Raw genomic sequence first — 57,671 nt, forward strand, 5'->3', positions numbered from 1 at the left:
CCTACAGCCGATGTTTTTGCACCGGCTATCTCTTTTTCGTGACGTGACTTCGCAACGACCAACCCTAAACCAAGACCGACAATTAAACCGATGATAGCGAGGAGAATGTTGAATACCATAAAATCCACCTCCATACTATCTTTTTCATTTTATCAATCACGTAGTTTTTCTGATAAACTATTTTAATCTTATCAATATGCCTACTTGCATATGTGTATAAAAAGTACACAAGTTTATTCTAATGTTTGTACCCCTTAGTGTCAACTTTAAATAAACAAAGAAACTGCTTTCTAAATTTATATTAAACGGTGGTTTTTTATTTACGAAATCAAAAAAAAGACTGACAACACTTAATTTATTAGCTGGACCTAATCTTTTTTTCTTCTCAAATATAAAGATCAAGTATTTGATTATTCTAATTGAACGAGTTAGCCATAACTGTTATATCAGAGTGCAGATCATTTAAAATATACATCAGTAATTACAAACGTTCTTTTATTTTTAACCATTTTTACTCTTGATGAGATTCTTTAAATTTTAACCATCATGTCCGACAAAAAAGGCCGAGACAGCTTGTCCCGACCTTTGAAAATCAAATCAATTATTCTTCTGTTAAAGGTAATTCTTCCTGCTCCGTTTTTTCCTCTGTTTCAGTGCCTTCGCCAATGCCATAAGCTTCGCGCACTAAGCCAGAAATCTCATTCATCATTTCTGGATGTGTAGACATATAGATTTTCGCATTTTCGCGTCCTTGACCAATACGATCTTCTTTATATGAATACCAAGCACCACTTTTATCAACGATATCTTTTTCTACCGCCATATCAAGTAGCTCTCCTTCTTGTGAAATTCCTAGTCCATACATTACATCGACTTCTGCTACTTTGAATGGTGGTGCCACTTTATTTTTAACTACTTTGATTTTTGTACGGTTTCCGACAATATCTGTTCCTTGCTTCAATTGTTCTGCGCGGCGTACTTCTAAACGAATCGTTGCATAGAACTTCAATGCGCGTCCTCCAGGTGTTACTTCTGGATTACCAAACATTACGCCTACTTTTTCACGAATTTGATTGATAAAAATTGCAATGGTTTTTGTTTTATTAATTGAACCTGATAATTTACGCAAAGCTTGAGACATCAAACGAGCTTGTAATCCAACGTGAGCGTCCCCCATTTCGCCATCAATTTCTGCTCGTGGAACTAACGCTGCTACTGAATCGACAACAACGATATCTACTGCGCCACTTGAAACTAATGCATCAGCAATTTCTAATCCTTGTTCACCTGTATCTGGCTGTGATAACAGCAATTCATCAATATTGACGCCTAATTTTTGGGCATATTGTGGGTCCAATGCATGCTCAGCATCAATAAAAGCAGCTGTCCCCCCATTTTTTTGTACTTCGGCAATTGCATGAAGTGCAACAGTTGTTTTACCAGAACTTTCTGGCCCATAAACTTCAATGATTCTGCCACGCGGATAACCGCCTACTCCTAATGCTACATCTAAAGCAAGTGAACCACTTGGAATTGTTGAAATTTGTTGGTCGATTTTCTCGCCCAACTTCATAATAGAACCTTTACCATAACTTTTTTCGATTTTTTTTAACGCAGCATCTAAAGCTGCTTTACGATCATCTGCCAATACGATAATCCTCCTTATATTCACATTAACAACGTCATTTCAATACAATTATCATAGCGGTTTTAGAATTAAAAAGCAAGAAAAACCGAACAAATATTCGCATTTTATTTTTTTCTTAAAATCCGCTTACGTAACATGCTCAATCCTTCCATTACTGCACTACGACGAATCGCTTCACGTCCGCGTGTAAATTGAAACTTAGCTGCACTTACATCATTAACTGAAGCTACAGCAATCCAAACTGTCCCAACAGATTGATTTTCTAGCATTTCTGGTCCTGCGACCCCTGTGAACGAAACTGCATAGTCCGTCTTCGCTAACTTTCTTGCTTGCTCCGCCATTTTTTCGGCACACTCTTGACTAACTGTCCCATGTTTTCTCAAAAATTGTGGGTCGATTTTTAAAAAATCGGCTTTTGTTTCTTCTGAATAGGTCACGAATCCTCCAGGGAAAACTTCAGAAACACCAGAAATTTTTCCTAATGTTGCTTGGAACTCTCCTGCAGTCAAACTTTCAGCCGCAGTCACTGTTTTTCCTCTTTCTTTTAGCAAATCAACTACAACTTTCTCCAAAGAATTATCATCCCCATAACCATAGAAATATTCGCCCACTCGCTCTTGAATTTTTTCTTCAAGTGCAAGTAACGCTTGGTTACCAGCATGTACATCATTTGTTTTAACTGTTAAACGTAAGGTAACTTCATTGGATTTCGCATAGGGTGCAATTGTTGGATTGATTTGGGTAGAAATCAGTTCAGCTAACTCTGTCACTAATTGGGATTCACCAATTCCATAAAAGCGTAGAACACGTGAAATCAATTTTTCTTTTGAAGGAAATTTTTCAATTAATAATGGGCGCACTTGCTCAATGAACATTGGCTTCAGTTCATTCGGTGGTCCAGGGAGTAGGATATAAGCATGTGATTCTTTTTGGATAAATGTCCCGACAGCTAGCCCTGTACGATTAGGTAACACAATCCCTCCTTCAATAGTTTGCGACTGTTGTAAGTTATTCACAGTCATTTGACGTTTGGTTGTTTCAAAAAATTCTAATAACTTTTGGTAAGCCTCTCTATCTTGAACTAACTCTTTACCTAAATGGTCAGCTGTTACTTCTTTTGTTAAGTCATCTTCAGTAGGACCTAATCCACCACATAAAATAATCAACTCGCTCCGTGACTCTGCTAATTCTAACAACTCATCTAATCTTTGTCTGTTGTCTCCAACCACTGTCTGATAATAAACCTCGATACCAAGATCTGCTAACTGCTCAGCCAAAAAAGTTGCATTTGTGTTGACTACTTGACCAAGAAGTAGCTCTGTTCCTACTGCAATAATCTCTGCTTTCATAAATTTGCCTCTCCCTAATAATTAATACGCTGTAACGCAAATATTTTTTATTTAAAAAAGCTTGGGACACAATTGTCGCCAAGCTTTTTTTGGAATTACATCGAACCCTTAAACACACTACTATTTTTGGCAAAGTAATCAACACCAGAATAGATAGTAAATACTAAACATGCATAAAGCATAATTTGATCTAATGGAAGACCAATCAAATTAAATGGAATATTATTGATCAGCAACAAAATAATTGCAACCATTTGTGTAGCAGTTTTCACTTTTCCAGGCCATGCAGCTGCCATTACTTCACCATGTTCAACTAATAATAAGCGTAAACCCGTTACCGCTAATTCTCGACAAACAATAATCGCAACAACCCAAGCTGGTGCCTTATCTTGTCCAACCAGCATAATAAATGCCGTCATAACTAGCATTTTATCTGCTAAAGGATCGGCAAATTTTCCAAAGTTTGTTACTAAACCTTGAGAACGAGCAATTTTTCCATCAAGCCAGTCCGTAATACTTGCAATTGCAAAAATGATTGCTCCGACTACTTGTGTTACAGCAACAGTTGTTGTTCCCACCGTTAATTGTCCCCAATCCAAGGGTACCCCTACAACAAGGATAAAGATTGGGATCATACAAATTCTTATCACAGTTAATTTATTTGGTAAATTCACACTATTGCACTCCTTTCTTGTTCATTTTACGTGAGTCTCTTTAAAGTTTCCACAGAAATAACTTACTTTTTCTACTTACAAAAAAATTATTCGTTTTACGATTGAAAAACTGCAATAAAAATCGAATGGATTTTTATTGCAGTTTTTGTCTGAACTATTCTGCATATTGGACAGTAAGGTTAACATTTTTGGGACTTAAATTATTTTCTCCAGCGTTCACTGGCACATCTTCACCATTTGCTTTAATTGCAACATTACTTGCTGCACCGATTGTCACGACTGCATTAGGTACATTGGCAGCAAGCTGTGTACTCTGTGATTCACCAACTGCAAGTGTTCCTTGGTAAACATATGCCCCGTTTACCATCACACCTACCCACACGCGATCTTTCGCTGTGAATTCCAGCGTCAAAGGCTCCGTTGCATCTGTAACATTCACATCAATCGCGTTTGCTGTATCTGTACCAGCAATAATCGTCATTTTCTTTTCCTCAGTCGTTGATTCAACTGTTGAAGATTGTACTGGTGATGACTCACTTACATGTGAAGATTGTTTTGTTTCCTCAATTGAGCCATCAACTGTCATTGATGAGCTTGCTTCACTAATAATTGGTGCTGCTTGTCGATCTTGCCACGTCATATAGCCAACCACAATCACGATTGCAACTGCGACCAATCCTAATAAAAGAACAGGCAGACTTGTCCAAAATTTACTTGGTGCAAATTCTTCTTGGTGCATTGCTTTTCGTGAACCACTCACAGTTTCCGGTTCTGGTCTTTTAATTTCTGAGCCATCAGATAATTTTCTTTTTCCATCGAAAACATCTACAAGTTTATCGCCATCTTCTCCAACAGCTTGCGCATACTGGCGAATAAATGCACGTACATAAAACTTACCAGGAAGTTGATCGAATTCGTCGTTATCAATTGCTTCGAGGTAACGTTTTTGAATTTTTGTAATTTGTTGTAATTCGTCTAAAGATATTTTTTTATTTAGACGAGCTTGCCGTAATTTTTCCCCAATGGTTTCAAAAGCCACTCGTTCATCTTCTCCAGTCTTTTTATTCTAGCCAACCACCCGTTATTGGTAATGTAATTCCGGTGATATAGGCCGCCTCTTTTTGTAATAAAAATGTCACAGCAGCAGCAATTTCTTTTGGCTGAGCTAGTCTTCCTAACGGGATCGACTCTTTTAACTCCGTTAATTCTATTTCAGACCAGTCATGATTCATCGCTGTTGCGACAGCTCCTGGCGCTATGACATTGGCCGTTATTCCTAATGTTGCCACTTCTTTTGCATAAGCCTTAACAAAGGCTTGTTGGGCACCTTTAACAGCACTGTAAACTGTTTCCATACTGCTTCCTTGCATCCCATAAACAGAACCAATAAACACAATTCTGCCATAATCAGACCGAGCAAGTTTTGATTCCAGTCTTTGCAAAAGCAATAGTGGAGATTTCACATGAATTTGCCACAGCTGATCCATATCTGGTCCCGTATATTCCTTAAACAAAGCATATTTCGTAAATCCTGATGCAAAAATGACACTGTCAACTTGAAATAATCCTTGTGTAAATTTCGGTATTTCTTCCATGTTTAACATATCTAAGGATACCATAAAAAAATCTTGCAGCGGATAACATTTTTGCAAGTCTAAAACGAAATTTAATACTTTTTTTTCATTACGATGATAGTGACAATACAATGACCAGCCCTCTTGTGCCAACTGACGACAGATTGCTTCACCAATGTCCCCACTAGCTCCCATAACTAACGCTGTTGGCATCTTACTCACCTTGTGGTTCCATATAAAATTCACTAAACGTCTCAGCTGCTAAGAAAGCTGAACCAACTGCTAATACATCAGCTAATCGAATGGATTCAATCACTTCTGGTAAATCAAATAAAGTGTACTCACCATAAAGGCTTTGCGTAAATTGGTTAGCAATATACTCAATGGAATTAAGTGATTGGAAGTATTTACCTAGCATTTTTTTCTTCAATAATTCAAGATTTTTTTCATTTACTTCTGGATCCTTCTCAAATCCAAGAACGATTTTCCGCACTTGTTGCGCAGCACGTTTTGGTTCGTCCGTATCGCCACTAAAATCAGCAAAATGAAATTCACGATCTAGACTAAATTCAAAACCAAAACTATCATCAATGATTCCTTCATTGTAAAGTTTCAAATAGTTTTGAGACGTGTTTCCCAACAATAATTGGAATAAGAGATTCAATGCTGTTTTATAGCGCATCAATTGATAGCCATCTGCTGGTAACTCGTCAACACCTTTAATCCCCAAAACGAATTTTTTACGTGTTACAGCCGCTCTTAGATGACTTTCTTCAATAATTTCATCGTTATTTTCAGGAAAATATCGCTTGATTTCTTTCACTGGTGGAAATTCTTTGCTCATTTGATTTTCTCTGATAACTTCCATTATTTTCTCTGGATCCAAATTCCCTACTAAAAACAAGACCATATTACTTGGTTGATAAAATGTGTGATAGCAAGTATACAAATCATCTGCCGTGATTTTATCAATACTATCAACCGTCCCTGCAATATCGATGTGTAAAGGATGTTTTGGATATAAGTTATTCAAAATACCAAAAAATAAACGCCAGTTAGGATCATCTTCATACATTTGGATTTCTTGTCCAATGATTCCTTTTTCTTTGTTGACTGTCTCCTCAGTAAAATATGGCGCCTGCACAAAGTCTAGTAATGTCAACAAGTTTTTTTCTACTTGATCTGTCGTTGAAAATAAATAACTTGTTTTGGTAAAGCTAGTAAAGGCATTCGCAGAAGCGCCTTGTTGCCCAAACAATTGGAAAACATCTCCGTCTTCTTTTTCAAATAACTTGTGTTCTAAGAAATGTGCAATTCCATCCGGTACCTTTGTCTTTTCATTCGCTCCATAAGGAATAAATTCATTATCGATTGAGCCATAATTCGTGCTAAATAAGCCATAGGTCTTGTGGTACTCATTTTTGGGTAATAAGTAAACGGTCAATCCATTTGGCAGCACTTCATGATAAAGCGTTTCATTAATTTGTGAATACTCGGTTTTATTCATTCATGCTTCCTCCATCTAAAAAGAAAATTGCTTGAAGCTCCACTTGATCTGCAATTTTTTGAACATCTTTGATTGTGATGCTTTCTAGTCGAGCTAACCACTCGTCATCTGTTAATTTAGTTTCCGGCAGCCAGTTGTCTAAATAAGTCGATTCGATTGCAGCTTGTGGTGCATCAAGTGATAGCAAGTATTGATTTTTCAACATTGCTTTTGTTTGAGATAAATCGAGGTCAGTTATTTCACCATTTCGTAAGCTTTCTAATTGTTTATGAATCAAATTTAAAACCTTTTCGCGATTTTTCCCATCAATTCCTGTTTGAACAGTCATAAATCCGCGGAACGTGTCTACACTGCTAGAAGCATAATAAGCCAAGCTTTCTTTTTCGCGCACATTCATAAATAATTTTGAATGTGGAAAACCACCAAATAAGCCATTGAACACCATCAGTGAAAAACGCTCAGGCTGGTTGTAGTAAACATTTGTTTGATAGGCTAAGTTTAACTTTGCTTGTACAACAGGTTCGTGCATTTGGCGTTCTTTGATTACATTTGATTGTGGTTGCGCATAAAATATTTCTGGATGTGTAAATTCGCGATCAGTAAATGGCAAAGTTTGAATTGCTTTGATGACTTCCTTCTCGTTCACATCTCCAATGACAAAAATATCGACTTGATCTTCTGCCAAGACTTTCTTGTAATACGTAGCAAGTGACTCTGCCGTAATTTCTTTTAGGTCTCTTACGGTTCCAAAACTAGGGATTCTTTGAGCATCTGCTTGCTCAAAATAGAGCCGTTGCAGTGCTAATGATGCTAATGTCTGTTTGTCTTCATCTAAACTTTCTAAATAAGTTTTCAAATTGTTTTTTTCTAAATCAAACGTTTGATTATCGAACTGCCCATCTACAATGTTTGGCGCAAAGATAACCTCTTTCAAAAAGTCAACAACTTGGAGCAGAATTTTTGAGTCATTCACATAATCACCATTAACAAAACTGATGCCTGCGTTCAGCCAATGTAAATTTCCTTTTTTGCTTACACTCCAGCCAAAACTTGCACCATATAATTCAGCTAACTTTGCGCTAAGTTGTGTCTGGTCTGGATAATTTAAGCTATTTGTTTCTAATAAACTGCTCAGTAATGATCGCTGCGTAATGACTGCTCGATCAAGACGTGTTGTGAATCGAATAAAAATTCGAATCGTTTTATATTTTTTTGTTTGTAAGACATGTAAATTCACGCCTTCTGCCAATTTATTTGTCATAAGTCGTTGCTCCTTTTATCGTTACAGTTGATTCTAGTATAGCATAGAAGCTTAGTATTCAAGCATTTAGCGAACAAAAGCGTTTATTGTTTTTATATTTTTTTATTGTTAGATATACTAAAGGTAATGAAAAAGAAAGTAGGGGTTTTATGATTAAAGAATTTAAAGAGTTTATTGTGCGAGGCGATGTGCTCGATCTAGCTGTTGGGGTTGTCATCGGGAGTGCATTCACAGGAATCGTTAATCAAATCGTAGAAGGATTGATTACACCATTAATTGGTTGGATAGTTGCTCTTATCACGGGTACTTCCGATTTGGACGGAGCGCTGTCTGTGTTAGACGTCACACCTGTCAAAGGCGTAACTTTTTCATTTGGTAATGTCGTTAGTGCTATTATTACATTTTTAATTACAGGTTTTGTTTTGTTCTTAGTGGTCAAAGCAGCAAACAAGGCAAAAGATTTACGTAAAAAAGAAGATGAAGAAGTTCTTGATGAACCAACAGCTGAACAATACTTAAGTGATATCCGCGATTTATTGGCACAACAGGTAGCTGAAGATAATGGTCGTTCAACACTTCAAGCAAAAATAGAAGACGAATCAAATACAAAATAAAAAAAGTTGAAACAACAAAAATTTGTTGTTTCAACTTTTTTTATTTTTTCATATCAATGTGAGGAATATCATCTTCCAAATAAACATCTGAAATCGCTTGAAAACCAAATGATTCGTAAAATGAACGTAGATAATCTTGAGCACCAATAATAATTGACGCAGTTGGATACTTTTGTTCAATAACTTCCAAAGTCTTTTGAACGATTTCCTTTCCTAATCCTGATTTACGATGTCCTTTAGCTACCAAAACTCGTCCAAAATGTACGGCATCTTCTTGTTTGTAGATTCGTGTATAAGCAACTATGTTTCCCTGGTCATCTGTCAAAAACGTATGTAGCGCCTCTGGATCAATTTCGTCAACTTCTTGATATGGACACTTTTGTTCAACCACAAAAACGGCAATTCTCTCTTTTATTAGCAGATAAAATTCTTTTGTTGTTAATTCATCAAATGCTTTCACTTGGTAATTCATTCAGTAGCCTCCTAACAATTTATCTTTTTATAGATTACTTGTTAAAAAATAAAAAAGCAAACGAACCATACAAGGGCCCGTCTGCTTTTAAACTGCTTCTGTCAAAAATTCAATCTCTACTGTACGAGTTAATACATCAGAATAGCTGTAAGAAACTCGCTCAAAAGAGTTTTCTTCAGGATCTAAGTCAACGACAAAGACTGAAGGATAGGTTTCTGTTAAAACGCCGCGGCGTTCTGTTTGACGCTTTCTTCCTGTCTGAGCAACCAACATGATTTGGCTGCCGATACGACCTTCTAAATCTTTCTTGATTGTAGCTAAAGTTGTTGGCATACAGTTCACCTCATTACCCATTATAACAGATAATGCAAAACTTTTCAAGTCTACCATATAAAAAAAGGAAATGCAATAAAAAAATAGTTAACGCAGAAATGTTAACTAGTATTCTTCGCTGTACCCTTTCAAATGCTTCTTAATTTTCTGTTTTACACGGTTGTAACCACTCATTACCTGCTGAATATCCATTGATAGATCTTTAGCTATGTACGAAAAATCACTTCCTTGCATATAATGATGAAAAATCTGTGCTTCTCTTTTTGAAAAATGGATTTCACATGTTTCAATTGCTTCGTTCAACAGTAGCTGTTGGACTGCTACAGGTTCTTGAGTTGTCACTTCCGCTAAAAAATCTGGTCCCTCAGATTCAATTTTTTGTTCCATAGAAACCTCGTCTTTTTGATCTCTACGTTTTAATGCGTTTTGTTTTCTTAATAACGAATAGATTTGATTAGTAATAACACTTTTGTAATAACTACCAAAGCTAACTCCTTTGTTGTTTTCATAGGTTTTTAAAGCTTGATATAACGCGACACGTGCTTCTTGTTCCCAATCTTCGTTCATAAAATTCCGCACATAATAACTATTTTTCAAACGTAATAAAAGTGGATAATATTTCTGATAAAGGGTAGAAAATGCTTCTTCATCACCATCTCGTGCAGCATGTAATAACTCCTCAGGCATAAATAAATCCTCCATAATCTCTATTATGGAGGAATATTAGCATCAAAAATTACGTTATTTAATCTGATAACAAGGTTATCTGTCCTTTTTCATTAAATCGTCTAGCTTTTTAGACAATTTATGCAATTGTTCATCATTCCAAGGAGAATTACGTCGAAAATCAATAAAACGCATATTTATATTTTCTTGGGCTATTGTTTCTTCTGTCTTCTTGATTGTTTTATACAATTCATACGCAGAAGTTCGTAAGGCGCCTTGTGAAAATACTACCCACTGTTCCGCCAAATCACTTGTAGCCACTGTCACTTGTGTCAATCGATCATTCAATGTGCCTGCTACTCGCTCAATATAACTATCCGCTGTTTCATCTTCTTTGGTGAATACAACTTCTAACTGATATTTTTTATAGTTTTGTTGGATTCCTGGGACCAGTTGCGCATCAAAAACCACGATTACTTCAATTCCTTCAAACTTTGCATAATTAGACAAACGATGGAGCAAAGCTTCACGTGCATCAGCCATTTTATCTTGTTTTTTTAACAAAACAAGTTCTGGCCAAGAACCAATCATATTGTAGCCATCGACAATCAATAACTGCTTTTTCATCAGCTTACTCCCCCTGTCGTTGGGAAAATGCCTGATACATCAGTAGACCGGCTGCAACACTTGCATTCAAGCTTTGAACATGTCCTACCATCGGGATCGTCAACAGTTCATCCATTTCCTTTTTCAATCCTTGACTCATGCCACGCCCTTCATTACCAATTACTAATGCGATTGAACCTTTTGCATTCCAATTCTGAAAATTTGTCCCAGACATATCTGTTCCAAAAATCCAAAACCCAGCTTCTTTTAGTTGTTGAGCAGCTTGAATCAGATTAGTTACTCTTGCTACCGGAACATATTCAACTGCTCCAGTAGACGTTTTGGTAACGATTGGTGTGATACCAACTGCACGATGTTTAGGAATAATAACACCATCCACGCCGCTTGCATCGGCTGTTCGCAAAATAGAGCCAAAATTATGTGGATCTTCTAGACTATCTAAAATTAAAAAGAAAGGATTTTCTTTTTTTGCTTTTGTTTGGTCAAGCAATTGTTCTAACGACAAATATTCATAAGGTGTGATAGCTAAAACTACGCCTTGGTGCACACCACGATCACTTAGCGTATCCAATTTTTGTTTAGGAACCCATTTTACGGGTACTGCTTGGTCACGAGCAATTATTTTTAATTCATCTATCTTTTCTCCATGAGCATCTTCTTGAAGAAACAACTTGTTTCCTCGTCCTTGTTGTAGTGCTTCCACAGCAGCATGATGGCCAAAGACAAAATTATCTTCAAGTGACTCGTCTTTTTCTTGCGTATGCTTTGATTCTTCTTTTGTTCTTTTTTGAGGTTTTGTTGATTGTTTCTTCCAGTCATTGCTCTGTCTTTTTTTATTTTTAAAATTATTTTTTCTATCCATTTTTTTCACCTATTTTCTGAATACACCATTCAATCAATTCTTCCATTCGTTCAGTTTGCTTTGTTAGATGTAAATACCCCATCAACGCTTCAAAACCTGTAGCAATTCGGTAAGTCGTGATGTCTGCATTTTTAGCACCTGTATGACTCTTTGCATTTCTACCACGACGATAATAAATATCTTCTGTGTCTGTTAAAATATTTTCTTCTAGCATCTTTTGAATCAAGTAAGCTTGTGCTTTAGCAGATACATAATTTGTCGCTGTATGATGTAATTTATTAGGCTTTGTTTGACCTTGATCAATTAAGTAGTCTCGAATATAAATCTCATAAATGGCATCACCAACATATGCAAGAGCTAAACCATTTAACTGCGTGTAATCTCTCATACTTCTCTTCTCCAACGGGTTCCTTGGGGAGTGTCTTCCAAGATAATCCCTTTTTCTTTAAATAAGTCCCGAATTTCATCGCTACGTGCGAAATTTTTTGTTTGGCGTGCTTGGTTTCTTTCCTCAATCAGTTGTTCGATGTCTTCATCTAATAACTCTTCTGAGGTAAAGAAAATCCCAAAGATTGCTAACCATTGTGTATATAAAGTTATACCTTGCTCTAAAACTGGTAGGGAAACTTGTACTTGTTCCAAATAAGTGTTTAACCATTTTGCAAGTTCATAAACAACTGTGATTCCATTTGCTGCATTGAAATCATCATCCATTTCTTGAACAAATCTTGCTTTCAACTCAGTTAATTCTGCCATTTTGTTACTATCATCTGCTGACGAACTAGCAGCGCTGTCTTTACGGAATTGAACGTTATCATACGTATTTTTTAAACGTTGCAGATTGGTTGCAGCTTCTTTTATTGTTGCCTCACTATAACGAATTGGTCGGCGATATTGCGTCGTTGCCATGAAAAAACGTAGAACTTGTGGATCCACTTTTTGGATCATTTCATGAACAGTGATGAAATTACCAAGAGACTTACTCATTTTTTGATCTTCTTCACCAATCGTTACATAACCATTATGCATCCAATAATTTGCGAATTTTTGTCCTGTTTTAGCCTCACTTTGGGCAATTTCATTCTCATGATGAGGGAACTCTAAGTCTTGTCCACCGCCATGAATATCAATCGTTTCCCCCAAATGTTTTGTAGCCATAACAGAGCATTCAATATGCCAACCTGGCCGACCATTCCCCCATGGTGACTCCCAAGAAATTTCTCCAGGCTTGGCATTTTTCCATAAAGCGAAATCTAAAGGATCTTCTTTCAACTGTTGTTCATCACCTGTTCGCTGACTAGCACCAATTTCAAGTTCATCAATTGACTGATCGCTTAATTGGCCGTAATCTTTAAAGCGACGTGTGCGATAATAAACATCACCTTGTGCTTCGTACGCATAACCTTTTTCAATCAATACTTGGATAAACGATAAAATATCTGGCATGTGATCCATTACTCGCGGATGCAAGGTTGCTGGTTCCACGTTTAACGCTTTAGTATCTTCCTCAAATGCTTGAATAAAACGATTTGCAACTTCTGGTGCTGTGATTCCTAAGTCTTTTGCCGCACGGATGATCTTATCATCTACATCTGTAAAGTTCGAAACATATTTTACTTGATAACCACGGTATTCGAAATAACGACGAATTGTATCAAATGCAATGGTACTGCGTGCATTTCCAATATGGATGTAATTATAAACTGTTGGACCACAAACATACATTCCAACCTGACCTTCTTTAATAGGCACAAATATTTCTTTCTCTCGAGTAAGTGTATTATATATTTTTATCATTCTGTTCTCCTTATCTTTTCACCTTTAATCCGAACAACTTTTGCCGGAATACCAACTGCTGTAGCATCATCTGGTATGTCATTAAGTACCACGGCTCCTGCCCCTATTTTTGCATATCGACCAATTGTCACTGGGCCTAAAATTTGTACATTTGCAGAAAGCAACGCGCCTTGTTTAACTGTAGGATGTCGTTTGCCTGTTTGTTTGCCTGTGCCACCTAAAGTCACTCCATGGAATAAGACCACATCATCTTCAATTTCCGCCGTTTCCCCGATTACTACGCCCATTCCATGATCAATAAAAACACCTTTACCGATTTGGGCGCCAGGGTGAATTTCAATTCCAGTCAGAAAGCGCCAAAATTGGGCAATGATTTTAGCCAACAAATACAAACGGTGTTGATATAAGAAATGTGAAAGACGATGCCAAAGTAACGCATGAAATCCTGGATATGTTAGAACGATCTCTAAAGTCGAACGGACAGCAGGATCATTTTTTTTGGTAGCAGTAATTATTCGCGTAAACCAATTCACTCACTTTCACTCCTTTCTATAACATATTTATGTAATCAAAACTATAAACAAAAAGCGCCTTTTAAATAAGTTTCCTTAAATAAAAGACGCTAACGGCGTGGTTCCACTTTTTTTCATAATCAAAACAGATTACCTCGAAGCAAGATAACGTCTGCTACCCGTTTTTAGCTACTTATGTTCGCTAAAACCACTCCCAGAGGCATTTCAACACCTAATTTGTAACGACTTTCACCTTCCGCCGTCTCTCTATGAACAAACTACCTGTTTACTTCTTCTGTTCTTTGTGTTTATTTTATTACTTGGCTCAAATGAGCAAGTGCTTTTTCACGACCCAATAATTCGACTGTGTCTGGTAATTCAGGCCCATGCATTTGACCTGAAACAGCCACACGAATTGGCATAAATAAGTTTTTGCCTTTTACACCAGTTTCTTTTTGGACTGCTTTGATAGCTGCTTTAACTGTTGGCGCATCAACAACTTCCATTTCTTCTAATTGAGCTTTGAATGCTGTCAAGACGGCTGGAACTGTTTCACCAGCTAAAACTTCTTTTGCTGCATCATTTAAAACGGGATGTTCATTAAAGAATAACTCTGATACTTCAACGATTTCCGCAGCATAGCTCATTTGTGGTTGATACAATTGAACGATTTTTTTCACCCACTCAATTGTTTTTTCATCTGGATCTTTTTCAACTCGACCGTCTGCAATCAAATAAGGTAGACACATATCTGTTAGTTCGTCTAAATCCATTTCTTTCATATAATGGTTATTTACCCATTGTAATTTTTTTGCATCGAATGCTGCTGGTGACTTGCTCAAACGTTCTGGATCAAACATTTTCACTAATTCTTCTTGACTGAAAACTTCTTCTTCACCTACTGGTGACCAACCAAGCAATGCAATGAAGTTGAACATTGCATTCGGTAAGTAACCTAATTCACGATATTGTTCGATAAATTGAAGAATTGATTCGTCACGTTTACTTAATTTTTTACCAGTTTCGCTGTTAATAATCAGCGTCATGTGACCAAACGTTGGCGGTGTCCAACCAAATGCTTCATAAATCATCAATTGTTTTGGTGTGTTTGCAATGTGGTCATCTCCACGTAAAACATGAGTAATTTTCATTAAGTGATCATCCACTGCTACAGCAAAGTTATAAGTTGGCATGCCATCACGTTTTTGAATGACGAAGTCTCCGCCGATATTATCTGATTCAAATGAAATTTCACCTTTGACCATATCATTGAATTTATATTCTGTATTGCGCGGCACACGGAAACGAACAACTGACTCTAGACCTTGCGCTTCTTTTTCAGCTTGTTCTTCTGGAGTTAAGTTGGCACATTTCCCACCATAGTGAGGCATTTCACCGCGAGCGCGTTGTGCTTCACGTTCAGCTTCTAATTCTTCTTCTGTACAGTAACATTTGTAAGCTCGATTGCTTGCAAGTAATTGATCAATCAGTGGTTGATAAATTTCTTTACGTTCAGACTGACGATAAGGACCATATTCTCCTGGATTTTCAGGAGATTCATCCCAATCCATTCCTAACCAAGCTAGATTTTCTAACTGACTTTTTTCTCCATCTTCAATGTTACGTTTTTGGTCAGTATCTTCAATACGAATGATGAATTCTCCATCATTGTGGCGAGCAAATAGATAATTGAATAATGCAGTTCGTGCATTTCCAATATGCAGATGCCCTGTTGGACTTGGTGCATAGCGTACGCGTACTTTCGTCATTTTCTTCCTCTTCTTTCAAACTAGACTTATGTGACTAACAGCAAAAATCCGTCAGCTTTGACCTTAAAAACATTATTTATTTAAAGTCACTCAGCAAAATTTTACCTTTTCTAGTGCAAATAGTAAAGCCAACCGATTGAATTTCCTCATCAGTTGGCTTATTTTATTTATAAAATTAAGATTTCGTCTTCGTTTCTGAATTTTTTTTGTTATCAATTCCTCGACCTGCATGTGCTGGTTTGGCAAAAATCATTCGACCAGCCGCTGTTTGCAATGCACTAGTTACAACAACTTCAAGATGCTCGTTCATATAATGCTGGCCATCTTCAACAACAACCATAGTTCCATCATCTAAATAAGCAACACCTTGCTGACGCTCTGTTCCGACTTTTACGACTAAAACATTCATTGTCTCACCAGGAATAACAACTGGTTTGACTGCATTTGCTAAAGCGTTGATGTTCAACACTGGCACATTTTGAAACTCAGAGACTTTATTCAAGTTATAATCATTAGTGACAATCACACCATCTAAAAGTTTAGCTAATTTAATTAATTTACTATCAACTTCACTGATTTCCTCAAAGTCTCCATCATACATTTCAACAGAAATACCTTCTTCTTTTTGTAGAGCATTTAAAATATCTAGTCCACGACGCCCTCGAACTCGTTTTAAACTATCACCAGAATCTGCGATGTATTGCAATTCATATAAAACAAAATTTGGAATCATTAATGTTCCTTCTAAAAAACCTGTTTTAGCAATATCATAAATTCGACCATCAATGATAACGCTCGTATCCAAAATTTTATATTTATGGAAATTGTCTCCTGATTTACGTTCCAATAGTTGGCTTTCAAATTGAGTTGGTGATTCTTGTTCTACTTTCTTGCTTCGTGGTGCAAAAATTTTCTTCCATTCATCGATTCGAGTTGTCCCCATTCTCATACCAAAATAACCTAAAAAGATCATCAATAAAATGGGTAAAACGCTATTTACAAATGGAATTTCCATGTTGTAAAGAGGAGTTGAAATAATCACCCCTAAAGTTAGACCAATAATTGTACCAATTGCTCCAAACAATAAATAAGTTAAACTAATCTCACTTAATTTTTCTTCTACTTGTTTCAGCACAGCAGCAATATGTTTTGCTAATAGCAGAGATAAAATAAAGAAAATAAGTGCACCTAACAGGCTATTAGTAAACGTATTGTTCAGCCAGCCATTGGTTTGTTGACCGATTGCTTGCCAAGCAGTTGGTAAAAAAGAAATACCTAAACTTGCTCCGGCAATAATCATCAACAACGTAATGACGCGTTTTTGCATAGTTGTTCCTCCATTTCAATTTTTTATTTTATGATTGAAATACTTTTTTAAGTGTTTCGCCCAATGTTGCGACTCCAATAACTTCAATACCCGTTGGAGCCTTCCACCCACCTAAATTATTTTTTGGTAAATAGACTTTCGTAAATCCTAATTTTTGAACCTCTTTGACACGTTGTTCAATATGACTTACACGTCGAATCTCACCAGTAAGCCCAATTTCGCCAATAAAACATTCTGTTGGCTGTGTTCCTTTTTCTTTATAACTTGATGCAATACTTACCGCAATCGCTAAATCAATTGCTGGTTCATTTAATTTTACTCCACCTGCCGCTTTTAAGTAAGCATCTTGATTTTGTAATAATAAACCGGCTCGTTTTTCTAAAACTGCCATAATCAAAGAAACTCGGTTAAAATCTAACCCGGTAGTCGTGCGTTTCGCATTTCCAAACATAGTTGGGGTAACTAAAGCTTGGATTTCTACTAAAATTGGACGAGTGCCTTCCATTGCAACAACGATTGCTGATCCTGTTGCACCATCTAGACGTTCTTCCAAAAAAATCTGAGAAGGATTAGATACTTCTTCTAGCCCGTGTTCACGCATTTCAAAAATACCAATCTCATTGGTTGAGCCAAAACGATTTTTCACTGCACGTAAAATTCGGAAACTATGATGTTTTTCCCCTTCAAAATACAAAACAGTATCCACCATATGTTCCAACATTCTTGGTCCTGCAATCGAACCTTCTTTAGTAACATGTCCGACAATAAAAATAGCAATGCCATTCGTCTTCGCAATTTTCAATAATTCTGCAGTTGTTTCTCTTACCTGGCTAACGCTCCCAGCAGCACTTGTAATGTCTGGTTGAGTCATTGTTTGGATTGAGTCAATAATGACATAATCTGGTTTAAGTTGTTCAATCGCATGACTAATTTCGTTCATATCTGTTTCTGCATATAAATAAAACTCGGTATCAATATTTCCTAAGCGTTCCGCACGAAGTTTGATTTGTTCTGCACTTTCTTCACCAGAAACATATAAAACTTTTCCCCCAATAGCTGCTAATTGCTGAGATACTTGTAAAAGCAGTGTTGACTTCCCAATCCCTGGATCTCCACCGATCAGTACCATTGAACCTGGGACTACTCCCCCCCCAAGTACACGGTTCAATTCAGTTAATTTCGTTTGCACACGAGGTTCTTTTTTAGGGACCACCTCGTCGATTTTTGTGGGCTTTGCTCGTTCGCCAGTTAAACTTGTACGGACTCGACGATCACTTGTATCTTGTTCAATCTCTTCGACCATCGTATTCCATTTCCCACAATTTGGGCAACGTCCCAAAAATTTAGGCGACACATACCCACAATTTTGACAAACAAATTGTGTCTTTGATTTTTTTGCCATTGCCTCGCCTCCTTTAAATAGCTAGTAAATACTGGCCAAGTTAATCTTTATTGGAAGAACCAAATCCGCCTTCTCGACTTGTTGTTGTTTCATCTTGATCTGCCTTCAAAAACGGCAAGAAAATACCTTGCCCAATTCGTTCACCTTTTTTGATTGTCACATCTTTAAAACCAAAATTAGTAAACTGGAACATGATATGCCCCTCATTATCTGGATTATTGTAGTAATCACTATCAATGACCCCAACGCCATTTGTTAAAACTAAAAATCGTTTTAAAGGATTACTTGAACGATTAGCTAACTGTAAGAATTCATCTTCTCCCATATAAGATTTGATACCTGTTGGCACCAAAATAGGTTTTAGTTGTTTTTCATCAATTGTTATTGCATTTTCCCCCATTGATCCAATCAATGTAGTAAGACCATTTTTTATCCCTGATTTCCAAATACTTGGAATAATAATATCTGCCGCAGCTTCAAAATCATATCCTGCAGCATGGTGTGTTGCTCTTTTTGGTAAATTGATTTCTTGACTCGCATAGTTAGAAACGACTTCAAAACCTCTTTTTTTCACGAATCTTCCCCCTAGAATAAACTATGTTTTATTTTACCATATTCACACTACCAAAGACCTTTCTTTGCAAAATCTTCAAAAAATTCTGCTATCCTATAGCAAAGTCTTCAAAGATCGTCCTTTTTTTCTTCTTAATTAAAAAAGTTCTTCTTTTAAACATGACTTTAGACACTAAAACAAGTAGAATAGAAAAAAATTACATACAAAATTTATTCAATTAATTATTAGAGGTGTCTCATGCGCAAAGAACTAACTCAAGCAAAACGAATTATCATCAAAGTAGGTACAAGCACATTGATTTATCCAAACGGAAAAGTAAATCTAGCGGCGATTGATCAACTTGCTTTTGTTTTAACTGATTTACGCAATCGTGGAAAAGAAATCATCTTGGTTTCCTCTGGTGCTGTTGGTGTTGGAATGACAAAAATGAATTTGAATAAACGACCACAAACGATTCCTGAACAACAAGCAATCGCAGCGATTGGTCAAGGTGAGTTAATAAACATTTATAATCAACGATTCGCAACTTATGGTCAGCAAACTGCACAGGTTTTAGTTACGCGTGATGTAATCGATTTTCCAGAAAGCAGAAAAAATGTAACCAACACTTTAGAGCAACTGTTTTCCCTTGGCGTAATCCCAATTGTAAATGAAAATGACACCGTTGCAGTCGATGAGCTAGATCATTCGACAAAATTTGGAGACAACGATCAACTTTCTGCAATCGTAACTCAATTAGTTACAGCGGATTTGTTGATTGTCTTATCTGACATTGATGGCTTTTATTCTGATAATCCCACAACTAATGCTCAAGCTGAACTATACTCATTGGTTACTGAGATCAATGATGATTTGATGGCCAAAGCTGGTGGTGCGGGAAGTACCTTTGGAACAGGTGGCATGCACAGCAAACTACAAGCAGCAAAACGAATTTTTGATGCGAATCGCTCCATGGTCCTTGCAAACGGGAAAAATCCAGCAATTATTTTTGATATCTTAGCTGGTAAAGAAATCGGTACATTTTTCAAGCAAAACTAAAAGACTATTTTTGATGAGAGAACTCGACTAACTTTTATAAAAACAAAGGAGGATTTACGATGATCGACTTAAGACAGCTCGGAGAAAATGCTAAAAGCAGTGCTACTACCTTGGCTTTAATGAGCACGACAGATAAAAATAGCTTGTTACTTAAAATGGCGGATGCTATTGAAGAAAACCAAGCAACCATTCTTGAAGCTAATAAAGAGGACTTGGCTCATGCAACACAAAATAAAATTAGCGAGACAATGCAAGATCGATTAAGACTTACACCTGAAAGAATTCATTCGATGGCAGAAGAGATAAGAAAGGTTGCCCAACTGGAGGATCCGGTCGGAAAAGTTGATCATATGTGGAAAAATGAGGACGGCTTGCTGATTGGAAAAAAACGTGTACCACTTGGTGTTATTGGAATTATTTATGAATCACGGCCAAATGTCACAACAGATGCTTCCAGCTTAGCCTTCAAATCTGGAAATGCAGTTATCTTGCGTGGTGGAAAAGAAGCTTTTGTTTCCAATCAAAAACTAGTCGAAATCCTACAACAAGTTTTGGTGGACAATGGGCATTCTCCTTACGCAATTCAATTTGTAACAGATACTTCTCACGAGGTTGCTGATCAATTAATGAACTTAACCGATTATTTAGATGTTTTGATTCCTCGTGGAGGAGCAAATTTGATCCAACGGGTAAAAGCTCATGCTACTGTGCCAATTATCGAAACTGGTACAGGAAACAATCACATTTATATTGATAAAGACGCGCAATTAGAAATGGCAAAAAAGATTATTGTTAACGCAAAAGCATCTCGTCCTTCTGTTTGCAACGCTGCTGAAACGTTATTAATTCATGCAGAAGTTGCTCCTTTTTTCTTGCCAGTACTTGAAAAAGCATTAGTTGACAGTGGTGTGGTACTGCATGCAGATCAACGTTCACTAGAATTTTTAGAAACAGCATCTTTAGCAACAGATGAAGATTGGGATACAGAATATCTTGATTATATTTTAGCAGTAAAAATCGTTGACTCTATCGACGAAGCGATTACCCACATCAATCGCCATAACACGAAACACTCAGAAGCAATCGTTACAGACAGTTATTCTGCTAGTCAAAAATTTTTAAATCAAGTTGATGCTGCTGCAGTCTATGTAAATGCCTCTACCCGATTTACTGATGGTGCTGTTTTTGGATTTGGCGCTGAAATTGGTATCTCCACGCAAAAACTACACGCAAGAGGGCCAATGGGTCTTAATGAACTAACTACAACTAAATATATCATTTACGGTGACGGTCAAGTACGTGAGTAACATCTAATTTGTTTCACAAGAAACATTTGTTATCATAGATTGTTCCCTCTCACTGTAAATTATGCAATAAAGGTGAATTATTTTTTTAAATGATTCACCTAATAGAAAGGTATTCTCATGTTTGAAATTTTAACCATCTTTTTAGTCTATTTATTTTCCCTAAACATTGCCGCTTTTTTTGGTGTCGCTTTACTAACACTTTTCTTTCAGATAAAAAAAAGAAGTCAAGGCATGCAGCGAGAAAAATGGACAAAGTATTTTGAAAAAATTGGACCTAAAGGATTACTGATTCGGCTTTATATAAGCTATATGTTAGCCTTAAGTTTATTAGCAGCGATTAATTACGTGTCATTTTTTAATCATTCATTACCGTATACGGTCACACTTTTAATTGCAGGCTTTTTTCATTTAACTTACAAATATCAATTGAATAAAGATCAATTGAAACACAGATTTCATTAGATTAGGGAGTGTGTAGTTGATAGAATCGCTACACACTCCCTAATTGATTAATTCCAGTAGTTTTCTGAATCTGTCTCAAAATTTCCTTCATGAATCGAAAAACCATCAAATGTCTCACCATCATAATATCGAAGTAATTCATCGACAGATAAGTTCATCGTCTTTTCTTTTTCTTCATCTAATTCTTCCAGCATTTCTGTACGATACGCTTGATAAATCGTTGCTAATCTTTGTTGCATGGCTTTTCTAGATTCACCTTGTGCATTGATTATTGGTAATTCTTTTAAATAGCCTCGATACACTGGTCGTCCATCGACCAATTCAATGGGTAACTCGACGAACGTTAGCCCTACTTCACGAAAATTTTCTTCAAACATTTTACTTTACTCCTCACTATTTTGTTACAGGTTACTCACTGAATCATTAAGAGAAAAAATATTTACCTTATGGTTAATTTCCATTTTAGATTTTTGTTTAATCCTTTATAGTTGGCAAGCAATTAATTTACCTTTAATGAACCGGCGCATATGGCTATTGCTCTCTCACTTCTCTTTTAAATACTATCCTTGCTAGCTTATATGCCTTGATTTTAGCGGATATTATTCTTTTTTACCAGTGGCTCAAACATGCTGGCTATATTATGCGAGTGAAGACACTCAATTGGCTTAGCTGGATTCCCTTAAGTATTACTTCAGTACTGACTTCCATCCATTAGTTGTCTGACGCACATTCAATCCGTGAGATTCTTAAAAACGAAGGTACGGATCCGTGTAGCAGAAAAATAAAAAATCCTAGAAACTTCGTTTATAAAGTTTCTAGGATTTTTTTCATTTTTATTTTTGGTCTCCTTCTTCTGTTACAAAGTATTGTCGATGATAAATAATAAATCCTAAACTTAACAAAACAATGATTGCTGCAAAATAAAACGAATATTTTTCATCAAAGATTTCGCCTATTTTACCCGCAATAAATGGTGCCAGAGCTCCACCAAAAAAGCGGACAAAACTATAGCTAGAAGAAGCTACATTTCTTTCCAAGCCTGGAATTTCCATAGCAATAGTCGTTAACAATGTATTAATAATTCCCTGAAAAAATCCAGCTAACACAATACTGATTGGTACGAGTATCGAGATTGATGTTCCTAAACCAAGTAATATTAAACAAAGTGTAAAGAAAACAAAAGCAGTCATAATCGTGCGGTAGGTTGTATATTTTCTTTCTAAAAATGGTGCTACAAAAATAGAAGAAATTGCTAACAATACGCCCCAACCAAAAAAGACAAATCCAACTTGCATCTCAGTGTAACCTGTTAACAGAAATGGTGCATATGCAAGCAAAGTAAAAAAGCCAAAATTGTAGAGTAACGCGATTAATCCAACTGAACATAATTTATGATTAGCTAAAGCTTTCACTCCTTCTAAAAATTGAACCTTACGTTTTGGTTTTTCAATTTCAGGCAATAAAATAGCCAACGCAATAAAGGCACACAACATTAAAAAAGCAACGCCAAAGAATGGGTATCTCCATGATCCACTTCCGAGTACGCCACCTAACAATGGACCAATGGCCATTCCACAGCCAATCGCAGCTTCATACATCATAATTGCTTTTTCTGTGTTTCCTACCAAAATGCTAACGATTGTCGCCAGTGCTGTTGAAACAAACAGTGCATTACCAATTCCCCAGCCAGCACGCAAACCAATCAATAAGCCAATATTATTTGATAACCCACCTAGTCCGGCAAATAACACAATAATCAATAAACCCATCATCAATGTTTTTTTCAAACCAATTCGACTAGATAAGAATCCCGTGAACAACATAACTACACCTGTTACTAGCATATAACTTGTAAATAAAAGCGTAGTTTCTGCAGGTGTTGCATTTAATTGTAAAGCAATTGTTTTTAAAATGGGATCAACCAATCCTACTCCCATGAATGCAATCATACAGGTCGCAGCCACAACCAATGCCGAATTTTTCTCGGAAGTCTGCTCTTTCATTTCAATTTTGTTTTCCAAATTTATCATTCCTCTCTAACTAGCATCATACATGACTTAAATTACATGTCAATATGCACATGTAATTTAAGTATATTTTTTGTGATATAATAAAAAAAACAGAGAAAGGAGTATTACTCAATGAATACTTTATCTTATATTCTATTGTGTGTTCTTTTAACAAAGCCACGATCTGGCTATGAGTTAAAACAATTGATTAATATTTTCTGGGAAGCACACCATAGTCAAATTTACACAACCTTAGCGAAACTCGAACAACAAGGTTATTTATCTATCTTAGATAACGAGCAGCATTCACAGAAAAAAATTTATGAACTAACGAATGAAGGACGCTTACTCGTTGAAGAATGGATCAGGGAAGAAACTCCTTCACCTACACAAAAAGATGAGTTTTTAGCAAAAATCTATGCCTTTTCTACATTAGATAAAAATACAGCAAATGGTTTGCTATTTACGCGTGAACAACAGTTGAATAAAGTACTTCAAAAAAACCAAGCAAAATTAGATGGTCTTACCTCAACGAAAAAAGAAGATTTTGGACGCTATGTCGTCATCAAACGAAAAGTTCTTCTTTGCCAACAGGAAATTTTATGGTGCCAACAGGTAAGAGATCAAATGCAAGCTTTCTTTGCATAAAAATAGAGTGTGTCATCTCTGCAGATGACACACTCTATTTTTATTTTGTTTGGATGATGTTCAATACTTTTCGAGAAATAGGCCCTACGAAAAGGAGTTGTAAAGGTAACGCTGCAACAACATTCATTTTCCAAGCGTTCAGATATGCTGGTAATAAATTATCCGAGATTCCTTGTTCCATTATTACACCAAAAAGTGACATACAAGTAACCATGCCAGCGACCATTAAACAAGAAATCGTTAAAATAATAGGTACTTTTTTTTCTGGATCCAACGGTAATTTAAAAGCAATTTTCTTTGCTAAAACACCGATAACAAAAACATCTAAGATGAAGGCAACAATAAAACCTGGGATTAGTCCTGTCATAAATTTCGTCAAATACAGCTCCTGATGTAACCATAAATTATAGGCACTCATTCCAAAAACCATTGAAAAGCACATCATCGTAGTAAAAATAATTCCTTCTTTTTTATTTGTAGGCACTCAAATCATTCCTTTCATTTTGTCACGAGGATTATCGTAGCATAGATAAAAAATTCTCGTAAGCATTTATTTATCATAAAATCAATGAAAGTTGACTTGAGCACTTAAAAGATTGGATTTTATTTGAAAGTAGTCACTTTATCAGCTGCTAAGCGAACAGACTCGTATCCTTCTTCTACCGCTTTTCCGATGGATAAAATGATAACTGGTACATATCTTTCTTTATCTAAACCAAAAGCTTCTGCGAGTTGATCTGCTTCAAACCCACCAATTGGATTCGTTTCATAGCCATGTTCACGTGCAACTAACATGAATTGCATTGCCGCAAGACTAGAATCAACTTTTACGACATCATTCATTTGCGACTTAGAGAATGATTTGTAATAAGGAATAATTGTTGCTAATTGTTGATCGCGGACTTCTTTTGGCATCTTGCCAGCTTCATAAGCTTGATTATAGATTTCTTCACCATATTCATAACATTCTAGATCCCCAAAAATCATCACCATAGCTGAAGATGTATCATTCTGCTTTGTATTAAAACGAATCAGTGGACGTAATTTTTCTTTTGCTTCGTCACTTTCCGCAACTACAAAACGCCATGGTTGCATATTCACTGAAGAAGGAGCTGTTGTTGCTTCCTGAATCATGGTTAACATTTCTTCGTGGGAAATTTTGTATGTTTCATCGTACACCCGGACAGATTTTCTGCCATACATAATTGTTGAAAAATCTTTTGCTTGTTCCATTTATTCCACTTCTTTCGTTTTGATTGCTGATAATTGCGTATTTAATTTATTAAGCAACACTAATAACTGTGACATTTCTTCTCGATCGAATGCCTGTGATAAAATGCTAGCCATATCCGTGTGCTCTCTTTCGCAGTTTGAAAGTTTCTCTTCTGCTTTAGCGGTTAAAGTGACCACTACTTCTCGATTATTCAAAGGATTTCTTTGTCGTGTAACGTAACCTTTTGTTTCTAATAATTTTAAGTGCCTAGTCACCGCTCCTTGATCAATTTGTAATAAAGATTGTAACGTGTTTTGTGAACAAGGATTCTTTTCTCTTAAAAGCGTTAATAATTCATAACGCGTCAAGCTCAACCCAATATTTTCTTCAAAAATTTGGATAATCTTTTGATCTGCTACTTTGATTTGATATAAAACATGACTAACTTCTTCTAAAGACATCTGTTCCTCCTCACACTAACAATTGACTCGTCAACTATTGACTCGTCAATGATAAAACGATTTGTTGAGAAAGGCAAGAATTTTTGTTTGTTAAATGAATTTTTTTATTGGCGATTCAAGATATGATCGCTAAAAATTCTTTAATAATAAATGAACAAGTTAATAACTTAGTAATGATTTTAGTAAGCAGGTTTTAGTTTACTGCACAAAAAAACTAACTAACAACTCTTCCCAAATGCCAAAGCACATTTTTTAGTAACTGGCGTTTGCTAGCTAGTTCGTTATTTAAATTAGTTCATTAATCAATAACTTGGCAACTGCTCGCACAGAAAATGGATTTTGCCCTGTCAGAATTCTGCCGTCTTGTATTGCATATTCTCGATAAAATCTTTTCTTCTTAAAATGTCCTCCTCTTTTTTCCACCGCTACTTGATTCAAAAATGGGACAACCGATTTTTTCCCTGCGAGAATTTCTTCTGCCGTAGTAAACCCAGTAATATTCTTACCTTCAATCAAATAATTACCACTCTTATCTTTAATATTCAATAATCCTGCTACTCCATGACACACAGAAACAAGATATCCACCATTATCATAAATAGCAGTTGCCAGATTTTGAATGGTCAAATCCTCTGGAAAATCCCACATAACACCATGTCCGCCAGTATAATAAATAGCCGAATAGTCAGTTGGATTCACTTGATCTGGACGCAAAGTGTTCGTTAATCCTCTATGAATAAAATCAGGATCTTCATAAATTTCAAGAATTGATTCATCTGTGTATTTCATACTTCGCGGATCAAGTGGTACAAATCCACCGTTTGGACTAACGAAATCGAATTCAATCCCAACCTTTTGCATTTCATCCACAAATTCAGCCGCTTCACCTAGCCATAATCCAGTTGGCTCAGTTGTTCCCTGATAGCGAGTAACATTTGTTTCAATAATCAATACTTTTTTCACATTAATCCACCTCTGCGATAATTTGGGTCACATCACCCAATAATTTTTGCAATTTATTGATTTCGGTTGTTTCATGCGTTAAATAATAGAAATTTTTCGTTCCTTCACTACGATAATCAATGATTTTTGCTTCTTTTAAAATTTTCAAATGATGAGATACTGCTGGGCGAGAAAGATTTGTTGTTGCTGTTAACTCATTCACCCTAACTCCTTGGCAAGCACGGTCTTCTAGTAATCGAATGATAATTGCCTGACGTTTTTCATCGCCCAAAGCGATTAAAAAATTACTCACTTCTGAAAATTCTTTTTTTAAATTTGTAAAGTCAGCCATCTGACACCCTCCGTTTATATTTTTAAACCATTAAACCACCAAAGTAATCTTCTTGTCAAATTAGTTATTCCTTTCTAACTAACAACGCATCTTTTTCAGTCTTCCCTGAAATTATCGACCAGAAATCAAAAAATTTCTCTATATACTTAAGGTATCAAGTAAATGATCACAGGAGGAAACACAATGAAATGGTATAAACTTTCAACTGAACAAGTGAAGCAAAAAACTCGTGCTGAAACAACTGGCCTTACACAAAAGGAACGTCAAACTCGTTTAGAAACTGATGGATTAAATAAGATTGAAAAACAGGAACAATTAAAACCATGGCAAAAATTTGCGAAACATTTTACGGATTTATTGATGATTGTTTTGATGATTGCTGCATTACTTAAATTTTTCACCGGAGATATCATTGGTGGGAGTATTATTTTGCTAGTAGTCGTTATCAATGGGTTGATTAGTTACTGGCAAGAGAGAAAAGCGGAAGATTCTTTGGATGGACTGAGAAATATGATGGGACAAGAATCAGTCGTCCTTAGTGATGGTATTCAAGAAACAATTGATGCGGAGCAACTCGTTCGAGGAGATATTGTTATCTTAAAAGCAGGCGATGTTGTCCCAGCAGATTTACGTTTGATTGACACACACGATCTAACGATTGAAGAAGCTATTTTAACTGGTGAATCTTTAGCTGTTGAAAAGCAAAGCGCCACGATTGAAGAAACCTCGCCAACAGGAGATCAAGTGAACATGGCATTTTCTGGGACATTGGTCCAAACGGGCTCTGCTCAAGGGATCGTTGTCGAAATTGGAAATCAAACTGAGATTGGGAAAATCAACCAAGCACTTCAGTCTGTAAAAGTACAGACAACCCCGCTTATCAAAAAAATGCACCAACTAAATAAGTACATTTTCCAAGGTATCTTGGCCTTGATCGTGTTCTTGCTTTTCTTCTCTAGTTTAAGATACGGGCTAGAATTGAATTTGATGTTCTCTGCTTCTGTCGCATTGATCGTCTCAATGATTCCAGAAGGATTACCTGCTGTCTTAACAATGATCCTTTCAATGGGCGTCAAAGAAATGGCAAAAGAAAATGCCATCATCAAAGGCATGCCAACAATTGAAACATTAGGCTCGATGACCGTTATTTGCTCTGACAAAACAGGAACATTGACCAAAAATGAAATGACCGTGATGGACGTCTTAACTGATGAACCACAAATGATGAAAGAAATTATGAACAACTGCCAAGAATTAAAGACTAAGGACGATCAACCAATCAAGCAATTAAAAGGAAACCCAACAGAATTAGCCTTACTAAACTATGTGAAAAATGATGCACTATCTTTAAAACCAGTTCTAGGCAAGATTCCTTTTAGTTCAAGTTACAAATACATGGCAACTGCACATTCTGTCGACAACCAATTTCTTGTTTTTGTCAAAGGTGCGCCAGAAATTTTGATGCAAAAATCACAATTGACTGAAACTGAAAAATTAAATTGGGAAGAACAAGCTACACAATTAGCAGAAAAAGGGCAACGTGTTCTTGGATTTGCCTACAAGGCGTTCAATGAGTCGACAGAGTTGACCCATGAACTTTTAACCGAGCTAACCTTCGTTGGTTTGTCTGGTATCATTGATCCACCAAAAGAAAGTGCGATCCAAGCAGTCAGAGAAGCACAACAAGCTGGAATTTCAGTTAAGATGATCACAGGTGATCACAAAGAAACAGCTAAAGCCATTGGGATTCAAATTGGATTGAAGCATACAGAAAATGTATTAGAAGGAGTCGACATCGACTTATTATCAGATGAAGAACTTGCTAAACAGGTCCAAAAGGTGGATGTTTTTGCCCGAACGACACCTGAACATAAATTACGAATCGTCACCACTTTACAAAAAAATGACGAAATCGTTGGTATGACGGGTGATGGTGTCAACGACGCACCTGCCCTAAAGAAAGCAGACGTTGGTATCGCTATGGGAATCAAAGGTAGCGAGGTCAGTAAGCAAGCTGCCGACATGGTCTTAGCTGATGATGACTTCCATACAATTGCTAAAGCAGTCAAAGAAGGACGTAGACTCTTTGATAATTTGCAAAAAACCATCAACTTCTTCTTACCCACTGCATTAGCACAAGGGCTAATCGTGATCGTAGCCTTATTATTAAACCGCCCACTTCCCCTAACTACTGTACAAATTTTATGGGTAAATATGGCTACAACGATTACACTTTCTTACGCTTTAGGATTTGAAAAAGCAAGTCCAAACGTGATGAAACGTCCTCCTAGAGAAACAAATGCAGGAATCTTGTCACTTTACAATGTCTTTCGAATATTCTATGTATCCTTGTTAATCATGGTACCTGCCTACCTATTATCCATTCAGTTCGATGGCACTGCATTACAACAAACGATCTTGTTACAAAGCATCGTTTTAGGTCAAGCAGTCTACATGATTAACTGTCGCGAATTACTTGATTCTTCACTCAACCAAGGAATTTGGAAAAACAAAGCTCTGTTCATTTCATTAGGAATCTTGTTCATCCTTCAAACAATCGTGATTTTCTTACCGACTGCTCAACAATTGATTGGCACAACTAGCTTATCCCTCAACCAACAATTATTGATTTTTGGAAACGCATTGGTTCTTTTCCTCATCGTTGAGTTTGAGAAAAAAATCAGTAAAAAACTTTTAAGCAAAAAAAAAGCACCTAACCATGGGTCTACCTCCTAAGAGAAAACTTGGTTAGATGTAAGAATGATTCGTGAGTTCAGTCAATCGGCTGAGCTCATTTTTTGTAGGTATCAATGAAAGATAAAAAACCGGAAGCGGAGAACTGTCAATGGGGATATTTGAAACAATCAAATCCCCTGCTTGATACTTGATTGCGTTTAATTGTGTCAGTTCAATTGGTTCAATCCGAATCCGTTTGCCTAAGTAATCAGATAGTTCTTGTTGTAAAAATAACTTCCAGGCAGGTTCACTTTGAAAAATAAGATAGATAGTTATGGTGTGTGTTTTGATTGAGAAAATTGCTTGCTGGCACAACAAAAGAAAAATATTTACAAAATATGCTTGTTCTTTAATGGATGCGACTTGCAATAATTCTTGAAATAGCTCGTCTCCGACCATTTGGACGATGGGATATGCTTCATTCTGTTGGATCAATAGCTCTTGATACTCTAATTGAAATTGCTCTGAAAGGCTAGGCGACTCAGCATATTTCAATAACAGCACCAGTAAATTACACTGCAAGTGTGTGTCGTGTAATTTGGGAAGGTCTAGTTTTTCAGCTAATTTTTGAACCGTTTGTTGTGCTTTAGCAAGTAGGTCAGGATAGTCAGTATCTAAAACTGTCTTCACTTCTTCACCAAAGTCATTGTTATAATTCCAACTTTCAAAAAAACAGAAAAAAGCAAAAAAAAGTTCTGATTCTTCAAGATAAATGCCCTCTTTTTTATATAAACTCTTTAATGATGACGCATATAAACATAACAGAGAATCATTCTGATTAAATGAAAATTGGTTGATCTGGCAACCTGCCTTGATTCTAATAGTATTGATAAAGAACCAGCAAATACCAAATATCTGTTCCGTTTCAACTTTCAGTTTAGTTGAGATATCTTTCGCTAAAAAATAATGATAATGATCTTCATGAATAAAATAGTCTTCAAAAAAATAATTATTATGGGTGAACGGTAAAAGTAACCTGTGGTAAAAAATCCGAATGGAGCTTTCTTCTCCAATCAGCTGTGCTTTTCCGCCCTTTAAACGAATTCGAATATGATAACTTTTTAGATTCTGATTAACCTTTGTGGTATGACGTTTGAGTGTTTCCATGGATATTCCTGTGTTATACAAAAAATCAGATAAATTTAATTCCTTTGCAAAAAGCAACTCTTTGACTAATTGAAGAGTAATCGAATGCGGCAAGAAAAATTCCCAAATATCATTTGTTGCAACTGTACTTTCACTAATCAATTTAATACCGTTATTATCTGTAGCAATTTTCCATCCAGAAGGTAAATAACTACGAACAGAATTCAAATCTGAAAAGACTGTACGTTCTGTCGTGTCGATTTTTTCAGCTAATTCTTTGACCGTAATCTGTGAATTATTCAGAAGTTGTTCCAACAATAACACTTGTCGATATAAATCTTTCTCTGTTATAAATTGTTTCACTAATGAGTACATGAAAGGTCCCCTTCCCAAAAATAATCAATTCGTAAAAATTGGTGTGATAAATTTTTTATGTGTAACAGAACTGAAAAAAATAGCTATTTCATCTTTTCGACATGTATCTACCCAAACTTTGATTGAAGATTGATTCGATATTACCTGATTTACATCAGTCTCATGGTTTCCGATATCGTTTTCATTCCTTTACTAAGTATAATTTTAAATAAATAAAATGAAAAGACTTAACTTGATAAGGCATAAACTAAATTTGAACTTTGGTAATCAATTAGTACGCAAATTCTAGAATAATCGCTAGTATAGATAACTTCATAAAAATAAACTTTTTATCACTTCGTCAACCAATCGCTAACCAGTGTGAGCCTCATCATATACAAAAAAGACATTCCAAAAATGGAATGTCTTTTTGAACGATAACAATATTAACGTTTTGAGAATTGAGAAGCTTTACGAGCTTTCTTAAGACCTGGTTTTTTACGTTCAACCATACGTGCGTCACGAGTAAGTAAGCCAGCACGTTTAAGAGCTGCACGGAAGTCAGGATCAACTTCTAGCAATGCACGAGCGATACCATGACGGATAGCTCCTGATTGTCCAGCATAGCCTCCACCGTTTACGTTAACAAAAACGTCATATGCGCCTTTTGTTTCAGTAACAGCGAAAGGTTGATTGATAACTTCACGCAAGTCAGCATGTGGGATGTATTCTTCAACATCTTTTTTGTTTACAATAACTTTACCAGTTCCTGGTACTAAGCGTACGCGAGCAACTGCATTTTTACGACGGCCTGTGCCGATATATTGAACTTGTGCCAATGAAATTCCCTCCTATTAGATTAAGTTTGTGATATCTAAAACTTCTGGTTGTTGAGCAGTATGTGGATGTTCTGAACCACCATATACGTTCAATTTAGTAAATTGTTTGCGACCTAAAGTATTTTTAGGAAGCATTCCTTTTACTGAAGTTTCGATTAAACGACGAGAATTTTTAGCACGCAATTCGCCAGCTGTGACTGATTTCAATCCACCTGGGTAGTTGCTGTGACGGTAATAAATTTTGTCAGTCGCTTTTTTACCTGTTAATTTCACTTTATCTGCATTGATGACAATGACGAAATCGCCAGTATCCACATGAGGTGTGAAAGTTGGTTTATTTTTACCACGTAGTACAGATGCAACAACTGTTGAAAGACGTCCCAATGGAACATCAGTTGCGTCTACTACATACCATTTACGTTCTACTTCGCCTGGTTTGGCCATATATGTTGTACGCACGTTAGTTTCCTCCAATTTAAGTTCTGATGTTTGACATACACTTCGAGTTTCCGGGGCTCTTTGTGGGGCAAACAATACCATTTAACATATTACCTGCTACTTCGCATAATGTCAACGTTTTTCTGCTCGCATGAAAAATTTTTCAAAAGTTTACATCTTTGATCTATTCTCCTATCTGCCTCTATACTTCCAATTTCAATTACTGTATAAAAAGGAATTAAATTCCGCTATTTTTTGTATATTAAATAATTAAATTACAAAATAATGCATATTTATTTAATAAAAGTGTTGCTTTTTTATTTTTATGATGCTATTATTTGAAGCATCAATTTTCAAAAGAATGCAAAGTAAGGGGAGTTTTTTTATGAAAGAGAAAATTATTTTAGCTTATTCCGGTGGATTAGATACATCTGTTGCCATTAAGTGGCTGACGGATGAAGGCTATGACGTGATTGCTTGTTGTTTAGACATCGGCGAAGGAAAAGATACGTCTTTTATCAAAGAAAAAGCATTGCAAGTTGGTGCTAGCGCTTCTTATGCGATTGATGCTAAAGAGGAATTTGCGCAAGAATTTGCTTTGGCTGCTCTTCAAGGACATACCTTCTATGAACAATCGTATCCATTAGTTTCTGCCCTTTCACGCCCCTTAATTGCGAAGAAACTAGTTGAACTTGCTCGCACGACAGGAGCTTCAACCATCGCTCATGGCTGTACCGGAAAAGGAAATGACCAAGTTCGATTTGAAGTTGCAATCAATGCTTTAGCACCTGACTTAAAAATTATCGCTCCTGTTCGTCAATGGCAGTGGTCTCGTGAAGAAGAAATTGCTTATGCAAAAACAAATGATATTCCAATTCCTGCAAATTTAGACAATCCTTATTCAATTGATCAAAATCTTTGGGGGCGTGCATGTGAATGCGGAATTTTAGAAGACCCTTGGGCCACCCCACCTGCAGGAGCTTACGAGTTAACGACTGCTTTAGAATATACACCAGATCTACCCGATGTGATTGAGCTAACATTTGAACACGGTATCCCAATTGAATTAAATCAAGAAAAGATGTCTTTATCACAACTAATCTTGACCTTAAATCAACTCGCTGGTAAACATGGAATTGGTCGAATTGATCATGTTGAAAATCGGTTAGTTGGTATCAAATCACGTGAAGTTTATGAATGTCCCGGAGCGGTGGTCTTGATGCAAGCGCACAAAGAATTGGAAGATTTGACTTTTGTACGTGAGCTTGCCCACTTTAAACCACTAATTGAGCAGCAGCTCAGTCAAATGATTTATGATGGTTTATGGTTCAATCCATTAACAGAAGCCTTGTTACAATTTCTAAAATCAACACAAATTTATGTAAATGGGACCGTCCGGGTCAAACTCTTTAAAGGAAACGTGATTGTTGAGGGGCGGAAATCATTTAATAGTCTGTATAGTGAAGAACTGGCTACTTATACATCCGCAGATACCTTTGATCAACAAGCAGCTATTGGGTTCATCAAACTTTGGGGATTACCTTCTAAGGTCCACGCAGAGGTACAATCGAAACAAGAAAACTTGTCACAAATAATTTAAATACACTAGCTAATGAAGATTTCTTTACGTTATAACAGGAAAAAGAAATCTTCATTGTTTTACATAATTTTGGGGAGGAACAGATATGGAAAAACTTTGGGGTGGTCGTTTTCAAGGCGAAAGTGAACAATGGATTGACGAATTTGGAGCATCCATTTCTTTTGACCAGAAGTTAGCAAAGCAAGATATCCTTGGCAGTTTAGCTCATGTCAAAATGCTTGGTCATACAGGAATTTTAACTACAGATGAAACGTTAGCAATTATTTCCGGTTTAGAAACTTTGCAGCAAAAATTAGCAGCAAATGAATTACAATTCACCATTGAAAATGAAGATATCCACTTAAATATCGAAACATTGCTTCATCAAGAAATTGGCGCAGTTGCGGGAAAGTTACATACCGCTCGCAGCCGAAATGATCAAGTCGCGACAGATATGCATCTTTTTCTCAAGGAGACTGTTTTGGAATTAATAACCAAACTTCACCAGTTACGAACAACTTTAGTCAAGAAAGCTGAAGAACATGTTGAAACAATTGCACCTGGATATACGCACCTCCAACATGCACAGCCAATCTCCTTCGGCCATCATTTGCTCGCTTATTATCAGATGTTGACTAGGGATGCGGAACGTTTTGAAGAAAGTTTAAAACGAATTGATTTATCTCCACTTGGCAGTGCAGCACTAGCTGGAACTACCTTTCCAATCGACCGTCAATTTTCAGCAAAAGAATTAGGTTTTTCTGGTATTTATCAAAACAGTTTGGACGCTGTGAGTGATCGTGATTTTATCTTAGAATTTCTAAGTAATTGTTCTCTTTTAATGATGCATCTTTCACGTTTTTGCGAGGAATTGATTTTGTGGTGCAGCCATGAGTTTCAATTTGTTGAATTGACAGATACTTTCTCAACAGGAAGTTCAATTATGCCGCAAAAGAAAAATCCAGATATGGCTGAACTTATTCGTGGGAAAACAGGTAGAGTTTACGGAAATCTTTTTGGTCTTTTAACCTTGATGAAAGGTTTACCACTTGCATACAATAAAGATTTTCAAGAAGATAAAGAAGGTATGTTTGACTCAAGTGAAACAGTTCTAGCTAGTTTAACGATCATGGATGGCATGATTGCAACGATGAAAGTCAATCAATCACGTATGCATGCTTCCACACAACAAGATTTTTCTAATGCAACAGAATTAGCTGACTACTTAGCTACCAAAGGAATGCCTTTCCGTCAAGCACATGAAATTGTCGGAAAACTTGTCCTCCATTGTACACAAAGAGGCTATTTTTTACAGGATATTCCATTAACTGAATTCCAAGCCATCAGTTCACTGATTGAAGACGATATTTACGATACTTTACGGTCAGAAGTAGCCGTTCAAAGAAGACATTCCGAAGGTGGAACTGGCTTTGACCAAGTAAGAGCACAAATCGACTACGCATTTTCTCAATTAGCATCTGAGATCGTTCCCTTGTCCTGAATTGCTTTGCGAAAGGTTAGTAATGCATAGGGCTCCCTTCTTCCACACAAAAAGACACACAACTTAATGAGTTGCGTGTCTTTTTCTTCTATTATTATAGAAATAAATTTCTAAGCATCAATTTCTGGAGCTTTTCCAAGATGTGCTTGGATCATCCAGATGCGTTTTTCAGTTGCTGTTTTAAATTCAATAAAGATATCTTGTGTAGGATCGTCGCCTTCTTCACCAGAAACTTCAATTCCTTTTTGGTAAAGATCAGCTAGATAACGATAATTTTTCACTAATGTTTCTAAACGTTCTGGAATCGTACGGTCCCAACGACCTACTTCATCAGAAATTTTTGTATTGTCTGCAAACTCACGTAATGTTGAGTAAGGTGCGCCATCAAGGGTGATCAAACGTTCTGAGATCTCATCTAATTGATCATTTAGATCATCCATGAATTCGTCCATCATTGGGTGCAAAGTAAGGAAACCTGGACCTCTCATGTACCAATGTGTTTGATGCACAACAACAGACATTTGACTTAAATCTGCAACTAATTGGTTCAATACTTCTTTTGTTTTTGGAAATTTCATTTTGTTACCTCCCTACATTTGTTTACATATAAAATCATAGTCAATTTTCAATTAAATGTACACTAAAACCAATTACATGAGAATGATTTTCATCCAAGTGATCTTTAAATCATAAAAATCATCGAAAAGCAAATGATATATCATTTGCTTTTCGATGATTTTAACTAAATAATTTTCTGCTTATCACTTTGCGTATTTCATTTTAGAAAGGAGCAAATCAGATGATACTTCATTTTATTCTTGGTAGTTGTTTCGGGTCATTCTTTTGTTTAGTTGCACAACGGATTCCTATTAACGAATCCATTCTATCGCCTGGCTCACATTGCAATCACTGTCAAACACGTTTAGCTTGGTATGAGTTAATTCCTTTATTATCAATACTTTGGCAAAATTTTCACTGCCGTTATTGCCATTGTAAATTACCAATTAGTTATTTTTTAGCCGAGGTAGTTTGTGGCGCATTATTTAGCTGGCATTTTTATTTTTATTCATGGGATCTTCTTCTTTTGTTTTGGATTAGCATGGCTTTTCTGCTAAGTCTAATGGATATCTTTTATCTGTTAATTGATTCTTTACTTCTTTATCTCATGTGGGGAATCTTGTGGTTATCTTGGTTTTTGAATGCCAATTTTCATTGGAAGAGTGTTCTCCTAGTCATTTTTGTTATGTGTTTGATTTTATCTTTTGTGCCTAGATCATTAGGAATAGGGGATTGTTTACTACTGATTTGTTGGAGTGGTGGATTGTCATTAGTTTCCTTAGCTCAATTACTATTTGTCGCTAGCTTGCTAGGCGTAACATACTTTGTTTTCTATTATGTGTGTTATCGTAAACAACTGGTGCATCTACCTTTTATCCCTTTTCTAACTATGGGATTAATTATTGTTTTAAGCAGCAAGTAAATAAAAAACGATGACCAGAGTCATCGTTTTTTATTAGCAATTATTCCAAATAGAAATTATTTTCGTTATTTTTTAGATACCTTATCTGACCACTTTTTTCGGATAAAACCAGCGCGTCCAGAACCTTCACGATATAAATTATAATGTACACGATTTTTTTTGTAATAGTCTTGATGATATTCTTCAGCCGGATAAAAAGTTACTTTTGGTTCAATTTTAGTTACAATCGGTTGTTCAAATCGACCACTCGCTTCCAATCGTTGCTTAGATTCTTCAGCTAGTCGTTGTTCTTCTTCACTTCCATAATAAATAACTGGTCGATACGAGTCTCCTCGATCAGCAAATTGTCCTAATGCATCCGTTGGATCTGTTTGTTGCCAATAAATATCCAGTAATTGTTCATAACTGATGATTTCCGGATCATATTCAATTTCTACAGCTTCTGTGTGTCCTGTTGTCCCCGTTGTTACTTGTTCATACGTTGGATTTGGAACATGTCCGCCAGTGTAACCAGAAGTGACGGAAATAATCCCTGGTTGCGTATCAAAAGGCTTTACCATGCACCAAAAACATCCTCCAGCAAAAACTGCTGTTTTCGTTTTACTTGTCATTTTATATCATCTCCCTTTTCTTTATCATACTCATTTCTAAGAAAAGGAACATTATTTTGCTTGAAACCAAAAAAATATTGTTAATCGCACTTACCCTCTGGGGGTATATTTTAAAAGATGGACTTTACTTCTCTAAAAGCCACGAACCAATAAGTTGTCCACATGTGGACATTTTATTTTTCTTTTTATTTATCATTCTTGTGGATATTTCTCCTTAAACTTCGCCAAAATTTATCCACAAAACACAAAAGAGGTCGAACGTCATGACGTTCGACCTCTTATTTCAATCCAAAATTCTCAAACGAATTGATTTATTTTGTTTGATTGTTGTTCATTGCATCTTCAGCAGCCATTTGTGCTTCAATATCAGAAATACTGTACACATTTTCGCTAGCCACACCAACTTCTTTTGGTTCCATGTCACGGTAACGTTGCATACCAGTACCAGCTGGGATGATTTTACCGATGATAACATTTTCTTTCAAACCAAGAAGTGGATCTTTCTTACCGCGAATTGCGGCATCCGTCAAGACACGAGTTGTTTCTTGGAATGATGCAGCAGATAAGAAACTGTTTGTTTCCAATGAAGCTTTTGTAATACCTAGCAAGACTGGACGAGATGTCGCAGGAACACCACCAGCAACTAAAGTATTGTAGTTTTGATCTTTAAAGTCTGCAATATCCATTAAAGTACCTGGTAAGATTTCTGTGTCACCTGGGTCCATTACGCGAACTTTACGCAACATTTGACGTACCATTACTTCAATATGTTTATCTCCGATTTCTACCCCTTGCATGCGGTACACGCGTTGTACTTCACGCAATAGATAATTTTCAACAGATAAAACATCACGAACTTGCAACAATTGTTTAGGATCGATTGAACCTTCTGTTAATGGTGCACCACGATGGATCATATCGCCTTCAGCTACTTTCATACGTGCTGTATAAGGTACAGTGTACGTACGAGTATCTGTTTTACCTTTAATTGTTACTTCTTTTGTACGTGTCGCAGGATCTTCTGAGATGTCAATAACATCCCCAGTTACTTCTGTGATCACAGCTTGTCCTTTTGGATTACGTGCTTCAAAAATTTCTTGGACACGAGGAAGACCCTGAGTAATATCATCTCCGGCAACCCCACCCGTATGGAACGTACGCATTGTTAACTGTGTACCTGGTTCACCAATTGATTGAGCAGCGATCGTACCAACTGCTTCACCTACTTCAACGTCAGAACCAGTTGCAAGGTTACGTCCATAACAATGTTTACATACACCATGTTTTGTATTACATGTGAATACTGAGCGAATCGTTACCGTTTCAACACCAGCATCAACGATTTGTTTTGCAATATCTTCAGAAATCAATTCATTTCCTTCAATAATTAGTTCGTCTGTTTCCGGGTTACGGATTTCTTTACGAGTGTAACGTCCAATTAGACGATCTTCTAATGATTCAATGATTTCGTTTCCTTCACGGATTGCACGAATTTCAAGACCACGGTCAGTACCACAATCTTCTTCACGAATAATAACATCTTGTGCTACGTCAACTAAACGACGAGTCAAGTAACCTGAATCGGCTGTCTTCAAGGCAGTATCGGTCATCCCTTTACGAGCCCCGTGAGTTGAGATAAACATTTCTAAGACAGATAGTCCTTCGCGGAAGTTAGAAATGATTGGCAATTCCATGATTCGACCATTCGGAGCAGCCATCAATCCACGCATACCGGCAAGCTGAGTAAAGTTGGAGATGTTACCACGAGCCCCAGAATCAGACATCATGAAGATTGGATTTTTTGCTTCCAAACCTTCCATCAGTTTTTGTTGGATTTCATCTTTGGCAGCATTCCAAACAGCGATTACGCGTTCATAACGTTCGTCATCTGTGATCAGACCACGACGGAATTGTTTTGTAATTGTTTCAACTTGTTTGTGTGCATTTTGGATAATTCCTTGTTTTTCTTCAAGAACACTAATATCCGCAATCCCTACAGTGATACCTGCATGAGTTGAATGTTTGTATCCTAAGTCTTTCATACGGTCAAGCATTTTAGATGTTTCAGTCACTTTGAAACGTTTAAAGACTTCAGCGATGATGTTTCCTAAGTTTTTCTTCTTGAATGGCAAGATCAACTCTTGTTCTTTGATGTGTGCAGGAATATCTGTACCCGCTTCAACAAAGTATTTATCTGGCGTTTGAACTGTTAAGTTAAAGTCAGTTGGTTCATTCAAGTAAGGAAACTCTTGTGGCATGATTTCATTGAAGATAATCTTACCAACAGTAGTAATCATTGTGCGTTCTTTTTGCCAATCAGTAAATGGTTTGTCACCTAATGTGTTAGGATTTACACCAATACGAGAGTGTAAATGAACATAGCCATTACGCCATGCTATTACAGCTTCATTTTGATCTCTGAAGACCATTCCTTCGCCTTCACGACCTTCTTCTTCCATAGTTAGATAGTAGTTACCTAAAACCATATCTTGAGAAGGTGTTACAACTGGTTTACCATCTTTTGGATTCAAAATATTTTGTGCAGCTAGCATCAACATACGTGCTTCAGCTTGTGCTTCTTCATTCAATGGAACATGGACAGCCATTTGGTCTCCATCGAAATCGGCATTGTAGGCTTCACAAACAAGTGGATGCAAACGAATTGCACGGCCTTGTACCAATACTGGTTCAAATGCTTGAATACCAAGTCTGTGAAGTGTAGGTGCTCGGTTAAGTAATACTGGGTGTTCTTTGATTACGTCTTCTAAAACATCCCAAACTTCATCTTCTTGACGTTCGATTTTACGTTTTGCATTTTTGATGTTTGATGCAAGTTCACGTTGAACTAATTCACGCATTACAAATGGTTTGAACAATTCGATAGCCATTTCTTTTGGAAGACCACATTGATACATCTTCAAGAAAGGACCAACAACGATAACTGAACGACCAGAATAGTCAACACGTTTACCTAGTAAGTTTTGACGGAAACGACCTTGTTTCCCTTTTAGCATATGAGAAAGAGATTTCAATGGACGGTTACCTGGTCCAGTAACTGGACGGCCACGACGACCATTGTCAATCAATGCATCAACGGCTTCTTGTAACATACGTTTTTCATTTTGAACAATGATTCCTGGTGCATTCAAATCTAACAAACGTTTCAAACGATTGTTGCGGTTGATTACTCGACGATACAAATCGTTTAAATCACTTGTTGCAAAACGTCCACCTTCTAATTGAACCATTGGACGTAAATCAGGAGGGATTACAGGAATAACATCCATAACCATCCAGCTTGGTTCATTTCCAGAAGCACGGAATGCTTCTAAAATGTCTAAGCGACGAATAGCACGTGTACGTTTTTGTCCTTGTGCTGATTTCAATTCTTCTTTTAATTCTGCAACTTCTGCATCCAAATCAACATTATCTAATAATTGTTTGATTGCTTCCGCACCCATTGCAGCTTGGAATTCTTGACCATACTGTTCACGTTTCTCACGATATTCACGTTCAGTCAATAATTGTTTCTTCTCTAAATTAGTATTACCTGGTTCGATAACTACATAAGAGGCAAAATAAATGATTTCTTCCAATGCACGTGGGCTCATATCTAAAACAAGACCCATACGTGAAGGAATACCTTTAAAATACCAGATATGTGAAACAGGAGCAGCTAATTCAATGTGTCCCATACGTTCACGACGAACTTTCGAGCGAGTAACTTCTACTCCACAACGGTCACAAACAATTCCTTTATAACGGATACGTTTGTATTTTCCGCAGGCACATTCCCAGTCTTTTGTAGGACCAAAAATCCGCTCACAGAACAACCCTTCGCGTTCAGGTTTTAAGGTACGATAGTTAATCGTCTCAGGCTTTTTAACTTCGCCGTAAGACCAGCTTCTGATTTTTTCGGGAGAAGCCAAACCTATTTGCATACTTTCGAATTTATTTACATCGATCAAAAGGGGTTCCCTCCATTTCGTTTAATGGCAAAACCACAAGGCGGCTGATCATCGACCGCCTCGCAGCCCATAGACCGGATTAGTCTAATTTATCTTCTGCAGTTTCAAAGTTTTGGATTGCATCTTCATGCACTTGTTCAACTTGTTCTGCAGCTTGTTTTTCTAATTCTTTTGCAGATTGTTGTTCAGCAAATTTTGTTAAAGCATCTACTGTAATCAAATCATCATCTTCGTCATCCATGTCGCGTAATTCAATCTCTTCATCTTGGATATCTAAGACGCGCATGTCTAAACCTAATGATTGTAATTCTTTAACTAATACACGGAATGATTCTGGTACACCAGGTTTTGGAATTGGTTCGCCCTTAACGATTGCTTCGTATGTTTTCACACGACCAACAACGTCATCCGATTTGTATGTCAAGATTTCTTGTAGGGTATAAGCAGCACCATAAGCTTCCAGTGCCCAAACTTCCATTTCCCCAAAACGTTGTCCACCAAATTGAGCTTTACCACCCAATGGTTGTTGCGTAACCAATGAGTAAGGTCCAATTGAACGAGCATGTAATTTATCATCAACCATGTGGGCAAGTTTAATCATATACATAACCCCAACAGATACACGTCCATCGAAAGGTTCCCCAGTACGACCATCATAAAGAACTGTTTTAGCATCGCTAGCCATACCAGCTTCACGAACTGTTGCCCAAACATCTTCATCAGTCGCGCCATCAAATACAGGAGTTGCTACGTGGATTCCTAATTGACGTGCAGCCATACCTAAGTGTAATTCTAATACTTGTCCGATGTTCATCCGAGATGGTACCCCTAATGGATTCAACATGATATCGATTGGTGTTCCATCAGGTAAGAATGGCATATCTTCTTCTGGCATAATACGGGATACAACCCCTTTATTACCATGACGACCGGCCATCTTATCTCCTTCATGAATTTTACGTTTTTGAACGATATAAACACGAACGAGCATGTTAACACCTGGTGATAATTCATCGCCAGCTTCACGAGTAAAGATTTTTACATCATGAACGATTCCGCCACCACCATGTGGTACACGTAATGAAGTATCGCGAACTTCACGAGCTTTTTCGCCAAAGATTGCATGTAGCAAACGTTCTTCTGCTGATAATTCAGTTACACCTTTTGGAGTAACTTTACCAACAAGTAAATCGCCATCTTGAACTTCCGCACCAATGCGGATAATACCCATTTCATCTAAGTCTTTCAAAGCATCTTCCCCAACGTTAGGGATTTCGCGAGTAATTTCTTCAGGTCCTAATTTTGTATCACGAGCTTCTGACTCATACTCTTCAATATGGATTGAAGTATAAACATCATCTTTTACAAGACGACGACTCATGATAATCGCATCTTCATAGTTGTAACCTTCCCAAGTCATGAAACCAACTAAAACGTTTTGTCCTAGTGCCATTTCACCTTGTTCCATAGAAGGTCCATCTGCTAAAGTATCACCTTTTTCAACGCGTTCGCCTAAAAGAGCGATTGGGCGTTGGTTATAACTTGTTCCAGAGTTTGAACGACGGAATTTTGTTACAACATATTTATCTAATGCACCATTGTCACGACGAACACGGATTTCTGAAGCATCTACATACTCAACGACACCATCATGTTTACACAATAATGCAGCACCTGAGTCATGCGCAGATTTATATTCCATACCAGTACCAACCCATGGTGATTGTGGATTGATCAACGGAACAGCTTGACGCTGCATGTTAGCACCCATCAAGGCACGGTTGGAGTCATCGTTTTCCAAGAAAGGAATACATGCTGTCGCAACAGCTACTACTTGCTTAGGAGAAACGTCCATATAGTCAACTTTATCAATAGAAACTTCTAAGTTTTCACTTTGTGCACGAGCCATTACAACGTCTTCAGCAAATGTACCATCTTCATTTAGAATACTATTTGCTTGGGCAACGATATAGTGGTCTTCGATGTCTGCAGTTAAGTAATCAATTTGATCAGTAACGCGTCCTGTCGCACGATCAACTCGGCGATATGGTGTTTCAATAAAACCAAACTTATTAACTTTTGCATAACTTGACAAACTGTTAATCAATCCGATATTCGGACCTTCAGGAGTTTCAATCGGACACATACGACCATAGTGAGAATAGTGAACGTCACGAACTTCATAACCAGCACGGTCACGAGTCAAACCACCAGGCCCTAAGGCTGATAGACGACGTTTATGTGTTAACTCACCCAATGGATTTGTTTGATCCATGAACTGTGACAACTGTGAAGAACCAAAGAATTCTTTGATACTTGCTACAACTGGACGAATATTAATCAATTGTTGTGGTGTTAATGTTTCTGTGTCTTGGATAGACATTCTTTCACGTACCACACGTTCCATACGAGCTAAACCAATACGGAATTGATTTTGCAATAATTCACCAACTGAACGGATACGACGATTACCTAAGTGATCGATATCATCAACATTTCCAATATCTTCCATTAAGTTCAAGAAGTAGCTCATTGAAGCAACAATATCTGCGGGACGAATAGTCTTAACAGCTGCTTCTGGGTAGCCATTACCGATTACGTTAACTTCACGTTCTGGATCTTTTGGTGAAAATACTTTAATCACTTGGACAGTCATTGGATCAGTGACTACACCATCTTCTGATGGGTAATAAGTAACTGAGTTCAAACCATTGTCAATAAATGGAGCTAATGTTTCCATCACTTGGTGTGTCAACACAGTTCCTTTTTCAACGATGATCTCACCAGTTTCTGGATCAACTAACGTTTCAGCTAATGTTAAGTTTAATAGACGTGTTTTTAAATCTAATTTTTTATTTACTTTGTAACGACCAACATTTGCTAAGTCGTAGCGTTTTGGATCGAAGAAACGAGCATTTAATAAGTTACGAGAACTATCTGCTGTTTTTGGTTCTCCTGGACGTAAACGTTCGTAAACATCTTTCAAACCTTCTTCTGTACGTGAATCACTTGCATTTTTGTGCAAATCTTTTTCAATAGTATTACGCAATGTTTCGCTATCACCAAATATTTCAAAAATCGTATCATCAGAACCAAATCCTAATGCACGAACTAAAACAGTCAAAGGAATTTTACGTGTACGGTCGATACGTACGTAAGAAATATCTTTTGCGTCAGTTTCCATTTCCAACCAAGCGCCACGGTTAGGAATAACTGTTGATCCAAAGCCTTCTTTTCCGTTTTTGTCTACTTTCCCATGGAAGTAAACACCGGGTGAACGAACTAATTGAGAAACAATTACACGTTCAGCACCATTGATAATAAATGTACCTTGTTCAGTCATTAGTGGGAAATCACCAAAGAATACTTCTTGTGCTTTGATTTCACCTGTTTCACGATTTGTTAAACGCAAAGTAACATGTAATGGTGCAGAATAGTTAGCATCATGTGCGCGAGCTTCTGCTACTGTATACTTAGGTTCCTTAAGTTCATAATCCACAAATTCCAAAGATAAGTTGCCATTAAAATCATCGATTGGCAAAATGTCTTCAAACATTTCTCTAAGTCCTTCATCTAAGAACCATTGGTAAGAGTCTGTTTGAATTTCAATCAAATTTGGTAATTCCAACACTTCACTGATGCGTGCGAAACTTCTACGTTCGCGATGTTTTCCGTATTTTACTACGTGTCCAGCCAAGCTCTTCACCCCTCTAAAATGTCATTCAAAAAGACTACCCGACTAATTGTTACAAAAATATTTCATATATTTTTTTTAGGTAACAACAGACATTTTTTGCGGCTTTTAGGCAAAAAAAAACCAAAAATAGAACAATCTCTTGAAAACTTACTTTCGTGAGCTCCTACTTTTGTTTCTCTTATAAAGCCGAAACGGACAATATTTCGTTTCTGCCTTTCATTCATCAGATAGTTTTTGCAACTTCATATAATACACGTATTTCGTACAAAAGTCAACCTCTCATCGCTTTGCTCACTTGCTTTCGCAACCTTTTCTTAATTCTTTCATCTACTATCAATTTTTTTCATTGATCACTTTTGTATTGACAGACCAAAACCCCTTTGCTAAGATTGAGGAAATTCATTTTGTGGAGGAATTACTATGATAACTAATCGAATAAAACCAACACAACTGAATAACTTTTTCTTTAGCTACTTTAGATAGGTTTGTATTCATCATGATGGATACAAACGTTAAACAACTTGTTTGTATCTATGATGGCTAAAGAACTTTGTATTACGCAAAAAGCCACGTAGACATTACGCTAAGTGGCTAAGCAAAGAAAATACAAAGTATTTCTGGTACCATACTTTTCTATTTATTTTCTCGCTTTTTCGAATCCATTTAGACGTCATGTCTGAATGGATTTTTTTGTTTCTTAAAACTAAGGGGGAAATCAAATGAAAAAGAATGTATTAATTGGACTTGGACTAACAGTATTACTTGCACTAGGTGGTTGTGCTCAAAAAAGCGAAGCAAAAAATGGCGATGAAGAAATGAAAACGGTGGGCGTACTTCAACTTGTACAACATAATTCTCTTGACGATTCTTATAAAGGTTTCAAAGAAGGTTTGTCAGAAGGTGGTTACGTTGAAGGAAAAAATTTAACAATTGATTATCAAAACGCTCAGAACAATCAAGATAACTTAAAAAGTATGAGCGAAAAATTAGTCAAAGAAAAACCTGATTTATTGTTGGGAATCGCAACACCTGCTGCTCAATCATTACTAAATGAAACGACAACTATTCCGATTACTGTTACTGCAGTGACTGATTTGAAAGAAGCCAAACTAGTTGCGTCCAACAAAGAACCCGGAGGAAATGTAACTGGCACTTCTGATATGGTTCCAATCAAAAAACAAATTGATTTATTACTAAGCATTGTTCCGAATGCAAAAAAAATCGGAATCATGTACAACAACGGCGAAGCAAACTCTAAACTTCAAGGTGATCTTGCTCAAAAAGAATTAGAAAAAGCTGGAATTAAAGTAAAAGTTTTAACTGCTAACTCAACCAACGATGTTCAACAAGTAACGAAAAGTTTAGCCAAAGACGTTGATGGCATTTATATTCCAACAGACAATACATTCGCTAGTGCCGCAAGTGTCGTTGGTGAAGTAGCAAAAGAAACAAAGACTCCTGTCGTTGCTGGTTCAGCTGCACAAGTAAAAGAAGGTGGACTTGCAACTGTCGGCATTGATTATGAAAAACTTGGAAAACAAACTGGAATCATGGCTGCAAAAATCCTTGATGGAAAAGCAACACCTGACTCACTTCCTGTTGAATCTGCAAATGATTTAGAACTAATTGTAAATGAAAAAATGGCTGATGATTTAGGAATTGATCCTGCCAGTATTAAAGCAGCTGAGTAGCAAACAATAGGAGGAACAAAATATGTTAAATCTATTTTCAATTTTCTTATCTTCTGCCTCACAAGGTGTTCTTTGGGCATTATTAGCAATTGGTGTTTATATTACGTTTCGTATTTTAGATATTGCTGATCTAACTGCTGAAGGAAGTTTTCCTTTAGGTGCTGGGATAGCGGCAATGAGTATTACAACAGGCATCCATCCTTTACTTGCTTGCCTACTAGGATTTTTAGGCGGTGCGTTGGCTGGATTGGTTTCCGGATTGCTTCATACAAAACTCAAAATTCCTGCATTACTTGCAGGAATCATCACCATGACAGGCTTGTATTCTGTGACTTCACGAGTGATGGGCGCACCTAATATCTCACTGCTTGGACAGCCCACTATTTTTGAATGGGTTGAGTCATTGGGCGTCTCAAAAACAACCGCCGTTTTAATTGTAGGTTTGTGTATCGCTTTACTGATTGTTTTTCTACTAGTGTTTTTCTTAAGAACAGAAACAGGACTTGCAATTCGAGCAACAGGAGACAACTTAGCGATGAGCGAAGCAAATGGCATCAACACGGATAACATGAAAATTATTGGCTATATGATCTCGAACGGTTGCATTGCTTTAGCTGGCTCCTTACTTGCACAAAACAATGGTTTTGCTGACTTAAACTCTGGAATTGGCACAATCGTTATTGGCTTAGCTTCGATCATCATTGCAGAAGTCTTGTTCCGTAACCAGCCACTACTTTCACGTTTCTTGACAATCATTCTTGGTGCAGTAATTTATCGTTTTATTTTAGCACTCGTTTTCGAATTAAATGTCGAACCTAGTGACTCCAAATTGGCTTCTGCTTTAGTTTTAGTTATCTGTTTATCTTTCCCACAAATTCAAGAAAAATTGCGTATTCCTAAATTCAATCGAGGAGGGAACAACAAATGAGTACTGTACTGACAATTAAAGATTTACACCATACTTTTGAAAAAGGAACAACAAACGAAAATCACGTACTAAAGGGAATTAATCTCTCACTTCAACCAGCTGATTTTGTAACAATTATTGGCGGGAATGGTGCTGGAAAATCTACCTTACTTAATAGTATCGCAGGAACTTTTACCGCCGATCAAGGAAAAATTATTTTGCGTGAACAAGACATTACCAAAAAATCGGTAGTAGAACGTTCTAAAAATATCAGCCGTGTATTCCAAGATCCCAAACTAGGGACAGCTGTTCGTTTAACTGTTGAAGAAAATTTAGCTCTTGCAATGAAACGAGGAAAGAAACGTGGCTTCTTTCGTGGCGTAAAACCTCGGGATCGTCAATTTTTTAAAGAGCAACTAGCAAGTTTGAATTTAGGATTAGAAAATCGTTTGACCACAGAAATCGGCTTATTATCTGGCGGGCAACGCCAAGCAATCACATTGTTAATGGCAACGCTACAACGCCCCGAATTGATTTTATTAGATGAACATACCGCTGCACTTGATCCGGCAACTTCTGCCACTGTAATGGAATTGACTCAGAAATTAATTCAGGAACAAAAATTAACAGCTTTTATGGTTACGCATGATATGGAAGATGCTATTCGTTACGGCAATCGTTTAATCATGTTGCATCAAGGGCAAATCGTTGTGGATATTACAAATGAAGAAAAACAACAATTAACTGTTGCTAAATTACTTGATCTTTTCAAAAAAAATAGTGGTACCACACTCAAAGAAGACACCGTTCTTTTAGCTTAAACATTCTTTGTAATCTACAAAAATTCAATCAGCGGAAATTAACTTTTTACTATTGTATACGAAGAAAGTCAGAATTTGATACAATAGCAAAAAAGGAGTTGGATAACCAGATGGCTACAAAAGATACTGTACTTCGCTTATTAAAAAATTCAACGACATTTCTTTCTGGAGAAAAAATCGCCCAAGAACTACAACTTTCTCGTACCAGTGTTTGGAAAGCAATCAAAGAACTAGAAAAAGCTGGCTATCAATTCGAACACGGTCCTATTGGCTACCGCTATTTACCTTCTGATGTACTAGATGCAACGGAAATCAAACAGGAACTTCAGAACGATCAACCACGTTTACACGTGAAGACAATGACTACTTCCCAATCAACAATGCAAGATGCAAAACTAGCTGCCGCGAAGGGAACCGACGATCCAACATTATTTGTTGCAGACATGCAGGAAAACGCACGTGGACGCTTCGGTCGGCCTTTTTTTGCCGAACCAGGACGTGGCATTTACATGAGTTTACTTTTGCATTCTAACCAAGAATTTGATGAGTTACCTCAATACACTTTGGTTGCAGCTAGCGCTTGTGCCAAAGCAATTGAAAAACTTACAGGAGTATCAACTCAAATCAAATGGGTCAATGATATTTATGTCAATGGTAAAAAGATTTGTGGCATTTTATCAGAAGCAATTAGTGATATGGAATCTGGCAGGATCAGTCACGTGATTATTGGGATGGGCATTAATTTTTCATTGCCTCAAAACGAATTTCCCCAAGAAATACAGCAAAAAGCAACTTCAATATTTCCTGATGGACATGCTTTGATTACTCGTAATCAATTAATCATTGAAATTTGGAAAGAATTATTTACTTATTTACGTGAACCAGCAAATAAAGAATACTTGTCCTTCTATCGAAAAAAATCATTTGTGTTAGGTAAACAAGTCTCTTTTATCCAAAAAGGCACCACCTACCATGGGGTTGCTAAATCAATTACTGATACAGGTGAATTAGTCGTTCAAACACCTCAAGAACTTAAAGTATTATCTTCTGGGGAGATTAGTCTTTCATCAATCAATTAAAAAATACGCATACCTTATGACAAAATTTTTATCATAAGATATGCGTATTTTTTATTAAATATTTTGAAAAAGAATGGTTAACAATAATCCTAGAACATAACTGCCGTTAAATAAAATCATATTTTTGATAGAGTAACTAAAACTGATTGGCTGTGGCAAACTCTTTTTGAATGCTTGCAAGTTCCCATGAATTTTCGGAAAAGTTGCTAGTATAATCAAGATCGGCCATTCAAACACACCTGTTAACAGTCCTAATAATATAGCTATATAACTAGCATACATTAAGCTTTGAAAAAGGACTGTGCCCACTGGACGACCAATATAAAACACTAAGGTATAACGATGATTTTCAATATCTCGATCAAGATCTCTTAAATTGTTGGCTAGCATGATATTAGCAATTGTAAAAACTAATGGTAAGGAAGCAAGAACAATAGCTGCAACTGCCCAAAAATTCCCTTCCAAAGCAAAATTACCGGTTTGAAAATCAATCATTAAATCATATACATTTGTACTATGAGTATTGACATATACGACCATTGCAAAAATTCCTAGGCCCATCGTAAATCCACTAAAAATTTCTCCCAGTGGCATACGTGATAACGGAATTGGCCCAAAAGTATAAAACACACCAATAAAGCAACAAATAGCACCCATCACTAACAATAACCAACCCGTTTGAATCGTTAAAATGATGCCGATAATAAAAACAAATGCAATCATTCCTAAAATCATATTTCGAATAATTTTCGGTGAAGTTTTTGTTCGACCGATTACATTTTCTTGATATTTATAAACTTCTGAATGCGCTTTTTGATAATCCATATAATTATTGATTGCCGTTGTTGCCAAATCAAAAACTAACATTCCTATAAAAAATAAAAGTGTACTTAACCAGTGTACTTCATGAAAAAAAGCGATAGAGAATAAAACCCCTATCGCAAAAGGAAATACACTTGCCACTTTTGTTCGAATCTCAACGACTTCTAAAAAAATTTTCAGTGACATCTGCTTACTCCTACTCTAGCTTTGAACGATCACCCATTGCGTAATCTGAGTCTTCTGCTAACTTAAATTCATCTTTGATTGGATCAGTCACATAGACTTTTCCTTCTTTGGTAACAAAAATAGCATTTGTTCCATTGTCTAGTTCTTCAACATAAGATAACCCTTTTTTCACACCCATTGAGAAAACAGCTGTTGAAAGACCATCCCCATCAATCGATTTGTTTGTGATGATTGTCACACTGGCAATGTCATTATCAAAAGGATAACCTGTTTTAGGATCAAATAAATGATGGTATTTCACGCCATCTACTTCCAAATACCGTTCATATATGCCTGAAGTTACCAATGTTTTATTTTTTTCTTTGATTGTTCCTAAAACAGAACCGCGAGCAAGATTAGGATCCTGAATGCCTACATTCCAATCTTGATTTTTTCCACGAGGACTGTGTCCCAAAACATACACATTTCCACCTAAATCAACAATTGCTGTTGTTACACCATTATCTTTAAGTACTTTGATAACTTCATCAGTAATGTACCCTTTAGCAATTGCACCTAAGTCAATGATCATTCCTTTTTCTTTTAAGTAAACAGTTTTCTCTTCATCGTTTAGTTCAATTTTATGATAGTCAACTAATTTTAAAGCTTGATCAATTTCTTCTTGCGATGGCTTTCTTGCATCATCAAAACCAATGCGCCACAGCTGTGTTACTGAACCAATTGCCATGTCAAAACCGCCGCGAGAATCTTCACTATATTCATACGCTTTTTTTACAAGTGAATAAACATCATCAGAAACTTTAACAGGTTTAATACCTGCTTGTGCATTGACCTCATCAATCTCAGAGCCTGATTGATTAATTGTAATTTTATCGCCCAATTCTTTCACACGATCAAAGGCTGGTGTTAATACAGACTCTTTTCCTTCATCATATACTCGTATTCGCACATAAGTTCCTAACAAAAATTTTTCTTGTGCATATGGTTCACTTAGAATTCCTTTGGCTGGTTTATCACTTTCTACTGTCTTTTCAGATGATGAACCACAACCAACTAGTGCAACTAAAGTACATACGGCTAGTAAGGAAAGTAGTAATTTTTTTCGCATAATTTTCCCCTTTTTACTTATTCTTAAGTTATCATACCTTCTTTTTTTCTAAATGAAAAGGTCGATATCAAAAAGAAAGAGGCTGATCTCAATTAAGTGATCAGCCCGTCATCATTTCTTGTTTAATTATTTAGTTACGATGTTGTCAACTTCAATTGTCTTTGTGTCGCCTTTTTCAGCAGCATTGATCAATTGTTGACCATACATAATAAATGAATGTGAGCTATGTGTAGCACCTGTTACTACTTCTACATCAGCTGGTGAACCGTCTTCTTCACTCATCACTTTAACTAATTCTTCGTTTAGTTCTGGGATGTATGTTTCTGGAGCAGTTCCGCTTTTTTCTTTCATTGATTTGTTGTATTCTTCATCATCTTGTTTTGATTTTCCATCTGCATTGATGTAATCAAAGTTTGATTTTGTAACTTTACCGTCAGCTACAGTTAATTCAAATGTTGTACGGTAACCATTTTTTTCATTTTTTTCTTCTAATTTATAAGTACCGTCTTTCAAGTCAGCACCATTATCAATTTCAATTGTTTCTGTGTTTCCAGCTTGAGCAGCTTGAACTAATTGTTGAGCGTAGTTTTGGAAGCTTTCTGATGAGTGAGTTGCTCCTGTTACTACTTCTACATCACCTGGGTTTTGTGCTTCAACAAATTTTTCATTTAATTCAGGAATAAATGCTTCTGGATTTGTGCCAGATTTTGCTTTCATATTTTTATTGTAATCAGCATCTTCTTGTTTTGATTTTCCATCTTCATTTACATTATCATAGTTTGATTCAGTGATCTTTCCATCTTTAACAACCATTGTGAACACTGTACGATAACCATTTGAATAATTTTTTTCTTCCAATTTATATGTGCCATCTTGTAATTCTCCACCTGCAATTACTGTTGCAGTTGATTCTGTTGTTGAACTTTGTGAAGATTGTGCAACTGAAGACTCTGAAGTTGAACTGTCTGAACTACTGTTGTTATCTGCTCCACAAGCTCCTAATACCAAGGCTGAAAAAGCTAAAACAGCAAATCCAGTTACAAAACGATTCTTTTTCATTATTAACCCACCAATCCCTTTTTATAATTCTTATAAATAATTTGTGATTCATTATACATTCTAATGAATCATACCAATAAGTCAACCGTTTTCTAAAAAAAAATAACACGAACGTATAAATCGTTTTCTTTCAGTAATTTTCGTGAAAAAAACGCTTAATAATCTTTTGATTAAAAAATGAAAAAGGAGTTAGACAAATTTACATAACGTATATATAATGTAAAAGGATTGTGTAATAATTATCAAACTGAAATGTTTACTAAGGAGCGGATTATCAATGACAAAGCAAAATATTGTCGTTGTAGGTGCAGGGTATGCCGGTGTGTCAGCAACAAAATTACTGGCAAAAAAACTTAAAAAAGAAGACGTAACGATCACTTTGATTGATCGCCATTCTTATCACACTATGATGACAGAACTACATGAAGTTGCCGGAGGGCGTGTTGAGCCAGAAGCCATTCAATATGACTTACAGCATTTATTCTCTCGCCAAAAAAATGTGCAATTAGTCACCGATACAGTAATTGGTATCGACAAAGAAAAGAAAATTGTTAAAACAAAACTAGGTACTTATCCATTTGATCAATTGATTTTAGGTATGGGTGGCGAGCCAAATGATTTCGGAACTCCTGGAGTGAAGGAACATGGATTCACGCTTTGGTCATTTGAAGACTCAGTAAAAATTCGTGAACACATTGAAACAACGGTTGCTAAAGCTGCAATTGAACCAGATGATGCTTTACGAAAAGCAATGCTAACATTTGTTGTCTGTGGTTCTGGATTCACTGGAATTGAAATGATTGGTGAATTAATCGATTGGAAAGCGCGTTTAGCGAAAGACTATAAATTAGATCCAAACGAAATCACTTTAATGGTGGTTGAAGCAATGCCAACGATTTTAAATATGCTTGATCGTAATGACGCCGCTAAAGCAGAGCGTTACTTACAAAAACATCAAGTTGAGTTGTTACTAAACTCTCCAATCGTTGAAGTTGATGCCAATCATATTAAATTAAAAGACGGACGTCAAATTCCAACACATACATTGATCTGGACAGCTGGTGTCAAAGGTACAACTGATGCTGCTGACTTTGGTCTTGAAACAGCTCGTGGCCAACGTCTTGTTGCTAACGAATACATGCAAGCTAAAGGATACGAAGATAAAAATATTTATATTATTGGTGACTTGGTATTCTATGAAGAATTTCCAAATACACCAACTCCTCAAATTGTTCAAGCAGCTGAACAAACAGGTCATACTGCTGCTGCTAACATCGTCGCTTCTATCAAAGGTGGCGAGAAACATAAATTCAAAGGAAACTATCAAGGATTTATGGTTTCGATCGGTGCTAAATGGGGCGTCGCAAACTTATTTGATAAAATTCATTTAAGCGGATTTTTAGCTATTATCATGAAACATATCGTCAACTTGAAATATTTCTTTGATATTCGTTCTGGTTACTATATGTTCCAATACTTGATGCATGAATTCTTCCATATCAAAGATGATCGTAATGTTGCCCGTGGACATTCTTCACGCTACGGAAATGTTTTATGGAGTGTTCCACTTCGCGTTTTCTACGGTTTGGTATGGTTTATCGAAGCTGGCAAGAAAATTGTCGGTGACGGTGAAGTACTAAAACCTAGCACTTGGTTTGGTGAAGGTTCATGGTTCCAAGGAAATAGTGTATTCCCTTGGACATGGGAATACAATGTTACTGATGTAGCAAGTGGTGCATCAGCAGCCGGTGATGCAACAACAGCTGCAAGTGGCGCTGGTGAAGCAACTGCAGAAACAGCGACGCAAGCTGCGCATTTTGGTTTAAGTTACGCTTATGGTGAACAGCCAATGGCTGTTATCGAAAAATCACCAAATTGGTTTACAAAAATCATGCAATTTATTATGCCAAATAATGATGTTGCAATGTTCTTCCAAAAATTTATGGTCTTCTTCGAAATTGCTTTAGCATTAGCATTGATTGCAGGATTGTTTACATGGTTATGTAGTGCAACAACAATCGTTCTTGTCATTACTTTCTGTCTATCAGGTATGTTCTATTGGGTAAACATTTGGTTTATCTTTGTAGCATTCGCACTTATGAATGGTTCTGGTCGTGCAATTGGTTTAGATCGTTGGGTCATCCCATGGTTGCAAAGTACACTAGGTAGTTGGTGGTATGGCAGACCAAAAGCTCGCTACGGCGAAAAATAAAATGATTTTAGAAGAAAGTTCTAGGGAAGCCTAGGACTTTCTTTTGTTCCTATGCTAAAATTGGAGCAGTTATTCTGGAACAAGGAGGTCAATTACAGAATGAAAGATTTTATCAAGAAAAGTTTACTCAAACCATGGGATATCTTCATCATTATGCTTTTGATTGTCCTTTCTTTTTTGCCAATTATTATTTTTGGTAGTCAACAAAGCCAGTCCGTTGCAGAAAAAGAAGCTGTTTTACGCGTAGATGGAACAGAAATCAAAACATTTCCTTTAATCAGTGGAAATAAAAGCTACACTTACACATATACAGATGCAGATGGTGACTACAATATTATTGAAATCGCCGGTGATAAAATACGAATGAAAGAAGCAGATTGTGGGGATCAAATTTGCGTTCGTCGCGGATGGGTAACGAAAAACGGCGAAACAATTGTTTGCTTACCTCATAAATTAGTGATCGAAGTTCGATCAACAGACGGGAGTGAGGAAGACAGCTTGATTTACTAGCTGAAAAAATTATGAGCAAACTACAAAAATTGATTTATATCTCCTTACTCGTAGCCCAAGGAGTCATTATTGGCTTGTTAGAAAATATGATTCCTTACCCGTTTGCTTTTGCTCCTGGTGCAAAATTAGGATTAGCAAATTTGATTACCATCGTAGCTATTTTTACAATGAAAAAAAGAGATAGTTTCCTCTTGATTTGGTTGCGATTATTTCTAACAACTTTACTTGGTGGAACAATTTCAACTTTTCTTTATAGTATGAGTGGTGCTTTATTAAGTTACTTTGGCATGCTTTTGATAAAACAATTAGGACCAAAACGTGTCAGCATTATTGGAATCAGTGCTACAGGTGGTTTTATGCATAATGTAGGCCAATTAGTCACTGCGTCCTTTATTGCTCAATCTTGGACAGTTATGCTGTACCTACCTGTCCTTTCAATTTTTGGCATTTTATCTGGAATCGCAATTGGTATTGCCGCAAATTATTTATTACAGCATGTCCAAACACTTCAACGATTCCAACTGGATTATGAACGGGAAACCAAACAAAAATGGAGTCCAGTGTTTTTAAAAAAATAATCGTTATACGAGGAGTTTTTTATGAATCTACATCCAATGTGGAAAAATTACCCAACTTTAGCTTTAGAACTAGAAGCTACATTAACCAAAATGGAAAAAATCATCAATCTTAAAAATAAACCTGTCGAACAAGCAATTCGCGAAACAATTCATGCTGGTGGAAAATTATTACGACCAGCTTATCAATTACTTTTTTCACAATTTGGATCAGAACGTGATCGTGACAAAGCAATCTCACTTGCTGCGTCAATTGAAATGTTACACACAGCGACACTCATTCACGATGATATCGTTGATGAATCAGATTTACGCCGGGGAAAGCCCACTTTACGTAATCAATTTGGGAACACCGTTGCCGTATATGCAGGCGATTATTTATTTGTTTGTTGTTTCAAGTTATTATCAGACTACTCAACATCACTTAAAAGTTTACAACTTAACTCAAGAAGTATGGAAAAAGTCCTTGATGGTGAACTTGGCCAAATGGATGATCGTTATCAATACAATTTATCTGTAAAAGAGTATTTAGAAAATATCTCGGGAAAAACAGCTGAACTCTTTAAATTAAGTTGTTTTATTGGTGCCTATGAAAGTGGTACATCTGAATATTTTGCTAAAAAAGCAGGTGAAATTGGCAAAAATATCGGCATTGCCTTTCAAATCATTGATGATATCTTAGATTACACACAGGACAGTGAGGAAATTGGTAAACCCGTTTTGGAAGACATGCGTCAAGGTGTCTACTCGCTACCATTGATTTATTCTTTGCAAAAGGAACAGGCTGCTTTACTCCCTTATTTAGAAAAAAGAACGAATATGACCCTTGAAGATGTCAATAAAGTTCGACAACTAGTTCATGAATTTGGTGGTGTCAAACAAGCGCAACAACTAGCTACTAAATATACAGAGGCTGCTTTGAAAGACATTCAAAAATTACCTCAAACAACCGAGCAAACCAAAGAAAATTTATTAACTTTAACACAAACCATCTTGACTAGAACAAATTAAA

General features: G+C 36.6%; 54 protein-coding genes and 1 other annotated feature (1 of these 55 only partly in view). Of the genes, 17 read left to right on the forward strand and 37 right to left on the reverse strand.

Annotation, left to right across the window (positions count from 1 at the left end):
• The 8 genes from rny to yfmF all read right to left on the reverse strand — a co-directional run.
• Positions 1-119, reverse strand: partial view of a ribonuclease Y gene (rny, locus tag AC4BC3_RS12175; protein WP_206910768.1) — the start only. Its footprint begins 1,438 nt before the window's first position; 119 of the gene's 1,557 nt are visible here — the first part of the coding sequence; it begins with the start codon at positions 117-119; its stop codon lies off the left edge, out of view.
• A gap of 482 nt (positions 120-601) precedes the next feature.
• Complete coding sequence (gene recA, locus AC4BC3_RS12180) at positions 602-1,648, reverse strand: recombinase RecA (RefSeq protein WP_206910767.1); 1,047 nt, start codon at positions 1,646-1,648, stop codon at positions 602-604.
• 104 nt (positions 1,649-1,752) lie between these two features.
• Positions 1,753-2,997 carry a competence/damage-inducible protein A gene (locus AC4BC3_RS12185; protein ID WP_490466628.1) on the reverse strand — a complete coding sequence of 415 codons (1,245 nt, stop codon included), beginning with the start codon at positions 2,995-2,997 and terminating at the stop codon, positions 1,753-1,755.
• 95 nt (positions 2,998-3,092) lie between these two features.
• The gene (gene pgsA, locus AC4BC3_RS12190; RefSeq protein ID WP_206910762.1) at positions 3,093-3,671 is read right to left on the reverse strand and encodes a CDP-diacylglycerol--glycerol-3-phosphate 3-phosphatidyltransferase; all 579 of its coding nucleotides are present in this window, start codon (positions 3,669-3,671) and stop codon (positions 3,093-3,095) included.
• Positions 3,672-3,825: 154 nt separating this feature from the next.
• Positions 3,826-4,710: a helix-turn-helix domain-containing protein gene (locus tag AC4BC3_RS12195; protein WP_490466629.1), complete on the reverse strand. Its 885-nt coding sequence runs from the start codon at positions 4,708-4,710 to the stop codon at positions 3,826-3,828.
• Between the two features lie 22 nt (positions 4,711-4,732).
• Entirely contained in the window at positions 4,733-5,458 is a 726-nt protein-coding gene (ymfI, locus tag AC4BC3_RS12200; protein ID WP_206910758.1) for an elongation factor P 5-aminopentanone reductase, read from the reverse strand.
• 1 nt (position 5,459) lies between these two features.
• On the reverse strand, positions 5,460-6,752 hold the full coding sequence (gene yfmH / locus AC4BC3_RS12205) for an EF-P 5-aminopentanol modification-associated protein YfmH (RefSeq protein WP_490466630.1): 1,293 nt from the start codon (positions 6,750-6,752) through the stop codon (positions 5,460-5,462).
• Positions 6,745-8,013 (reverse strand): EF-P 5-aminopentanol modification-associated protein YfmF, encoded by a 1,269-nt coding sequence (gene yfmF, locus AC4BC3_RS12210; RefSeq protein ID WP_206910754.1) that lies wholly within the window; start codon positions 8,011-8,013, stop codon positions 6,745-6,747. The genes yfmH and yfmF overlap by 8 nt, the downstream gene beginning before the upstream one ends.
• Positions 8,014-8,162: 149 nt before the next feature.
• Between yfmF and mscL the strand changes: the two genes are divergently transcribed.
• Complete coding sequence (mscL, locus tag AC4BC3_RS12215; protein WP_490466631.1) at positions 8,163-8,627, forward strand: large conductance mechanosensitive channel protein MscL; 465 nt, start codon at positions 8,163-8,165, stop codon at positions 8,625-8,627.
• A 40-nt stretch (positions 8,628-8,667) separates the two neighbouring features.
• On the opposite strand, the gene AC4BC3_RS12220 is transcribed toward mscL, so the two are convergent.
• The 12 genes from AC4BC3_RS12220 to AC4BC3_RS12275 form a co-directional block, all read right to left on the reverse strand.
• The gene (locus AC4BC3_RS12220) at positions 8,668-9,099 is read right to left on the reverse strand and encodes a GNAT family N-acetyltransferase (RefSeq protein WP_206910750.1); all 432 of its coding nucleotides are present in this window, start codon (positions 9,097-9,099) and stop codon (positions 8,668-8,670) included.
• Positions 9,100-9,186: 87 nt separating this feature from the next.
• Positions 9,187-9,432: a Veg family protein gene (locus AC4BC3_RS12225; protein WP_067484607.1), complete on the reverse strand. Its 246-nt coding sequence runs from the start codon at positions 9,430-9,432 to the stop codon at positions 9,187-9,189.
• A 105-nt stretch (positions 9,433-9,537) separates the two neighbouring features.
• Positions 9,538-10,119, reverse strand: coding sequence for a sigma-70 family RNA polymerase sigma factor (locus tag AC4BC3_RS12230; protein WP_206910747.1), 582 nt, complete (start codon positions 10,117-10,119; stop codon positions 9,538-9,540).
• A 75-nt stretch (positions 10,120-10,194) separates the two neighbouring features.
• Positions 10,195-10,725, reverse strand: a complete 531-nt coding sequence (locus AC4BC3_RS12235; RefSeq protein ID WP_067484601.1) for an NYN domain-containing protein — start codon at positions 10,723-10,725, stop codon at positions 10,195-10,197.
• Between the two features lie 4 nt (positions 10,726-10,729).
• Positions 10,730-11,587, reverse strand: coding sequence for a 23S rRNA (guanosine(2251)-2'-O)-methyltransferase RlmB (gene rlmB / locus AC4BC3_RS12240; protein WP_206910741.1), 858 nt, complete (start codon positions 11,585-11,587; stop codon positions 10,730-10,732).
• Positions 11,580-11,975, reverse strand: a complete 396-nt coding sequence (locus AC4BC3_RS12245; protein WP_490466632.1) for a Mini-ribonuclease 3 — start codon at positions 11,973-11,975, stop codon at positions 11,580-11,582. The genes rlmB and AC4BC3_RS12245 overlap by 8 nt, the downstream gene beginning before the upstream one ends.
• Positions 11,972-13,384, reverse strand: a complete 1,413-nt coding sequence (gene cysS, locus AC4BC3_RS12250) for a cysteine--tRNA ligase (protein WP_206910735.1) — start codon at positions 13,382-13,384, stop codon at positions 11,972-11,974. The genes AC4BC3_RS12245 and cysS overlap by 4 nt, the downstream gene beginning before the upstream one ends.
• A complete protein-coding gene (gene epsC / locus AC4BC3_RS12255) occupies positions 13,381-13,917 on the reverse strand; it encodes a serine O-acetyltransferase EpsC (RefSeq protein ID WP_206898077.1) in 537 nt (178 codons plus the stop codon). Before epsC ends, cysS begins: the two co-directional genes overlap by 4 nt.
• Positions 13,918-13,996: 79 nt before the next feature.
• Positions 13,997-14,208, reverse strand: a binding site (T-box leader).
• Positions 14,205-15,665 (reverse strand): glutamate--tRNA ligase, encoded by a 1,461-nt coding sequence (gene gltX, locus AC4BC3_RS12260; protein WP_206910733.1) that lies wholly within the window; start codon positions 15,663-15,665, stop codon positions 14,205-14,207. Its footprint overlaps the feature before it by 4 nt.
• Before the next feature lie 175 nt (positions 15,666-15,840).
• Positions 15,841-16,992: a PIN/TRAM domain-containing protein gene (locus tag AC4BC3_RS12265; protein WP_206910730.1), complete on the reverse strand. Its 1,152-nt coding sequence runs from the start codon at positions 16,990-16,992 to the stop codon at positions 15,841-15,843.
• A gap of 28 nt (positions 16,993-17,020) precedes the next feature.
• Positions 17,021-18,394, reverse strand: a complete 1,374-nt coding sequence (gene radA, locus AC4BC3_RS12270) for a DNA repair protein RadA (RefSeq protein WP_206898080.1) — start codon at positions 18,392-18,394, stop codon at positions 17,021-17,023.
• Positions 18,395-18,434: 40 nt separating this feature from the next.
• Complete coding sequence (locus tag AC4BC3_RS12275; RefSeq protein ID WP_206910728.1) at positions 18,435-18,968, reverse strand: dCTP deaminase/dUTPase family protein; 534 nt, start codon at positions 18,966-18,968, stop codon at positions 18,435-18,437.
• 237 nt (positions 18,969-19,205) lie between these two features.
• Between AC4BC3_RS12275 and proB the strand changes: the two genes are divergently transcribed.
• The 3 genes from proB (at position 19,206) to AC4BC3_RS12290 (ending at position 21,775) form a co-directional block, all read left to right on the forward strand.
• Positions 19,206-20,006 carry a glutamate 5-kinase gene (gene proB, locus AC4BC3_RS12280; protein WP_490466633.1) on the forward strand — a complete coding sequence of 267 codons (801 nt, stop codon included), beginning with the start codon at positions 19,206-19,208 and terminating at the stop codon, positions 20,004-20,006.
• A 59-nt stretch (positions 20,007-20,065) separates the two neighbouring features.
• Positions 20,066-21,313 (forward strand): glutamate-5-semialdehyde dehydrogenase, encoded by a 1,248-nt coding sequence (locus AC4BC3_RS12285; protein ID WP_206910725.1) that lies wholly within the window; start codon positions 20,066-20,068, stop codon positions 21,311-21,313.
• A gap of 117 nt (positions 21,314-21,430) precedes the next feature.
• Entirely contained in the window at positions 21,431-21,775 is a 345-nt protein-coding gene (locus AC4BC3_RS12290; RefSeq protein WP_206910723.1) for a hypothetical protein, read from the forward strand.
• A 47-nt stretch (positions 21,776-21,822) separates the two neighbouring features.
• On the opposite strand, the gene AC4BC3_RS12295 is transcribed toward AC4BC3_RS12290, so the two are convergent.
• Positions 21,823-22,152 carry a hypothetical protein gene (locus AC4BC3_RS12295; protein ID WP_490466634.1) on the reverse strand — a complete coding sequence of 110 codons (330 nt, stop codon included), beginning with the start codon at positions 22,150-22,152 and terminating at the stop codon, positions 21,823-21,825.
• 456 nt (positions 22,153-22,608) lie between these two features.
• Positions 22,609-23,805, reverse strand: a complete 1,197-nt coding sequence (locus AC4BC3_RS12300) for an MFS transporter (protein ID WP_490466635.1) — start codon at positions 23,803-23,805, stop codon at positions 22,609-22,611.
• Positions 23,806-23,916: 111 nt separating this feature from the next.
• Between AC4BC3_RS12300 and AC4BC3_RS12305 the strand changes: the two genes are divergently transcribed.
• Positions 23,917-24,432 carry a PadR family transcriptional regulator gene (locus AC4BC3_RS12305; protein ID WP_490466636.1) on the forward strand — a complete coding sequence of 172 codons (516 nt, stop codon included), beginning with the start codon at positions 23,917-23,919 and terminating at the stop codon, positions 24,430-24,432.
• Positions 24,433-24,472: 40 nt separating this feature from the next.
• Here AC4BC3_RS12305 and AC4BC3_RS12310 read toward each other — a convergent pair whose 3' ends face one another.
• The 5 genes from AC4BC3_RS12310 to AC4BC3_RS12330 form a co-directional block, all read right to left on the reverse strand.
• A complete protein-coding gene (locus tag AC4BC3_RS12310; protein ID WP_206908433.1) occupies positions 24,473-24,916 on the reverse strand; it encodes a DUF2798 domain-containing protein in 444 nt (147 codons plus the stop codon).
• 119 nt (positions 24,917-25,035) lie between these two features.
• Positions 25,036-25,665 carry a nitroreductase family protein gene (locus tag AC4BC3_RS12315; protein WP_206908436.1) on the reverse strand — a complete coding sequence of 210 codons (630 nt, stop codon included), beginning with the start codon at positions 25,663-25,665 and terminating at the stop codon, positions 25,036-25,038.
• Positions 25,666-26,106 carry a MarR family winged helix-turn-helix transcriptional regulator gene (locus AC4BC3_RS12320; protein ID WP_490466637.1) on the reverse strand — a complete coding sequence of 147 codons (441 nt, stop codon included), beginning with the start codon at positions 26,104-26,106 and terminating at the stop codon, positions 25,666-25,668.
• A gap of 285 nt (positions 26,107-26,391) precedes the next feature.
• The gene (locus tag AC4BC3_RS12325; RefSeq protein WP_490466638.1) at positions 26,392-27,069 is read right to left on the reverse strand and encodes a type 1 glutamine amidotransferase domain-containing protein; all 678 of its coding nucleotides are present in this window, start codon (positions 27,067-27,069) and stop codon (positions 26,392-26,394) included.
• Between the two features lies 1 nt (position 27,070).
• The gene (locus AC4BC3_RS12330; RefSeq protein ID WP_206908455.1) at positions 27,071-27,400 is read right to left on the reverse strand and encodes an ArsR/SmtB family transcription factor; all 330 of its coding nucleotides are present in this window, start codon (positions 27,398-27,400) and stop codon (positions 27,071-27,073) included.
• A gap of 183 nt (positions 27,401-27,583) precedes the next feature.
• On the opposite strand from AC4BC3_RS12330, the gene AC4BC3_RS12335 reads away from it, so the two are divergent.
• A complete protein-coding gene (locus tag AC4BC3_RS12335) occupies positions 27,584-30,136 on the forward strand; it encodes an HAD-IC family P-type ATPase (RefSeq protein WP_490466639.1) in 2,553 nt (850 codons plus the stop codon).
• 12 nt (positions 30,137-30,148) lie between these two features.
• Here AC4BC3_RS12335 and mafR read toward each other — a convergent pair whose 3' ends face one another.
• The 3 genes from mafR to rplM all read right to left on the reverse strand — a co-directional run bounded on the left by mafR (position 30,149) and on the right by rplM (position 32,859).
• On the reverse strand, positions 30,149-31,597 hold the full coding sequence (gene mafR, locus AC4BC3_RS12340; RefSeq protein ID WP_490466640.1) for a global transcriptional activator MafR: 1,449 nt from the start codon (positions 31,595-31,597) through the stop codon (positions 30,149-30,151).
• Between the two features lie 425 nt (positions 31,598-32,022).
• Positions 32,023-32,415 (reverse strand): 30S ribosomal protein S9, encoded by a 393-nt coding sequence (rpsI, locus tag AC4BC3_RS12345; RefSeq protein ID WP_067484493.1) that lies wholly within the window; start codon positions 32,413-32,415, stop codon positions 32,023-32,025.
• A gap of 15 nt (positions 32,416-32,430) precedes the next feature.
• Positions 32,431-32,859, reverse strand: coding sequence for a 50S ribosomal protein L13 (gene rplM / locus AC4BC3_RS12350; protein WP_306294856.1), 429 nt, complete (start codon positions 32,857-32,859; stop codon positions 32,431-32,433).
• Positions 32,860-33,238: 379 nt separating this feature from the next.
• Here rplM and AC4BC3_RS12355 point away from each other — a divergent pair, with 379 nt between their 5' ends.
• Together AC4BC3_RS12355 and argH are read left to right on the forward strand one after the other, a co-directional pair.
• Positions 33,239-34,453, forward strand: a complete 1,215-nt coding sequence (locus AC4BC3_RS12355; RefSeq protein WP_490466641.1) for an argininosuccinate synthase — start codon at positions 33,239-33,241, stop codon at positions 34,451-34,453.
• 85 nt (positions 34,454-34,538) lie between these two features.
• On the forward strand, positions 34,539-35,933 hold the full coding sequence (argH, locus tag AC4BC3_RS12360; RefSeq protein ID WP_490466642.1) for an argininosuccinate lyase: 1,395 nt from the start codon (positions 34,539-34,541) through the stop codon (positions 35,931-35,933).
• A 110-nt stretch (positions 35,934-36,043) separates the two neighbouring features.
• Here argH and AC4BC3_RS12365 read toward each other — a convergent pair whose 3' ends face one another.
• Entirely contained in the window at positions 36,044-36,511 is a 468-nt protein-coding gene (locus tag AC4BC3_RS12365; RefSeq protein WP_067484481.1) for a Dps family protein, read from the reverse strand.
• A gap of 221 nt (positions 36,512-36,732) precedes the next feature.
• Here AC4BC3_RS12365 and AC4BC3_RS12370 point away from each other — a divergent pair, with 221 nt between their 5' ends.
• Positions 36,733-37,413 (forward strand): prepilin peptidase, encoded by a 681-nt coding sequence (locus AC4BC3_RS12370; protein WP_206908557.1) that lies wholly within the window; start codon positions 36,733-36,735, stop codon positions 37,411-37,413.
• A 65-nt stretch (positions 37,414-37,478) separates the two neighbouring features.
• Here the strand turns inward: AC4BC3_RS12370 and msrA are convergent, their stop codons facing one another.
• From msrA to rpoB, 3 genes are all read right to left on the reverse strand, one after another.
• Positions 37,479-38,024 carry a peptide-methionine (S)-S-oxide reductase MsrA gene (msrA, locus tag AC4BC3_RS12375; RefSeq protein ID WP_206908566.1) on the reverse strand — a complete coding sequence of 182 codons (546 nt, stop codon included), beginning with the start codon at positions 38,022-38,024 and terminating at the stop codon, positions 37,479-37,481.
• A 311-nt stretch (positions 38,025-38,335) separates the two neighbouring features.
• Positions 38,336-41,992, reverse strand: coding sequence for a DNA-directed RNA polymerase subunit beta' (rpoC, locus tag AC4BC3_RS12380; RefSeq protein ID WP_067484475.1), 3,657 nt, complete (start codon positions 41,990-41,992; stop codon positions 38,336-38,338).
• 79 nt (positions 41,993-42,071) lie between these two features.
• Complete coding sequence (gene rpoB / locus AC4BC3_RS12385; protein ID WP_206908569.1) at positions 42,072-45,689, reverse strand: DNA-directed RNA polymerase subunit beta; 3,618 nt, start codon at positions 45,687-45,689, stop codon at positions 42,072-42,074.
• A 719-nt stretch (positions 45,690-46,408) separates the two neighbouring features.
• Here rpoB and AC4BC3_RS12390 point away from each other — a divergent pair.
• The 4 genes from AC4BC3_RS12390 (at position 46,409) to AC4BC3_RS12405 (ending at position 50,187) form a co-directional block, all read left to right on the forward strand.
• Positions 46,409-47,380, forward strand: coding sequence for an ABC transporter substrate-binding protein (locus tag AC4BC3_RS12390; RefSeq protein WP_206908571.1), 972 nt, complete (start codon positions 46,409-46,411; stop codon positions 47,378-47,380).
• 22 nt (positions 47,381-47,402) lie between these two features.
• Positions 47,403-48,308, forward strand: a complete 906-nt coding sequence (locus AC4BC3_RS12395) for an ABC transporter permease (protein WP_490466643.1) — start codon at positions 47,403-47,405, stop codon at positions 48,306-48,308.
• A complete protein-coding gene (locus AC4BC3_RS12400; RefSeq protein ID WP_490466644.1) occupies positions 48,305-49,108 on the forward strand; it encodes an ABC transporter ATP-binding protein in 804 nt (267 codons plus the stop codon). Before AC4BC3_RS12395 ends, AC4BC3_RS12400 begins: the two co-directional genes overlap by 4 nt.
• Before the next feature lie 110 nt (positions 49,109-49,218).
• Complete coding sequence (locus tag AC4BC3_RS12405) at positions 49,219-50,187, forward strand: biotin--[acetyl-CoA-carboxylase] ligase (protein ID WP_490466645.1); 969 nt, start codon at positions 49,219-49,221, stop codon at positions 50,185-50,187.
• 54 nt (positions 50,188-50,241) lie between these two features.
• Here the strand turns inward: AC4BC3_RS12405 and menA are convergent, their stop codons facing one another.
• From menA to pplA, 3 genes are all read right to left on the reverse strand, one after another.
• Positions 50,242-51,195: a 1,4-dihydroxy-2-naphthoate polyprenyltransferase gene (gene menA / locus AC4BC3_RS12410; protein ID WP_490466646.1), complete on the reverse strand. Its 954-nt coding sequence runs from the start codon at positions 51,193-51,195 to the stop codon at positions 50,242-50,244.
• Between the two features lie 10 nt (positions 51,196-51,205).
• The gene (locus AC4BC3_RS12415; protein ID WP_206908594.1) at positions 51,206-52,303 is read right to left on the reverse strand and encodes an FAD:protein FMN transferase; all 1,098 of its coding nucleotides are present in this window, start codon (positions 52,301-52,303) and stop codon (positions 51,206-51,208) included.
• A 126-nt stretch (positions 52,304-52,429) separates the two neighbouring features.
• Positions 52,430-53,362 (reverse strand): extracellular electron transfer flavoprotein PplA, encoded by a 933-nt coding sequence (gene pplA, locus AC4BC3_RS12420; protein WP_206908602.1) that lies wholly within the window; start codon positions 53,360-53,362, stop codon positions 52,430-52,432.
• A gap of 277 nt (positions 53,363-53,639) precedes the next feature.
• On the opposite strand from pplA, the gene AC4BC3_RS12425 reads away from it, so the two are divergent.
• The 4 genes from AC4BC3_RS12425 to AC4BC3_RS12440 all read left to right on the forward strand — a co-directional run bounded on the left by AC4BC3_RS12425 (position 53,640) and on the right by AC4BC3_RS12440 (position 57,670).
• A complete protein-coding gene (locus tag AC4BC3_RS12425; protein WP_490466647.1) occupies positions 53,640-55,574 on the forward strand; it encodes an NAD(P)/FAD-dependent oxidoreductase in 1,935 nt (644 codons plus the stop codon).
• Positions 55,575-55,673: 99 nt separating this feature from the next.
• On the forward strand, positions 55,674-56,084 hold the full coding sequence (locus tag AC4BC3_RS12430) for a NusG domain II-containing protein (protein WP_206898144.1): 411 nt from the start codon (positions 55,674-55,676) through the stop codon (positions 56,082-56,084).
• Positions 56,085-56,095: 11 nt separating this feature from the next.
• Positions 56,096-56,662, forward strand: coding sequence for a Gx transporter family protein (locus AC4BC3_RS12435; RefSeq protein WP_071869254.1), 567 nt, complete (start codon positions 56,096-56,098; stop codon positions 56,660-56,662).
• A gap of 21 nt (positions 56,663-56,683) precedes the next feature.
• On the forward strand, positions 56,684-57,670 hold the full coding sequence (locus AC4BC3_RS12440; RefSeq protein ID WP_490466648.1) for a polyprenyl synthetase family protein: 987 nt from the start codon (positions 56,684-56,686) through the stop codon (positions 57,668-57,670).
• Position 57,671: the final 1 nt, after the last annotated feature.

This window comes from Enterococcus sp. AAFC-DPL-6103 (assembly GCF_058216595.1).

Bases quoted from the DNA above. Each gene is read 5' to 3' on its own strand.
- gltX (WP_206910733.1), bottom strand. From the start codon at position 15,665: ATGACGAAAGTACGCGTACGCTATGCACCAAGTCCAACAGGGCATCTG.
- msrA (WP_206908566.1), bottom strand. From the start codon at position 38,024: ATGACAAGTAAAACGAAAACAGCAGTTTTTGCTGGAGGATGTTTTTGG.
- AC4BC3_RS12425 (WP_490466647.1), top strand. From the start codon at position 53,640: ATGACAAAGCAAAATATTGTCGTTGTAGGTGCAGGGTATGCCGGTGTG.
- AC4BC3_RS12235 (WP_067484601.1), bottom strand. From the start codon at position 10,725: ATGAAAAAGCAGTTATTGATTGTCGATGGCTACAATATGATTGGTTCT.
- AC4BC3_RS12335 (WP_490466639.1), top strand. From the start codon at position 27,584: ATGAAATGGTATAAACTTTCAACTGAACAAGTGAAGCAAAAAACTCGT.
- AC4BC3_RS12285 (WP_206910725.1), top strand. From the start codon at position 20,066: ATGATCGACTTAAGACAGCTCGGAGAAAATGCTAAAAGCAGTGCTACT.
- AC4BC3_RS12245 (WP_490466632.1), bottom strand. From the start codon at position 11,975: ATGAGAGATTACACGCAGTTAAATGGTTTAGCTCTTGCATATGTTGGT.
- AC4BC3_RS12330 (WP_206908455.1), bottom strand. From the start codon at position 27,400: ATGGCTGACTTTACAAATTTAAAAAAAGAATTTTCAGAAGTGAGTAAT.
- yfmH (WP_490466630.1), bottom strand. From the start codon at position 6,752: ATGAATAAAACCGAGTATTCACAAATTAATGAAACGCTTTATCATGAA.
- argH (WP_490466642.1), top strand. From the start codon at position 34,539: ATGGAAAAACTTTGGGGTGGTCGTTTTCAAGGCGAAAGTGAACAATGG.
- AC4BC3_RS12320 (WP_490466637.1), bottom strand. From the start codon at position 26,106: ATGTCTTTAGAAGAAGTTAGTCATGTTTTATATCAAATCAAAGTAGCA.
- AC4BC3_RS12300 (WP_490466635.1), bottom strand. From the start codon at position 23,805: ATGATAAATTTGGAAAACAAAATTGAAATGAAAGAGCAGACTTCCGAG.
- mafR (WP_490466640.1), bottom strand. From the start codon at position 31,597: ATGTACTCATTAGTGAAACAATTTATAACAGAGAAAGATTTATATCGA.
- cysS (WP_206910735.1), bottom strand. From the start codon at position 13,384: ATGATAAAAATATATAATACACTTACTCGAGAGAAAGAAATATTTGTG.
- rplM (WP_306294856.1), bottom strand. From the start codon at position 32,859: ATGGCCAAACCAGGCGAAGTAGAACGTAAATGGTATGTAGTAGACGCA.
- menA (WP_490466646.1), bottom strand. From the start codon at position 51,195: ATGTCACTGAAAATTTTTTTAGAAGTCGTTGAGATTCGAACAAAAGTG.
- AC4BC3_RS12390 (WP_206908571.1), top strand. From the start codon at position 46,409: ATGAAAAAGAATGTATTAATTGGACTTGGACTAACAGTATTACTTGCA.
- AC4BC3_RS12220 (WP_206910750.1), bottom strand. From the start codon at position 9,099: ATGAATTACCAAGTGAAAGCATTTGATGAATTAACAACAAAAGAATTT.
- AC4BC3_RS12370 (WP_206908557.1), top strand. From the start codon at position 36,733: ATGATACTTCATTTTATTCTTGGTAGTTGTTTCGGGTCATTCTTTTGT.
- AC4BC3_RS12435 (WP_071869254.1), top strand. From the start codon at position 56,096: ATGAGCAAACTACAAAAATTGATTTATATCTCCTTACTCGTAGCCCAA.
- AC4BC3_RS12225 (WP_067484607.1), bottom strand. From the start codon at position 9,432: ATGCCAACAACTTTAGCTACAATCAAGAAAGATTTAGAAGGTCGTATC.
- AC4BC3_RS12185 (WP_490466628.1), bottom strand. From the start codon at position 2,997: ATGAAAGCAGAGATTATTGCAGTAGGAACAGAGCTACTTCTTGGTCAA.
- AC4BC3_RS12395 (WP_490466643.1), top strand. From the start codon at position 47,403: ATGTTAAATCTATTTTCAATTTTCTTATCTTCTGCCTCACAAGGTGTT.
- AC4BC3_RS12405 (WP_490466645.1), top strand. From the start codon at position 49,219: ATGGCTACAAAAGATACTGTACTTCGCTTATTAAAAAATTCAACGACA.
- ymfI (WP_206910758.1), bottom strand. From the start codon at position 5,458: ATGCCAACAGCGTTAGTTATGGGAGCTAGTGGGGACATTGGTGAAGCA.
- AC4BC3_RS12265 (WP_206910730.1), bottom strand. From the start codon at position 16,992: ATGCAAAAACGCGTCATTACGTTGTTGATGATTATTGCCGGAGCAAGT.
- AC4BC3_RS12400 (WP_490466644.1), top strand. From the start codon at position 48,305: ATGAGTACTGTACTGACAATTAAAGATTTACACCATACTTTTGAAAAA.
- AC4BC3_RS12290 (WP_206910723.1), top strand. From the start codon at position 21,431: ATGTTTGAAATTTTAACCATCTTTTTAGTCTATTTATTTTCCCTAAAC.
- AC4BC3_RS12295 (WP_490466634.1), bottom strand. From the start codon at position 22,152: ATGTTTGAAGAAAATTTTCGTGAAGTAGGGCTAACGTTCGTCGAGTTA.
- AC4BC3_RS12315 (WP_206908436.1), bottom strand. From the start codon at position 25,665: ATGGAACAAGCAAAAGATTTTTCAACAATTATGTATGGCAGAAAATCT.
- AC4BC3_RS12305 (WP_490466636.1), top strand. From the start codon at position 23,917: ATGAATACTTTATCTTATATTCTATTGTGTGTTCTTTTAACAAAGCCA.
- AC4BC3_RS12365 (WP_067484481.1), bottom strand. From the start codon at position 36,511: ATGAAATTTCCAAAAACAAAAGAAGTATTGAACCAATTAGTTGCAGAT.
- rlmB (WP_206910741.1), bottom strand. From the start codon at position 11,587: ATGGATAGAAAAAATAATTTTAAAAATAAAAAAAGACAGAGCAATGAC.
- proB (WP_490466633.1), top strand. From the start codon at position 19,206: ATGCGCAAAGAACTAACTCAAGCAAAACGAATTATCATCAAAGTAGGT.
- AC4BC3_RS12355 (WP_490466641.1), top strand. From the start codon at position 33,239: ATGAAAGAGAAAATTATTTTAGCTTATTCCGGTGGATTAGATACATCT.
- AC4BC3_RS12430 (WP_206898144.1), top strand. From the start codon at position 55,674: ATGAAAGATTTTATCAAGAAAAGTTTACTCAAACCATGGGATATCTTC.
- pplA (WP_206908602.1), bottom strand. From the start codon at position 53,362: ATGAAAAAGAATCGTTTTGTAACTGGATTTGCTGTTTTAGCTTTTTCA.
- radA (WP_206898080.1), bottom strand. From the start codon at position 18,394: ATGGCAAAAAAATCAAAGACACAATTTGTTTGTCAAAATTGTGGGTAT.
- AC4BC3_RS12415 (WP_206908594.1), bottom strand. From the start codon at position 52,303: ATGCGAAAAAAATTACTACTTTCCTTACTAGCCGTATGTACTTTAGTT.
- AC4BC3_RS12230 (WP_206910747.1), bottom strand. From the start codon at position 10,119: ATGCCTGAGGAGTTATTACATGCTGCACGAGATGGTGATGAAGAAGCA.
- mscL (WP_490466631.1), top strand. From the start codon at position 8,163: ATGATTAAAGAATTTAAAGAGTTTATTGTGCGAGGCGATGTGCTCGAT.
- yfmF (WP_206910754.1), bottom strand. From the start codon at position 8,013: ATGACAAATAAATTGGCAGAAGGCGTGAATTTACATGTCTTACAAACA.
- AC4BC3_RS12440 (WP_490466648.1), top strand. From the start codon at position 56,684: ATGAATCTACATCCAATGTGGAAAAATTACCCAACTTTAGCTTTAGAA.